Raw genomic sequence first — 57671 nt, 5'->3', positions numbered from 1 at the left:
AAGATCAGAACCGTTCAATGCTTTATGAGCCATCAGTTCCTTTTTCCCAGGAAAACTATCGGGTATAGACATTTCCAGCATCCGATAATAGACTACCACTAACACAGCACGTTGCGATTGCCCCAGTAGTTCTTTCGATTTTTGACCACACTCATCGAGTGCCTTAAAATATACGGCATTCAAATACTCAACCGATTCGGCATATTCACCCTGTAAAGCAAGGATTCTGAAAATACCCAGTCGGGCACACTGCACATTATCAGACGATACCGACAAGTCTGCTACACGTTCAAAACCTTCTTTTGCCTCTTCCTGAGAGAGAACACTTTCTATAATCGGGATTTTTATTCCTTGTATTTTCACCCATTCATAGTAAGACATGCCAACCAAACAACGATGGAAAAGCCGGTTAAGTTCCGGTCCTTCTTCCATAGCAGACGCATAGCGATCGGCCTCAACAAACTTTCTCTTCAAAATAGAATCGTGGACCATCGATTTGCAAAACTCCAGGGATAAATCCCCTGTATTGTTCTTGTTCTTCCATTCATTATACGGAGCGCTCCAACCGGAGAGAAAAGGCATTTCTTCTTCTTCAAAGTCATCCAACTCCTTGCCAATCTCATCAGTCGCAAGTACTTCAAATGATTCGGGAACAGCCAGCATTTCAAGTAACGCCCGGATTCGCTCCGGTTCCGGCGCATCCTCCTCGTCCATCCCCGCCATCTGACAGAATAAGGGGAAAAAGGCATACCAAAATCCCAGCGTATCAGCGGCATTAGCATAATTATCATCTTCTTTATCTCCCCCGGCGAGCACCTTTGAAGCCAGTGGGATGATAAGTTCGGCCAGTTCCAAAGGATCGAGTTCACGAAGTTCGGTCTTTGCCGATTCCGGAAGGATGCCGAGATCGATCAGTTTCGTCCACAGCAACGATCCTGCGGTGACACAGCAACGACCCGAACGGTGGTCGAAATAAGTTCCGTCACTCAAAAAGCCACCTTCTTCGTTGAGTTTCAGGGCTGCACTACGTTCCGGCTCGGGTAATTGCTCCGGAGGCAGAAGGAAGAGATAACCGAGTTTTTCCAGTTCTTCCCGTACCCGCAGGACAGTATATCCACAATCCAGTTGATTCTGGAGCTGGTAAAGATTGAAACAAATGTTTCGGGCTAAAGGAGGGATAGGAGAAGCGGTGGCAACTGTTATCACAGAACTTTCCACCAGACTTTCAATTTCATGCATCGACATAATTGTATAGATTAGAATGAATCTTGCAAAGATAGCAATACCCGGATATAAACCGACATAGAAACGCTTCTGAATCGATTTATACCCGGGTATTATTTTTTATGCCTTCCGGAAAGTTCTGCGGCTTATAACATTCCCCGCATCCGGTCTTCGAAAGCTGTCAGGGCTGCTTTGGCCCCTTCGCCCATCGAAATAATGATCTGTTTATAAGGGACAGTCGATACGTCGCCGGCCGCATAGATACCTGGAACGCTTGTACGACAATGGCTATCGATCACGATCTCACCCTGACGGTTCGTATCTACCACCTCACGGAACGGACCGCTGTTGGCTGCCAGGCCGATCTGGACAAAGATGCCATCCAGTTCGATGTTGCGGACTTCCTCTGTCTTACGGTCCTTTATACGGATACCGGTCACTTTTTCACCGTTACCCAGTACCTCCATCGTCTGGGAATGCATAAAGATCTCCACGTTCGGAAGGCTTCTTGCCTTATCCTGCAAGACCTGATCCGCTTTCAACTCATCGGCAAATTCGAGAAGCGTCACTTTTGAACAGATACCTGCCAGGTCGATAGCCGCCTCAACGCCTGAATTTCCGCCGCCTACAACAGCCACATGCTTGCCTTTATAGAACGGACCGTCGCAATGCGGGCAGAAAGCGACACCGCGTCCGATATATTCGGATTCTCCGGGGACATTCAACCTGCGCCAGCTAGCTCCGGTTGCTACGATAACGGCCGGGGCTATCAGTTTTTCGCCGGTAGAGGTTGTCAGCAGCTTTTCGCGTCCTTCGACTTCCACCTTCTCGATACGGCGGTGTTCAAGGATATCGATCGGATAATCTTTCATATGCGACATCAGGTCGAGAGCCAGCTGCTGCCCCGTCGTCTGCGAAACAGAAATCATATTCTCGATACCGACAGTTTCCTTCACCTGTCCGCCGATACGGTCGGCCACAACAGCCACCGCCAAACCTTTACGGGCAGTATAGATAGCTGACGCACTTCCGGCAGGACCTCCGCCGACGATGATAACATCGTAGTTCTTTTCTACCACCGGCAGGTTCTCCTCTTTCACGCCATACTGCGCTCCGAGCTTGCCAAGCAGTTCGCCAAAGTCTCCACGACCTACATGGATCAGTTTACCGTCGGCAAATACGGAAGGTACTCCCTGCACTTTCATGGCAGCAACCTCTTCCTGGTTGATCGCACCGTCCACCATTTCGTGAGAGATTTCCGGGTTCAGCGTAGCCATGGCATTCAAAGCCTGTACAACGTCAGGACAGTTGGTACAGGTCAAAGAAACATATGTAGTCAGTTTGACTGGGCCATTCAGGGCCTTCACACGGTTACAAATACTTTCGTCGGGAATATTTTTGCCTTTGCCGTCGCTGTTCAGGATAGCCAGCAGCAACGAAGTAAATTCGTGTCCGTTGGGAACGCCCCGGAATTTAATACCGGTTTTTTCCCCGTTTTTCAGCAGAGAGAACTCCAGGCCTTCGCCGTCTGCCACCTGTACGGTGATCTTATCGGAACAGGAAGCCACATCGTTCAGCAATTCCAATAATTCCTTCCTGCTTTCATGTTCAGGAGAAACTTGTATATCAAATATATATTCGTTCGTCAATCCGCTAAAGATACCGGACAACTGATTTCTCATTGATGAATCTAACATAGTTGAATCCTTTATTTTAATTATGAATAGAACAACTGATATTTGTTTAGATAAAAAAGGCCGACAATATGTTGCCGGCCTCCAGTTTTACTATTAGATCTTACCGACCAGATCGATGCTCGGTTTCAATGTTTCGCCACCTTTTTTCCATTTGGCGGGGCAAACTTCGCTCGGATGTTCGGCGATGAACTGGGCAGCTTCTACTTTACGAAGCAGTTCGTCGGCGTTACGGCCGATACCGTTATCGTTGATTTCTGCCAGTTTGATCTTTCCTTCCGGATTTACCAGGAATGTACCGCGGTAAGCCATACCGTCTTCTTCGATCATTACACCGAATGCACGGCTCAATACGCCTGTCGGGTCTGCCAACATCGGGTATTTGATCTTACGAATCGTTTCAGAAGCATCGTGCCATGCTTTGTGTACGAAGTGTGAATCTGTACTTACAGAGTAAACTTCTACACCCATTGCCTGGAACTGGTCATATTTGTCAGCCATATCTACCAACTCGGTCGGACAAACAAATGTAAAGTCAGCCGGGTAGAAAAAGAAAATCGCCCATTTGCCTTTGATGTCGTCGCTGCTTACAGTTTTGAAACTACCGTTATGGTATGCCTGAACTTTAAACTCGGGTGCTTGTGAATTGATAATAGGTTCCATAGAATTTTTATTTTAATCGTTATTACTATTTTGTTTTTGTTACTGGTGCAAAGATAAGTTGCCGATTCGAGGTAAGAACAAAAAATCCAATCGAAAGGTTTTATGCAGTCATAGACAAAATCTTTGAGTATCAGTAAATCAGGTTTATAATATACCTGTTTCAGTCTGAGCAACAGCGCCCATCGCACTTGAATCCCGACGTTTCAAATTCGAGCGTAGCATGCTGGATTCCCACATGCTGAAGGTCGTGTTTTATCTCCTGTTTGATACGTTCCATTTCTGAAATATCCGCAACGGAAACATGGGCGGTAAGTGCCGTTTCGGTCGTACTGATCGCCCAGATATGGAGATGATGGACGCCTTCAACGCCTTCGACCGAATGTATCGTCTTTTCCACCTTATCGATGTCCGTTCCCGCCGGCACACCGTCCAGAGAGAGACGGATACTGTCGCGTAGCAGTCCCCAGGTAGAAACAATGATAACGAACGCAATCAACAGGCCGATAATCGGGTCGATGATATACCATCCGGTATGGGCAATAACAATTCCGGAGACAACCACGCCGACCGATACCAGTGCATCGGCAGCCATATGCAAGTAAGCACCTTTCACATTCAAGTCTTTATCCTTATCCTTCATGAAAAGCCATGCCGTAAGTGCATTTATAACGACTCCGATACCTGCCACCCAAGCGATCGCATCACCCTCGACCGGACGCGGATGCAGCAATTTTCCTATACTTTCAGCAATAATAATCCCGACGGCCACCAAGAGGATGACCGCATTCAGGAGGGATACGAGTACAGTGCTTTTCTTATATCCATAGGTATAGCTGCAAGTCGGGTGCACCTTAGCCAGCCGGAAAGCCAGCATAGCCAGTACCAGGCTGGCCACATCTCCCAGGTTATGCCCTGCATCCGACAGAAGTCCTAATGAATTATACCAGAAGCCAGCCGTAAATTCGGCTACGACAAAAGCCAGGTTCAGGGAGATACCTATAATGAAAGCCTTGTTCAAAGAGGTTATTTCGTGGTGGTGATGATCATGATGATGTTGTTCCATATTCATTCCTACTTTTATTTGAGTAACAATATGGGACAAAACTATGTTTTTTAGAGCAATAAAAATATACCTGATTATAGGTAAATTATCAGATGGTTATACCGTGCTTCTTAAATATTTCTTTGGCATTTGCCAGACGTTCGGCCGATAAAGGTTCTACCTCTTTCAGTTTGTAGTCGAGACCTTGAGCCTCGTATTTATATGTGCCCATCGTGTGATAAGGCAAGAGTTCCGCCTTCTGTACAACCGTATAGTGGCTGATGTATTCGGCCAGTTTATCCAAGGCTTCGTCATTATCCGTCAGTCCGGGCACAATGACATGGCGTATCCAAACCGGAACACCGCGTTTTTCCAGTTCGTCCAGGAAACGTAACGTATTATCCAGTTTCACGGCCGTTAGACGGGGATGCAGGTCGGGATCGATGGTTTTTATATCCAATAAGACCAGGTCGGCATATTCCAGAACCGCCAGGGCTTTCGGTGTGCAGATATAGCCGGATGTATCGAGCGCCGTATGAATACCGGCTTCCCGGCAAAGACGGAAAAACTCCCTGAGAAATTCAGCTTGCAATAAAGGTTCTCCCCCGGTGACAGTCACGCCTCCCTTGGCGATAAAGTTCTTATATCGTAAAACCTCAGCCAATAATTCTTCAGGCGTCATCTGATATTTGGCAAGACCTTTGCTATCCCAGGTATCCGGATTGTGGCAATACAGGCAACGGAGCGGACAACCCTGCATAAAGACAACAAAACGAATTCCGGGACCATCAACGGTCCCGAAACTCTCTAGTGAATGTATGTTTCCTTTAATTTCCAACTTTCAATTACAAAGAATGATTGATTGTTCTTGAAATCACATCCAGCTGCTGTTCGCGTGTCAGTTTCACAAAGTTTACTGCATAACCCGATACGCGGATTGTCAACTGCGGATAGTTTTCCGGATGCTCCATAGCATCGAGCAACAGCTCCTTGTCGAATACGTTCACATTCAGATGCTGTCCGCCGTCAGGAGTAAAGTAACCGTCCAGCAGGCCGACCATATTGGCGATCTGAATATCACGTTCTTTTCCTAACGTTGCAGGAGAAACAGCGAATGTATAAGAGATACCGTCGTGTGCATGCTGGAACGGCAGTTTAGCAACAGAAGCCAGTGCAGCAACAGCGCCTTTGGTATCACGTCCGTTCATCGGGTTCGCACCCGGAGCAAACGGCGTACCACCTTCGCGACCGTCGGGAGTTGCACCTGTCTTCTTTCCATACACCACATTGGATGTGATAGTCAGGATAGACTGTGTCGGAGTGGCGTTGCGGTATGTCTGGTGCTGACGCAGATATTCCATGAACTTTTCAGTGATGTCGACAGCAATACTATCTGTACGATCGTCATTGTTACCGAAAGGAACATAATCTCCTTCACGTTCGAAACCGACAGCCAGGCCACGTTCGTCGCGGATCACTTTTACTTTCGTATCGCGGATAGCAGCCAATGAGTCGGCAACGATAGAAAGGCCGGCAATACCTGTTGCGCGGATACGTTCTACCGAACCGTCATGCAAAGCCATCTCGAATGCTTCATACGCATATTTATCGTGCATGTAATGGATGATCTTCAGTGCATTCACATAAACTTTAGCCAGCCAGCGCATCATCTGTTCGTATTTCTCCATCACTTCGTTGTAATCCAGGTATTCGCTGGTGATCGGTTCAAACCTCGGAGCCACCTGTACACCTGATCTTTCGTCGCGCCCGCCGTTGATGGCATACAGCAAACATTTAGCCAGGTTGGCACGTGCGCCGAAATACTGCATCTGCTTACCGATCTTCATCGGAGACACGCAGCAGGCAATACCATAATCATCTCCATAATCCGGACGCATCAGATCGTCGTTCTCATACTGGATAGCGGAAGTATCGATAGAAACCTTCGCACAGAAACGTTTCCAGTTTTCAGGAGCGTTGTTGAACCACAGTACCGTTAAGTTGGGTTCCGGTGCCGGGCCGAGGTTATATAATGTATGCAGATAACGGTAAGACGTCTTCGTCACCAATGAACGGCCGTCGACACCCTGTCCGCCCAAAGACTCGGTTACCCAAACAGGGTCACCGGAGAACAGGTCGTTATATTCCGGAGTACGAAGGAAACGGACGATACGCAGTTTGATAATAAACTGATCGATCAGCTCCTGAGCTTCTTCTTCCGTCAGCTTGCCTTCGCGGATATCTTTTTCAATATAAATATCGAGGAAAGTAGAAGTACGTCCCAACGACATGGCAGCCCCATCCTGGTCCTTCACCGCAGCCAGATAACCCAGATAGACAAACTGAACCGCTTCGCGTGCATCCTTTGCAGGCTTGGTCACGTCGAAACCATAACCGGCACACATCTTTTCGAAAGCCTTCAGCGCCTTGATCTGTTCGGATATTTCCTCACGGCTCTGGATGATCTCTTCGGTCAGTTCCTGAATATCGAGTCTTTTCAGATAATGTTTCTTTTCAGCGATCAGGATTTCAGTACCGTAAAGTGCTACACGGCGGTAGTCACCGATAATACGTCCGCGTCCGTAAGCATCCGGCAGGCCGGTGATGATAGCGGAACGGCGCGCTGCAAGCATTTCATCTGTATAAGCGGAGAATACGCCTTCGTTATGCGTCTTTCTGTATTTCGTGAAGATTTCTTTTGTCATCGGGTCCAGTTTGTAGCCATATGCTTCCAGACTGTTTTCCACCATGCGGGTACCACATTTCGGGTAAATACCGCGTTTCAGGGGGGCATCGGTTTGCAGGCCGACAATTACTTCGTTTTCTTTGTCAATATAACCTGGTCCGTAAGTATCTATACCTTGAGGATATTTTGTTTCAGCGTCGTAAACACCCTTCTCCCTTTCAACCTTAAACATTTCGGTCAATTTATCCCAAACTTTCTTCGTCTTATCTGAGGAGTCTTTCAAGAAAGAGTCGTCCCCTTCGTAAGGTTTGTAGTTGTTCTGGATAAAATCCCTTACGTTAATCTCTCTTTTCCAAATTTCGCCTTTGAACTGCGCCCAGTTCTCGTTTTCAAACTTCATACCTTATTTTGTTTTCTTCGGTTTTAATTTCGGTGCAAAGGTACGTTATTTATATGGCATGCGAAACAATCAACAAAAACATCATGTATTCCCAACGGCCAAAATCCCTACAAATAGTTACTAAAACGGTAGATATAGTGCAGCGTATCGCCTGATATAGGTATCAAACAGGAAGGATTATAAATAATATCAAAAAAATAAAAAAGGAACCATCCTTCGCAGGAGAGTCCCTTTTTTATGCCGGAAACAACCAATAAAAAATTTCCGACACACGTTTAATCATCTTATATGCTTACATAATTAGCAAAAGGTTTTGATATAGCGATTATACTAATAGTGTTACTTTTTTCTATGTTGCAAAGATAGAGCCGTCAAGGGGAGTACACAATACCTATTATATAGTAAAAAAAGAGCTTCCTACTACCTATTCTGTGTTATAATCGGGAAAATTGATCATTGGAATAAACAATATTTGCAAAAATTGCTTTCTTTGATAAATAAAAAAGAGCCATTCTTCACAGGATGGCTCCCTTTTATATATGAAAGGGACAACCAATAAAAAAACTCCCTTCCATGGGTATTTACCTTAAATAATAGGTGTACATAAAAATCAACAAATCGGATTTTGGTCAGGACGATTTATACTAATAGTAAAACTTAATTGATACGGCAAAGGTAAAACCACGGAAAGGCACAGGCAATACCTATTTATATGTAAAACGAGCTCATTTCTAACCATAAATAGGGATTACAGGGTAAAATATTACCTATATAATTATTCTACCTTCAGATTTTCCCCCGCAACATATACCACAGACCTGCCCGCCCCGCGACGGCGAAGAAGACCCTGGCTGATAAAATCGTTCAGTTCATTCATCGCCTCGTAAGGTGTCAATCCGACCAGTCCTATATATTCCTTTCGGGTAATACAAATGTTTATTTTGAGGAAAGAGACCATTTTTTTCATCCGCTCTTTCACGGTAGAATTGACAATTTTTTGTCTCCGCGTAAGGGAATGCACGCGTTGAAACTTCATCTCATGTTTGATTCTTTTTCGGAATTCACTGCTGATTCTCAGATGTACATTTTGAAAAGCGATCGATTTCGGTTTGATTTCATCCTCATCGTCATCCGTATCCTTCAGGCACTTCAATGAAGTAGAAAAAAATCCAAGATCACCTAATTCCACAATGTTTCCATCGGCAAGCAGATAACAAAGGTCGTCGACAATGGCAGCAAGTGCCCCGCCAATCTGATTCTTCGGCAGATGTTCAAAGGCTGCCACATGTTCTACAAACTCTTGACTGGTGTAAGTCTTTTTCGGACAAACACGGGCATGCAGCGATTTTTTACCGTCTTCCCCTTTGGGTGAAGGTGTTTCATACAGGTCGTATTGTGTGATCATAGGTTATATTGATATTAATTGTTCAAATATAACTTGTTTCTCCCTGATAAATCGAAATACTTCTAAAAATAAATTTCGCTTCTAGAAAAAAAATCATTCGACAATCATTCTTTATTCGTTCGACAATTGTCGAATGATTATTCGATAGCTGTTAAATGCATAAAGAATGATTGTCGAACGATTTTTTATTTTAAACGAACAAATATAGAAATAAGAATTGAATAGTACGCCCTCAAATAAACCTAACAAATACCTACAACTAGGTAAGCTCAACCACTTTTTACCTACTATATGCGATTGCGCAGGCTTCCCACACAAGCTAATTTTGCCAAAAATTTTAAAAAGGCATGAAAAGATTAGTGAATTTCCTAACGTTAGCGATATGTGTTTGCTGCCCGGTTTTAGCTCAAGAAAGCGAGATGAACTCTACCGTTAAAGCAAAAGAGGTCTACGATGATTATCAAAAGTTTCGTTTCGGAGGTTATGGGGAGATGGCTGCCAGTTACTTAGATTACGATTGGAATTGGACAACAGCCAACGGAACAGCAAAAAGAAACAGAGGAGAAATATCCATACCTCGTTTTATTTTAGCGTTTGACTACAAGTTTTCCTCCAAATGGGTGTTAAGTTCCGAAATCGAATTTGAATACGGAGGCACCGGAGCTGCCCGGGAAATCGAATGGAAAGAAGAAAATGGGGAATATGAAACAGAAATTGAAAAGGGCGGTGAAGTAGCTCTCGAACAATTTCATATTTCTTATTTAATGAATAAACATTTAAATTTCCGCTTCGGTCACATGATCGTTCCTGTCGGATTAACGAATGCGCATCATGAACCTTTGAATTTCTTCGGGGTATATCGTCCCGAGGGTGAAACGACCATCCTGCCTTCCACCTGGCATGAAACAGGAGTTGCCCTGTTTGGTGACTTAGGTAATTTCGACTATGAATTACAATTGGTTTCCGGTCTTGACCCGCAGGCTTTCCGCACAGAAAACTGGGCAGGAAAAGCGACTCAGGGCGCTTTCGAAATCAGCAATTTCACAAGCCCGGCATTTGTAGCACGCGTCAACTATAATGGAGTAAAGGCATTCCAGGGACTACGCGTCGGAGCCTCTTTCTATTACGACCAAATGGCTAAAAACGGAACCAAACCCACAAGAAACAGTAAGTATAAATTCCCGGTTACGATATTTTCGGCAGATGCCCAATACAAGAGCGTGAATAACAGTTTGATTGCTCGCGCCAACATCATATATGGCAATCTGGAGGACAGTGATGCATTGACCAGTATAAACAATGGTTCTTCCAATGCTTCCGGTTATCCCAAATCAACCGTAGCCAAAAATGCCATAAGCTATGGAGGTGAAGTAGGCTATAACATTGGTTCTTTCTGTGGAAAAAAAGCACCTAAGATTTATCCGTTTGTACGTTACGAATTTTACAGTCCCATGTACAAGATGGAAAAAGGAGGCAATGTCAAAGTCGCAGACAAACGTCTGGAAAAGAGCCTTATAACGGCAGGTTTAAATTATTATGCACTCCCCAATCTGGTTATAAAAGCAGACTATACCCACAAAATTGTAGGTGGAGGCGATTACAACAGCCAGAACATGGCATCTATAGGCATTGCTTATATAGGCTGGTTCATAAAAAAATAAAAAGAGAAAATATAAATTTATAATAGAATTTGAAAATGAAAAAGAGTACATTATTTCCCATCTTATTAATGGGAGTTTCATTGAGTTTCTTTTCTTGCAGTGACGACGATCCCGATAACAATGCTCAGGGATGGACTTTTGACCTCTTGCCTAATGACACAGGTACAAAACCGACAGAAGCACAAATGAGTGCGACTGTTACACAATACGTAGATCATGTTGTATTACCGACTTATAAGGATTTATTAGACAAAATGACTGCTTATACTGCTGCCGTAGACAAATTCGTAGCATCTAATAGTCAAAATGACCTCTCCGATGCATGTACCGCCTGGCGTGCTGCCCGTGTGCCTTGGGAACAATCGGAAGCTTTTCTTTTCGGTGTCGCAGATAAAGGTTTGTATGATCCAAGCTTGGATAGCTGGCCATTGGATAAAAATGGGATTGATAAAATTATAGAGTCCGGAGATTTTAGTAATGTAGATGGTGATGTTGATGACGACGAAGACGCACCTGCCGATGCTCCTCAAAACCTTCGTGGCTTCCACACAGCAGAAAGAATGTTGTTCGATAACGGCGATCCCCGTCAAATATCGAAATCACCTTTCAGTGACAATGAAAAGAAATATCTTCAAATTGTATCTAAACACATGCTGAAAGATGTTACAGCATTATATAATGGATGGGACAAAGGTTTAGGAGATATCAACGTACCAACTTCTTACGGGGAAGCGATGAAAAAACATGACGGGACTTCTGCTTATACTGGGTTAAGTTCTATTTACCAGGCTATTGAAACAATACTAAACGGAAATAACGGAATGGCTGGAATTTCTAATGAAGTGGGAACAGCTAAAATTCAAGATCCTGTTGATAAATGGAATGAGAGTAACAAAGATGCATCTGACCCGAACAACCCGGGAGTATTAGCCGTAGAATCATGGTATAGCTGGAATTCTATCGATGACTATGCAAACAATATTGTCAGCATCAAAAACTCATACTTCGGAGGCCGTGACCTGGATAAAGAGAATGCAAGTACCAATAGTCTGCATGCGTTGGTCAAGGTTATAAACCCGACATTGGATAGCTTGATGGTTGTACAGATCGACAAAACAATTGAAGCGATAGAAGATATGCCACGTCCATTCCGTAACAATCTGGGAGCTGAAACAGAAATCAAGGCTGCGACGGATGCATGCAAGGAATTGACAAACGGATTAGGAAAAATCCGTGCCAAGCTTTCTGCTGAATAACACAAACATAATATAAGTATCGGGAAGGAACCTTATAACAAAAAGGTTCCTCCCCCCTTTTGCATTTAAGCTATATATCAATAACCAATAAAATGAAACAGAGATTACTCATATATTTCTCTATTATCGGATGTTTGCTTTGCAGTTGTGAAACGGAAGATATCGAGAACTGGCTAGTCAAAAAACCGAATGGGCAGACAGCATCTCCCGAAGAACTCTCTGCCGGTATCTCTACCATTTTTTCCAGTGCGCCGGACGCCTATGACTCTCAATCCGAGTGGGTGACAGGAGAACTGGAAAAACGTTTTAACAGCGGTGACGGACTATATGACGACGCACGTGGTGTAGAAAATGTATCCGGAGGTGGCTTAGGTCCGCTATATGCCGGATATTCCTGTGGAAGCTGCCACAAAAGTACCGGTAGAACACGTCCTGCCATAGCAGATGGCGGGTCAGGAGCCGGTTTTTCTTCGATGCTGATTTACATCTCCCGCAAAAGTGGGGGTTACTACCCCGACTACGGGCGTGTCTTACACGACCAGGCCATTTATGGTACAAAGCCGGAAGGACGCCTCAAAATAACGACATCCGTACAAAAATACAAATTTCCTGATGGCGAAGAATACGAATTGATGACGCCTCACTATCAGGTCACAGAATGGTACGCCGACAGTATCCCGATGTCGGATATACGCATATCTGTCCGCCAACCTCTACGCCATGTTGGAATGGGACAAATGATGGCGCTCGATCTGGATTTACTGAAACAAATTGCAGCAAAAAGTAATTATCCGGAATATGGTATTAGCGGACGACTCAATTATGTAACGGAAAAAGGAAAAAAACAGATCGGTCTTTCCGGAAACAAGGCAAACCATCAGGATCTGACTGTTGAACTCGGTTTTTCTTCAGACCTGGGTGTAACAAACGACCGTTTCCCGCATGAAGTAGGCGAAGGACAAAGTAATATGATGGGATTTGCCATGTCGGGAGTACAGGTATCGACTGAAGATATGGAAGATGTAGACTTATATTTGCAAACTTTAGGTGTACCGGCACGTCGCAACATTAATGACGCTACTGTAAAAAAAGGAGAGCAACTATTTTATCAGGCTAAATGCCACCTTTGCCATGTAACCACCCTAAAGACACGGCCACGAGGAACCGTCTTGCTCAACAATACAGAACTTCCTCAACTCGGCAATCAAATCATTCACCCCTATTCGGACTATTTGCTTCACGATATGGGAGTGGAACTGGGTGACGATTATCCAAGCGGAATAGCAAACGGCAACGAATGGCGTACTACACCGTTATGGGGACTGGGATTACAGGAAGTGGTCAACGGTCATAGCTATTTTCTGCACGACGGACGGGCACGCAACCTGACGGAAGCCATCATGTGGCATGGCGGCGAAGGAGCCGCATCCCGCACATTATTCGCCCGTATGAGTAAAGATGACCGTGAAGCTCTTATTAAATTTCTTCAAAGTTTATAAACAAGTCAAACAAATTGAAATGAAAAAATTATATATCGCGTTGACAGCAGCATTATTATCTGCAACAATTCAGATACAAGCACAAGATACTACTAAAAAAGAAATTGACGACAAATACGTAGAAAACGATGTGGTCTCTTTGGCAGGTAAGAAAGGGTTCTCTTTTTCGACAAAAGCTGGTGATTTCCTGTTCAAACCTTATGCCCTTGTACAGGCTAGTGCAACCTATAACCGATATGACGACCAAGGACTGGAAAGCCATTATGCTAAAAATGTGGCGAACTCTGGTTTTGCCATACCTAATGCCATCCTCGGTTTTACAGGGAAGGCATTCAACAAAGTTACTTTCAACTTATCATTGAATCCGGCCAAAAGTGGTGGTGCACTATTGCAGCAGGCATGGTTCGACATTGCTATAAAAGAATCTTTCCGTATCCGCGCCGGTAAATTCAAAACACCGTTTATGCACGCTTATCTAAGCACATTGGGAGAAACGTTGTTTCCCGTATTACCTTATTCGGCCACGCGATCCATCTTACTTCCTTATGACCTCAATTATGTGATACCGAGCATGTCGACTGGTTTCGACCTGGGTGTCATGGTACACGGATTAGTCAATAATAAATGGGAATATCAGGTAGGTATATTCAATGGCACCGGCATCGATGTCAATACAGCGACAAAGACGAATTGCGATGATCACGAATGGTTACCATCCCTACTCTACTCCGGCCGTCTTGCCTTTATGCCGAAAGGAGAGATGCCGAACTCCCAAGGTTCACCGGAAAATCTGAATGATGATAAGATGTCTATCGCAGTTTCTGCCTCTTACAACGCTGAAGCCGAATTTTTGTCCGCCAGCGATACCCGTGTAGGACTGGAATTTACCTGGATCAAAAACCGCTGGTATTTTGCTGCGGAAGGTTACTTCATGAATATGCATTTTACTAAAATCATGCAAAAACCGGATAAAAATTTCTGGGGAGCTTATGCACAGGCGGGATACTTTATTACACCGAAACTGCAGGGGGCATTGAGATATGACGTATTCGACCGCAATGCTACAGATGACGGTGGTTTGTTAAATATGCCGGCAATAGGAATGAACTATTACTTTTTCAACAATAACCTGAAATTGCAGGTCATGTACCAGTATATGGGACGTACCGGACACGCCACCCAAGGTGACCGCGACGAAGACGGTATCGGTATCGCACGCCATTCGGCAACAGCAATGTTACAGTTTACGTTCTAATAAACTTATGTATTATGAAGAATAAATATACAGGGTTCGTTTGCTCCTTTCTTCTAATGCTTTGCGGATGCGATGAAGGAACAATTTATCCGGACGAAACGATCGACTCGGGACGAACCGCCTCCGTAACAGTAACCTTCAAGGGGATTGATGCCTGGCCGAAAGAGAACTACTTATCTCTTGCAGCCTTTGGAACAGACACGCAAATCCCCTTATTGACAAAACGCATCTCCAAACCGACAATCGACGGCAGAGAACGGACAGTCAAACTGAACAACCTGAGTCCTGATACAAAAAGCATAAATATTGCCATTATCAGCAATGGGAAAAAAGTGATCTATTCATACTGTAACCAGCCGGTTGAAAACAATGGAGAGAATATTGAAATTAATTTTGGAGAGTTAGAATTGGCAAGCTTCAAACGTATCCAGTCTCAGGTATTCAAGACAAACTGTCTGTCCTGCCATGGAGAGAGTAGTTCCGGATTAGCAGGGAACCTCGATTTGAGGGAAAATACAGCTTATAAATCATTGGTAAACGTTAAAGCACCAGTCTCGGAAGAAGGAATGAACTATGTAACGCCCGGTGATCCTCATAATAGTTTTATACTCGAGATACTGGAAGAGAATCCTATCCATAAAGATATGTTCAACAGTACAGGTAAGCAAGAAATTCTCGCGCTTATAAAAACATGGATACAGGAAGGAGCTCCCAATAATTAATGAGGAATAACAAAACAGACAATGACATTCACAACAAAAACATACGAACAAAACACCATATACGCTCAAATTTGTTCTTTTGAAAGCAAGGGAGGGGTAACGGAATATCATATTATGTTTTCCGTTACCGACCCTTCACTTTCTTTCGGGGAACAGTTGGATTCTTTACAAAGAGCATACGACGCAGTGACTAAAAAAGAGGTCGGTAATGCCGTAGCCGTTTTCCATCGCTACTTTCTGAGCGATGCGGCCAACCAGGCGGATATGTTGATGGAACGGGAATGTGAAAACCCGTTCTGCGCCTTATCCATCGTGCAACAGGCACCCCTCAACGGCACAAAAATAGCCTTATGGACCTGGCTGCAAACCGGGATGGCGACAGAAACCTGCAACTCAGGAATGTTTGAAGCATCCCACAACGGGTATCGCCACCTATGGAACGGAGGTGCACACAACAAGGCAGCGACTTCCGAATACCAGACCCGGTTGCTACTCAACGATTATGTGTTGCAACTGACCGAACAACATTGTACCCTGGCTGCCGATTGTATCCGGACCTGGTTCTTCGTACAGAATGTAGACGTCAATTATGCCGGCGTAGTAAAAGCCCGCAAGGAAGTTTTCATCACGCAGAACCTGACGGAAAAGACACATTATATATCCAGCACCGGTATAGAAGGACGCCATGCCGATCCGGATGTATTGGTACAAATGGATGCCTATACCGTCGACGGCCTGCAACCGGAACAGATACAGTTCCTGTATGCTCCCACCCATCTCAATCCGACCTATGAATATGGCGTCACTTTTGAACGGGGTACCGCCGTCTCCTACGGCGACCGTAAACATATCTTCCTGTCCGGCACAGCCAGTATCGACAATAAAGGCGAGATTGTCTATCCCGGCGACATATTGAAACAGACCGGTCGAATGATGGAAAACATCAGCGCCCTACTGGAAGAGGCCGGGGCTTCCATCGGCGACATCATGCAGGCCATCGTTTACCTGCGCGACCCGGCAGACTATGAGAATGTACAGAAATATATCAGTACCCATTATCCGGAATTGCCGCACCTTATCGTACTGGCACCGGTATGCCGTCCGGGATGGCTGATTGAAACGGAATGCGTGGCTATTATACCGGCCGACCTTCCGCAATACTCCTGTCTATAAACTTAACATCCTAAAAATAACAACTATGTATAAACAAGGAAAATACACAGAGACAGATAAAATGAGCGACCTGATTTGCGAGAACTACCCGATGGTTCTCGTTATGAGCCGCTTCGGCATCGACCTGGGATTCGGAGAGAAAAATATCGGCGACGTATGCCGGCAGAACGAAGTGGACAGCTGTACCTTCCTGACCGTTGTCAATTTCCTGACGGAAGAGACTCCCGCCGTGATAAACGGTATCGACAACTGCCTCTCTGTCGGTTCACTGATTACCTATCTGCACAATGCGCACGATTATTTCCTGAACTTCCGCCTCCCGCATATCCGCCGCAAACTGACGGAAGCGATTATCGGCTGCCCGGGTGATATTGCCTTCGCCATCACCAAATTCTTCGACGATTATGTTTATGAAGTACATAAGCACATGTCGTACGAAGAAAAGATTGTCTTTCCTTATGTCCGCAATCTACAGGACGGCGTGAAGGACTCCAAATACAATATCAGTATTTTCCGCAAACGGCACGACCAAATAGAGATGAAGATCGTTGAGCTCAAAAATATCCTGCTCAAATACTATCCCGGACCCGACAATTATCTGCTGAACAGCGTCCTGTTCGATATCTTTGCCACCGAACAGGATTTGGCTTCTCATAACCGGGTAGAAGATTACCTCTTCGTTCCCGCTGTACTGGCAATTGAAAAAACAATAAAATGACTGCTGCTTTATGAACCCTAACATCAAAATAGCTATTGCCGAACCGTCTGCCATTATCCGTTGCGGACTGGTTACTTTACTGAAACGACTGCCCGGACTTCGCATCCAGCTCACAGAAATAGCAACCGCCGAATGTCTCATAGAAAGTCTCCGCATGCATCGCCCGGAGGTCTTGATGATTAACCCGGCATTACCCGGTTATTCCGGCATACAACGTTTAAAGGAGGAATGCGGATGTCCCGAAATGAAATGCCTGGCCCTTACGTATATAGCGGCCGACCATACCCAGCTCCGGTCGTACGATGACCAGATTAACATCTACGACAGCCCGGATGAGTTAAAGCATAAACTGGAACGGCTAAACGCAGAAGAAGCCTGCCCGGATACAGGAGAAGAGGAACAGCAGACACTCAGTTCGCGCGAAAAGGAGATTGTTATATGTGTTGTGAAAGGAATGACTAATCGCGAAATAGCTGACCGCCTCTATCTATCTACCCATACGGTAATCACACACCGCCGCAATATAGCCCGCAAACTGCAAGTACATAGTGCCAGCGGTTTGACCGTATACGCAATTGTAAATAAACTGATTGAATTGAACGACATAAAAAAAGCCTGATATATTTTTCTCACAGCTTTTGTTTTCTTTTCACACTCCAAAATTTGGGTTCATACTGATATGCTGTATCTTTGGGAAAAGAAACAAAATATATCAGGATACCATGAATCTAATTTCCAAACAATACGATAAGACAGAGGTGCAAATCACCTCATTCGAGACTAAAAAGGGTATTACAGAATATCATCTTCTCTTCCAGCAAACGGATTGCCTGGAAGATTACCCTACCCAACTACAGAATCTTCTGCAAGCCTATACGCAATGTGTAGAAGAACTTCCCGGAAACCCGACAGCCGTATTCCGCCGCTACTTCCTGAGCGATGTCACCAACCAGACAGCATCGCTGATGGAACAGGACCGCAGTAACCCGTATTGCGCTTTGTCCATCGTACAACAGGCACCGATGAACGGTACTAAAATAGCTCTTTGGGCATGGCTTCAAACCGGAGTACAGACGCAGGTTCTTCCCAGTAACCTGTTTGAAGCACGTCATGGCAACTACCGCCAACTATTCGGGGCTAACCTGTGCAACCGTGCTGCCAATTCGGAGTATCAGACACGGCTTATCTTCCGCGATTATATCATGCAGCTGACGGCCGCCAACTGCACGTTGGCAAACAACTGTATCCGTACCTGGATATTTGTTCAGAACGTAGACGTGAATTATCCGGGAGTCGTCAAAGCCCGCAAAGATGTATTTGCTACACAGAACCTGACGGAAAACACTCATTTTATTGCCAGTACCGGCATTGAGGGACGCTATCAGGATACCAATGTTTTCGTGACAATGGACACGTATGCCGTATCGGGTATCGGACAGGAACAGATTCAATATCTCTATGCCCCCGACCACCTGAGCCGGACGTATGAATATGGCGTGACTTTTGAAAGGGGAACAGCCATTACGTATGGCGACCGCCGTCATGTATTCGTTTCGGGTACCGCCAGCATCGACCGGTATGGTGAGATCGTACATCCGGGAGATGTCATCAAGCAATCGGAACGTATGATTGAAAACATCACCGCCTTGCTGAATGAAGCCGGAGCCGATCTGAACGACATCATGCAGGCCATCGTCTATATCCGCGACACAGGTGATTTCGTCCGCATCGAACAATACATGAAAGCTAATCATCCGAATATGCCTTACCTGATTGTCCGCGCCCCGGTATGCCGTTCCGGCTGGTTGGTCGAAATCGAATGTCTGGCCGTCGTTGCCGTAGACGAACCGGAGTATCCGCCGCTATAATTGATTTATAATTGCTACATTTGCAGCAGAACTTTAAAAATAAAGCGATATGACATTAATAGAACGCAAACAACACCTTATCCAACGCTTGCAAACTGTATTCGACGAACATCTTATTAATGAAATCGAACAGTTACTCGACCAAAAGGAGCAAAAAAACGATATCTTATACTTTTCTTCGGAATTAAAAGGAAAGATAGACTGTGCTTTGGAACGAATGAAAGCAGGAAAAGGAGTTTCTGATGAAGAAATGAAAAAAAAATTTGCCAAATGGTTAACGCCAGAGCAATAATATGGGATGAAGAAGTCTTGCAAGAATTAGAAGAAATTGCAGACTTTTATGACGAGCGTAATGGTAATACCCGGTATAGCAGTTATTTATTAAACAAGTTTAGAGAAACAATAAAGCAGGCTGTATCCTTTCCTTTGTCAGGAAAAGCTACGGAATATCCTCATTTACGATATCTTATTGCTGTTCCGGAATACTCCCTCTTTTATCATTACAGCGATGAACTAATTACCATTCTCGTTTTATGGGATAACCGCCGTAATCAGGAGCGTCTGGCCTATACCTTACGTAATCAGGACCCGCAATATCTGAACGAACCAACGGTTCCTTATGAAAAGCAAACGTCCTCAACAAACGTGAAAGATTAATAACGTTCAAAGTCATTAAGAGAAAAAGGAGTACCTTTGGAGAATTAATAATACCAAAACAAGAAAGAAAAGCCTATGTATAAAAATGGGAAATACCGGGAAACCGACAAAATGAGCGACCTTATCTGCGAGAACTATCCGATGGTTCTTGTGATGAGCCGCTTTGGTATTGCCTTGGGATTCGGAGAAAAGAATATCGGAGAAGTATGCCGCCAGAATGGAGTAGACGCCTGTACTTTCCTGACAGTCGTCAATTTCCTGACGGAAGAGATTTCCGCTCCCGTCACCAACGTAAGCAATTGCCTCTCCATTGAAGCATTAATTACCTATCTGCATAACGCACACGATTATTTCCTGAATTTCCGTCTGCCGCATCTGAGAAGAAAACTTCTGGAAGCCATCGCAGAATGCCCGCAGGACGTAGCATTCGTCATCCAGCGCTTCTTCGACGAATATGCCGATGAGGTCAATAAACACATGTCATACGAAGAAAAAGTCGTTTTCCCGTATGTCCGCGGCTTGCTGGAAGGGAAAAAAGACCCGAAATACAATATCTCAATTTTCCGCAAACGGCACGACCAGATAGAGATGAAGATTATCGAACTGAAGAATATCCTCATCAAATATTATCCGGGCCCCGGAAGCAACCTGTTGAACAGCGTGCTGTTCGACATCTTCGCGACAGAACAGGACCTTGCCTCCCACAACCATGTGGAAGACTACCTTTTCATGCCTGCTATACTTGCTTTAGAAAAAACAATAAAATGATGCCCTATGAGCACCAATCTGAAAATCGTTATTGCTGAGCCTTCCGCCATTGTCCGCTACGGGCTGGAGACCATGTTGAAACGTCTCCCCGGCCTGCGTATCCAGGTATCAGAAATAGCGACTATCGAATCACTTACGGAGGACCTCCGGACACACCAGCCGGATGTCCTCATCATCAACCCTTCCATCCCGGGTTACTTCACTATCCCTCACCTGAAGGAGATGACCGGTTGCCCGGATATGAAATGCCTGGCCCTGCTCTATTCCGTAGCCGAACATGCCGTTATCCGGTATTATGACGACCAAATCAGCATATTCGACAGTGCAGACGAAATGAAGCTCAAACTGGAGCGCCTGCATGCCAAAAGCGAAGACGGCGAAGGGGATGGCGATGAACAACAGACATTGAGTACCCGCGAAAAGGAAATCGTTGTCTGCGTCGTCAAAGGAATGACCAACCGCGAAATAGCCGACCGTCTCTTCCTTTCCACCCATACAGTCATTACACACCGGAGAAATATCGCCCGCAAATTGCAGGTACATAGTGCAAGTGCATTGACAGTATATGCCATTGTCAATAAGCTGGTAGAGCTGAGCGATATTCAAAAGCCACGGGAATAATCCGGTTCATACCGTATTAACATAACAAATACAAAAACCATCGTTTTTCTTATAATTAATCATAACCTTTCACCCTTTTTATCAAACAAACCAAACAATCGCCGGAACCACTCTGTTAAGAAGGAAGAGTATAACTAATATTGAATATCACATGAAGAAATTCTTTTTAATAGGGGCAACGCTATTATTATCCCTCTATGCAAGTGCACAGCATGTAGCATTAAAGAATAATATCGTCTATGATGCCACCGCCACTCCAAACTTAGGTCTGGAAGTGGGATTAGGGAAAAAGGTTACAATGGACCTTTCTGCGGGTTATAACCCATTCGAGTTCAACAACGACAAACAAGCCAAACACTGGCTGGCCCATGCAGGCGTACGCTTCTGGACCTGCGAGAAGTTCAACGGTACATTTATCGGTGTACACGCCTTGGGCGGACAGTATGACGTGGCCGGTTTCAAGCTGCCGTTCGACATGTTCAAGAAACTGCGCGACCATCGCTACGACGGTTATATGTATGGCGGCGGTATCAGTATCGGACATCAATGGATTCTGAGCAAACGCTGGGGTATTGAAGGCGAGATAGGTGCCGGTTATGCCCGTATGCACTACGACGAATATGCAAAAGGCAAAGACATGCCCAAACTCCGTACCGGCAACCACAACTATTGGGGTGTAACAAAAGCCTCCATCTCATTTATCTATTTTATCCACTAAAAACGAACAAACAAAATGAAGAAGTTATTCTATATAGCAACCGTTTTATTATGCTCCGCCTATGGGAGCATGCAGGCGCAGGTTGTCAGTCCCGACGGCATAGCATACAGCGACCTGCAAGTAAAAAAAGAGGGAAGCCAGGTGAGCCTGTCTACAACCGCCAACCTCAACAACATGCAACTGAAATCGCAGAACATGGTCATCATAACCCCGGTACTCCAATCGGCGGACAAGGCGCATAGCATCAAATTCGACCCGTTCGTGATTACCGGAAAGAAACGTATGAAAGCGCTCGACCGTGAGATGGGCTTCGGCGCAGAACCGTTCGAACAGACTCCGACAGTCATCTTCCGCCATAAAAAGAACGAGGCAGAATCTATCCCGATGACGCTGACCGTACCGTACGAAAGCTGGATGCGTAACGCCTCACTGGTCATGCAGGCCAATACGACCGGATGCGCTTCATGCGACGTGGCAAGCAATATCACTCCGCTGTCATCCCGTATCCTGCCGCCGGTTGTCGCACCGACCTACGAACTGAGTTATGTGACACCTCCCGCAGAGCCGGTAAAACAACGTAGCGAAACGCACTCGGCCTACCTTAACTTCGAAGTGGGTAAGTCTGTCCTGCTGCATGACTTTAAAAACAATGCCGCCGAACTGAAAGAGGTTAACAAAATCGTGAGCGAGGTTCGTAACGACAAGAACCTGAAATTTACAGAATTCAACATCACCGGTTACGCTTCACCCGAAGGCGGTTACGAATACAACATGAAATTGTCTGAAAACCGTGCCAAAGCGTTTGCCGCTTATATGAAGGATAAAGAAGATATGCCTGCTTCATTGATGAAAGTCAACTGGGAAGGTGAAGACTGGATAGGCTTGCGCCAGGCAGTCAAGGCATCCAACCTGTCCAACCGCGATGAAATCCTTAAAGTATTGGAAGTGTCCGATATCAATAAACGTAAAGCGCAACTGAAAGCACTGAACGGTGGTAAGACCTATCGCATGTTGCTGGACGACTATTATCCTGCCCTGCGCCGCATTGACTACACACTGGCGTATATCGCCCGTCCGTTCGATGTGAACGAAGCCAAACAGGTTATCAAGACGAAACCGCAGTATCTGAGCCTGAACGAAATGTTCCTCGTAGCCAACACGTATCCGAAAGAAAGTGCCGAATTTAAGGAAGTATTCGATATCGCCGTACGCCTCTACCCGACCGACCCGGTGGCACAACAGAACACAGCCGCCCTCGAGATAGAACGCGGAGCCGACGATGCAGGTATCGCCCGTCTGCAAAAAATCAATACACCGGAAGCATGGAACAACCTCGGTGTAGCTTACGCCAAGAAGAAAGAGTATCAGCAGGCACTCGACTATTTCGGCAAAGCTGCCAACGCAGGCGTTAAGGCTGCCGCCCAGAACCGGGATGAACTGAGCAAATGGCTGGATGAACAATAAACATCAAAGATAACAAAGAAAGCCCCGATAGGCATCATGCTTACCGGGGCTTTTTGTATTCATATAAGTAGACAAAATTTATTCTTTTGCTTTCCACTCATTAATGAGTTCGTTGATTGTCTCTTTCACCGACATGATACGGCTGGTCTTCCAGGCATTGCTTCCGGCAAAGGCATATCCGTTTTCAAAGTTTCCTTTGAAAGCATTATACAGCGCCGTAACGATGCAGTACGGACTCTTCGAAATATCACACGTCTTGATGCAGTTGAACGGACACGCTTTCGGTTGCTTGATGCCGGCCTTCACCTTCTCGAGGAAGTTGCAATGGATGGCACGCCCCGGCATTCCGACAGGACTCTTGATAATCTCGATGTCCTTTTCTTCCGCCTTGATATAGCTTTCTTTGAAAGCATCGCTGGCGTCGCACTCGGTAGTAGTGACGAAACGGGTTCCTAATTGAACGCCCGATGCTCCAAGGTCCATCACGCGTTTGATATCTTCACCCGTATAAATGCCTCCTGCTGCGATTACCGGGATTCTCTTGTTGTATTTCTGTTCGAAAACAGATACTTCCTGCACAACCTGCGGAAGCAACTCTTCCAGTGAGAAATGTTCGTCTTCCAACTGGTTTTCCTTATAACCGAGGTGACCGCCGGCCTTAGGGCCTTCCAGTACAACGGCATCGGGAAGATAGTCGTAGTTGTTCTTCCATTTCTCGCAGATGATACGTACGGCACGGGCGCTTGATACGATGGGCACCAGCTTCGTCACGCTGTCTTTCTTGAGGAACGACGGCAGGTCGAGCGGCAGTCCGGCACCGCTGAAGATGATATCTACCTTCTCGGCGATACTCGTCTTCACCAGTTCTGCAAAATCGGAAAGAGCCACCATTACGTTTACACCGATGATACCTTTTGCCTTTTCACGGGCTTTACGGATTTCTTCGGCCAGGCCCAGATTGCCTGCTTCTGTGTAATTGGGTGATAGCTTTTTATATAAAAGTCCGAGACCGGCGGCGGAGATAACGCCAATCCCACCTTCATTTGCTACGGCTGAGGCTAAGCCGGATAGAGAAATGCCTACGCCCATCCCACCTTGGATAATTGGGAAGCGAGGTTTCAAATCTCCGATTGTTAATGTCTTCATGAAAAATATTGTTATTAAATACGCGGCAAAGGTAGCACAATAAACCAAATGATGTGCAAAAAGGACCAATAATATTGCACAGGTATAATACTTTTGTGCAATATTATCGGTCCGTGGGGAAAAACGGGAGTTATTATCTTATTTTACGGGGATATATCCTACTTTTTTAACAGTCTCCTGGCCTTCGGCAGAGAGTACATAGTCGATGAAAGGTTTTACCCTGCCTTCGGTCTTTGCTTCATAGTAGTAAAACAAAGGACGGACAATCGGATAAGTCTTATTTTTCGCATTGGCGAATGAAGGTTCAACGAAACTTTTGCCGGCATCATAAGAAACATGCAGAGCCTTGACATCTTTGTTTACATAGGCCAGGCCAACGTAACCGATAGCCCCTTTGGTCTGGCTGACCGACTGGATAATGGCTCCGGTTGCAGGCATACTCAGGATACCGTTCATATAGTTCTTATTTTTCAATACGCTTTCCTTGAAGAACTCGTATGTACCGGATGAAGTCTCGCGCGAATAGGCTACAATCTTCATATCGGCTCCGCCTACTTCCTTCCAGTTCTTGATTTTTCCGGTGAAGATACCTTCCAGTTGTTCGCGGGTCAGATTATCCACCTTATTGGAAGGGTGAACCACTACAGCCAGAGCGTCGTAGGCAATAACCACTTCCTTTGCATTCTTCTTTGCTTCCTGCAAACGGACTTTCTCGTCGAATTTCATTTTACGGGAAGACATGGCGATATCGGTCGTACCTTCCATCAGGGCGGAGATGCCGACACCGGAACCACCGCCTGTTACAGTCACTTTGGTTCCTTTATTCTTATTCATAAAGTTTTCAGCTTCTGTCTGGCTGACCGGCAAACAGGTATCACTTCCTTTAATTTTCTGTGCAAATACATTCGTTGCAAACAAACAGGCTGCCATAGCTGCCAAAAGAATCGTCTTTTTCATTACTCTTATTTGAATTAATTTCCTGATGCAAAGGAACAACACACGTATTTCAACTACATGAAACAGGTGTTACATTTGTGTGAATAAAAAGGTCAGAATTTGTATTGCAAACGAACCGTCAACACATTATCCTTACGGTCTTTCTCATATCCTTTTACGAAGTCGCTCTTTTCATTGAAGTTGAATTCGTAGTAAGCCTGGACACGGATATGTTTGTTGAAGCGGTATAAGCCGCCGATGCCTAATGTACTTTGGGCCAAATCTGTTTTAGATGTAAATGAGTTATCCGTACCTATTTCATTTCCTTTCAGCTTCGTATTCGGATCGTATACATCATATTTGAGTACGGCAGAGAATGGAGAAGTCCCGATGTCCTGTACCAGGTAGAAGAAATAACCGATAAAGGGGCGTTTGAATAACGCATTTTCGGGAAGATTCTCCGGACGTGTTCCGGTATTCGGGCTTTTGCTGCTGGAGGCAATTCCCGGCTGTGTGCCTAAAAGACCTTCGGCACGTAAAGAGGTTGTTCCCCATGAACTCAAGAAACAGAACTGGGCATCCATACCGATATATTCACGTTTCATATACGTACCGGTTTCACCTTTATCAACTTCGATAAAACGCTTGCCGTCCATCTCATAGGCAGTTGTAGTCGGGTTGTAGACGCCTCCGTTGTAATAAGAAATACCTGCACCCCATTTACCCCAGTTGCCGATTTCCTTGTCAGCACCTAGACGGCCGATAAAGTCTTTGCGGTTATCGGTTTCGCGGTTGATACTGTTTCCGGCAAACAGACCGGCATCCAAACGGAGGAAAGCGAGAGGACTTTCTTTTTTGGTACGCAGCGTCAGCATAGCACCCAGGTCACGTTCGTCCGGGAAGAAATACTGGATAATCGTTGCACGTTCAGGCGATTCCAGGCCACTGGTAGAGTAACCTATCTCATGTCCGAATGGACGGTTGAAGACACCGGCCATCAACTGGCTGCGTTTCGTCCAGGGGTCTTTAATGCCGATATAAAGGTCACGGAAACTGACGCCTTTGTCGTTAGCCTCAATCTGTACCGCTCCGGTTCCGATACCGTCGTTATATTCAAACTTCAGTCGTCCGCGGCGGATACCGATACGGTTAAAACCTTTATCCTCATGTTCATTCTTATCGCCGACTTTCAGGGTTGCATCCTCCTGTCCGTACTGAAATTGACCCTGGATATAGGCAGAAACTTTAAATTTACTTAGTTTCTGCACTATTTTATCCAGCGTTGCTGTCTCTTCCGCAAGCGAATCGATGCGGGCATCTATTTGTTCCGTGTTCTGAGCTTCCGTGAAAAAGGGAAGCAGCGCCAACAGGACAAGCGCCATTAATTTTGTTATCTTCATTCCTAACTTTGTTGGTTGCGTAGAGAGCACAAAGATAAAACCAAGTTGTTACATAGATGTTACAACCTGGTTAAAATCCTGTTAGTCAACAGTCAGGTTCCCGTGACCGGTTCTTTTATCGGACTCGGCACGTTTTGCCAGTTCCTTTGTTGTCAGGGTGATTACCTTGCCGACCGGTTTACCGTCGCGATAGGTCACGATACGCAACCAGGTTGCATTTTTCGGTATGCTCAACGGCTCGGTATATTTCGGAGTATGGCTATCCGGGTCTGTATTATCGAATGTATAGTAAATATCCGTACCGGCAATCTCACTGCCCAGTTCCACCTGCAAAACGCCATCCTGCAAGTACGGGCTCACAATTGCATTGTACATACTGCGGGCATAGTTTATATCTGCCTGGTCGGCACGGACAAAATGTTTTTCGACCCGCGGCCAGAATTTCTCCCAATCCGTTTTAGACGGCCCGCTCCATAATACTTCCGACAATGCCCAACCACGCGGCCACGTCATGTATTCGACATGACGGAAAGTTGGAAGCGATTCAGCCCACAGGTTTCCCTGTCCACCCAGCACCATTTCGGCCGGAACACCTTCCGGTACGGGATTGAAACTGTATGAATCTTTCAGACGGCACATAGAATAGGTATCCGGTTCAACAGAAGGTTCCCCCTGCCATAAATCCAGATAGCAATGTTCCGTCGGAGTCATAATCACATGATGGCCGGCTTTAGCCGCTTTGATACCGCCTTCCATACCACGCCAGCTCATTACGTTCGCATCGGGAGCCAGACCGCCTTCCAGGATTTCATCCCAGCCGACCAGTTTCTTTCCTTTCGACTTCAGCAAATCGCCCATCCGGTGGATGAAATAACTTTGCAGCTCTTCTTCATTCTTCAGGTTCTCAGCCTTCATACGGACCTGGCAACGGGGACATTTATGCCAGAAACCTTTAAAACATTCGTCACCTCCGATATGTACATATTCATCCGGGAAAAGGGCGGCAACTTCCGTCAGTACCTTATCCATGAACTCGAATGTATAATCCTTTCCGATACAAAGGGTATTTTCATCTTCTCCGTAGAACTTATTTCCGACATTCACGGCATCCGGGGCTTTCATACAGGCTAGTTCCGGATAAGCGACCAACGCTGCGACGCTATGTCCGGGCACGTCTATTTCAGGAATAACACGTACATAACGTTTGGCTGCATAGACCAGCACTTCTTTCACATCCTCCTGGGTGTAGAAACCGCCGTAGGTAGTCTCCTCTCCCGGTTGCTGACGTTCACGCTGCCACCATTGGCCCACACGGGGAGCACGCCAGGCACCAACTTCCGTCAGTTTCGGCAAGGACTTTATTTCCAGGCGCCATCCCTGGTCGTCCGTCAGGTGCCAGTGGAAGACATTCATCTTGTATTCGGCCAGTTCATCAATATACTTCAAAACTTCTTCCTTGGTAAACCAGTGGCGGCTAACATCGAGCATCAGCCCGCGCCAGGGGAACTGGGGTTTGTCAGTGATTTCAGCACAAGGAATAGTCCATTTCTTATCTTCAGGCTGCACAGTCTTGCTTTTAATCTCTGCCGGAAACATCTGTAACAGTGTTTGCACACCATAAAAGATACCCGCAGGCTTATTGGCAGTAATAAGGATATCTGAATGTTTCACTTTCAACTGATAGCCTTCATCTCCTAAAGACGCATCCTCCACCAGCTTGAATTCTATTTTCCCATGCTTTTCTACCGGAAGCTCAAAACCTGTAGCAGGTGAAATTTTCTCATTCAAATATTCGGCAATTCCCACCAATGCCTGATTCGACTGATCGAGCGTAATCGCAGCATTACGAGTAAGCGTAAAAGAATCAGAGTTTACTTTCATTTCCTGCGGAACAGGAATCAAGGCAAGCGTATCACGCTCACTTACAGACTGACGGGAACAAGAAATACTTATACAGACTATTCCCGTCATTAAAAATGCATGTAATGACTTCTTCATTCTATTTCAAACATATTTACAATTAGTGCCCGAAGATAAGAATAGTTATTCAATTACCACATCTAATTCCGCACATTCAATCGTAAGAGCAACAATTACATTCGATGTTCGATAATAACGGGCAAGCCTTTGCTTCATTAATCGTGAAACGAAGTTTTTGTGTCTCCACTGTTGGGAAACGCAAGATTCGCTTATATCCGATTGTCGAACCCGTAGCCACAACCTGCCATTCATCACCGACAAAGGCTTCCAAAGTAAACGCTTTTACACGCTGTCCCAAGCGAATATATTCCTGCACCAGGAATTGATTGATCGCGGTAGGAACTTTAAAATCAAACTCCACAGAAGCAGAAGTCACCTCGTCATCCGTTGCCCAATAAGAATCTTTATTTCCATCGATTAAATGAGCAGCAGCAAAATCTTTCCCCCTCACATTCGAAGCCCTGACCTCTGCTTGTTGTGCTAAGTTTTCTTTGAAGTTATTCTGTAAGATCTTTGCAACTTCCATTAGGACAGCAGAATCGGTCGGGTGAACCAACCCACGTTTGTCGATCGGAATATTCAAATTCCAGGTAGCATTACGACCGACCGAATGATAATACACATCGAGTAACTGATCGACAGTCTTCACCTGATCATCTTGCTCTTCATGATAGAACCAACCCGGACGAATAGAAACATTCACTTCTGCCGGCACCCAATACGAACCATCTTCATGTCCATTCTGTAACTGCTGATAATGAGGCTATCCCGGCCAAACTTCTTCTCTTCGAAGCGTGCTCCAATTTGTCTCGCCTACCCATCCGGCCTCGTTTCCACACCAACGGACATCAGGACCTGCATCACTAAAAATTACGGCATCCGGCTGTAATTTTTTTACCAATTGATTGGTACCGGGCCAGTCATAATAGGTCTTACGATCTACGCTACGTGTTTCATCCGCCCCGCCATAATAACCGGAACCGCCATTTGCACCATCAAACCAGACTTCAAAAATATCTCCGTAATTCGTCAATAGCTCATTCAGTTGATTTCTGAAATAAGTGATATAAGCTTCCGTTCCATATTCTTTATGATTTCTATCCCAGGGAGAAAGATAAATACCCAACTTCAATCCATATTCTTTACAGGCGTCAGCCAGTTCACGCACTAAATCCCCATTACCATTCCTCCACGGAGATTGTTTCACACTATAATCCGTATAAGCCGAAGGCCACAAACAAAAACCATCATGATGTTTTGCCGTCAGAATAACCCCTTTCATTCCAGCCTCCTTAAATAACCGACACCACTGCCTGCAATCCAGTTCCGACGGATTGAATAATTGGGGATCTTTATCACCATATCCCCATTCCATATCGGTAAACGTATTCATACTGAAATGAATAAAAGCATAACGCTCCAGTTCCTGCCATTTAAGTTGGGCTTCCGTCGGAACAGGTCCGCATGCCTCCGGCGCTTTCGGCCGTTCACAACCTGTTAAATTAAATAATGCGATCAAAACCAATAATAAACAATCTTTTTTCATCTTCTATTTATTTTATCAATCTGTTCATTCTACCATAAATAAAGCTCCGCTCCCTCCCTGCAAATCCACTTGAAAATAGGTCGTATCATCTTCTTTACCTATAGCCTCCAGTGGTTCTTTTTTACCTGTCTCCGGATTTATCCAACAACAGCCTGTGGCACCGGCTTCAGCTAAGTCTATACCCAACCGGACACGCTGAGTCAAAGGAGCAGCCTCTTCCTCCAACTTCGAAGCATACCCGTTGGTGACCATGAAAAACGTCTTTTCGCCTTCCTTGAAGAAGCCCGGGTCGCCCTGCTCTTCCTTCGGTATGACATCAAAGAAACCTACATACAAATCGGCACCTTCCTCCGGCTCCGACACGATCCTGCCCTCAGCCTTTTTTAAGAACGAAGCCTCCGGATTAAGAACGGAAATCATCCCCGGTTTGCCTTCCGTATATTTGGTGGTACCCGGCACATAACGGACATCGGTTGTTTTCAAACGCACCAAATAATCGCCAATATGCAGGCTCTCGCGATTGCAACGGTTCACCCAATCCATGTGTTTGGTCGGATGCCCGGGCATTCCCTGTTCCAGCAACAGTGACCAGTCGGTCGGTGCCGTTTGTCCGCCATAACCATCCCCTTGCAAAAAGCGGAACCAGTTCAGCCACTTCCCGCCAAACGTCCAGGTCATATAATAATACAGGCGCAATTGCGACTCGGTCAGTTTATAGGTTCCTTCGTTGACATACCCTTGCGAATATTGCCCGAACGCCATATAATCTTTCTTGTTGCCTTCCCATCCGCCTAACGCCAGATCGCGGTATTCGGCCAGATGCCCGGCCATGTCTTTGGCTCCTATATAATTATCCTTATCCCATGTATGGAAATAATACCAATCGTAGGTCAACAAATCCGGCTTGGCAAGTTTGATGTAAGTCAACAGATTTTCCCGAGTCCACTGATTGGGATATTGATTATTATGAACCAAGACATCCGGATACAAACGACGTGCCACATCATACCACTCTTTCAAAAACTTCGCCACCTCAAACGAGTAGTGTTCTTCGTCCCCGAAACAGATCGTAGTCAGGTTATTCAAATACTTTAACTGGTCTTCCGAAAGGAATCCGTTCTTCTTTTCATAATCTGTCGGCCCTTTCTTCAACTGATCGGCATGAGGCGCTTTCGCTATTGCCCACTGGCTATCAGGAAATTCCTTGAAATAAGAGGTATTAATCAAGGGCGGTCCATAGAAAGTAGGCCCGGTAAACCCCGTCAGCTTCCAATCCGGAATCGACAGGTTATAGGCAGGTTGCCCGGCCTTCCCTCCTAATTCATAATTGTCGGTTGCCACCCAGCATTGCAGTTGCAGCCCATGCCTGATGAATATGCGATTTGCCCGGAACAACTCCGGCTCCACCACTTCTATCCCGGGTTCTTCCGGATCCGGTTCTTCCGTAATCGGATCATTATTATCCGAACAAGACAGCAAACAGAACACTGCCAATAACTTCCCGGAAATCAAACTACTTAAAATTTTCTTCTTCATATAAATCCGTTATAATGTTTTATTCAAATGTTCTTTTAATAATTTTTCCACTTCATTTTAAATAATGAATCAACAAAAAAGGATTACCCTCTTCATCTACCGAATCAAACTTTTCCCGTAACCGCTTGACCTGTTCCGGATACTTCGCCTCAAAATCATTATATTCATTCCGCCCCACCCAAAGATCTTTCAAATACCAGGCAGGCACCAACGAATAAATAGCTGTAGCGTCCATCCCGATCACCTCACCGAAACTGATCAAATACTCATCCGTATAAGTATCCAAAGAAACGACACGGCTTTTACCCTCCTTTTTGTCGTAAACGCCCATGACCTGTTGCCCGTCAAGGATGAAAGGAGCCAACAAGTAATGTTCCGTTTCCTGAAACCCTCTGAAACCAACCACATATTTACAGACCGGATTACTCCTCCGCAGTTCTTCGTATGGTTGAGCTTCTTTGGCATCTTCGGGCCAACTCCTGTCGCCCAAATCAAACCGATATTTAGGGAAGAAACTGCCATCCGCTTCATCCATTTGATAAACCGTATAGTCCAATGCTTTCGTATAATAAAAATCCGATTGAAAGGAAGAAAACGGATATCGGCTGCCCAAGTCGAAACTATTCCATGAGGCGGGAATCATGAAAGTCTTCTGCTTCGTCTCCATCTTTTCAGACAGAACCCACACGTTATACGGATTTTCACAATCCTGGATATAATTTCCCATATACCCGACATAACGATCTTTGAACTGTGTAAGCCGAGTAAAAGCCTTAGGGGTACCGATCACTTTCCGAAGCTGTTTACCATCCAAATCAAACTTCATGATTTTCCGGTCGATCCGTGTAGCCACATTCAAACTGGCATCTGTCGGATCGATATATAAATCAGCCAATTGCAAATACTCATCCGGTCCTTGCCCATACTTTGAAATCTTATTGATATACTTTCCGGAAAGATCATAAATATAGACAGTGCGTGTCTTATTCGCATCCATCAAATAAATCCGGTCTTTATATCTGACAATCCTGTCTATATCCCCGAAAAGAGCCTCCTCACTATCCAGCCGGACAATCTCCAACCGATCCAATACGCCCCAGTCATGAATACTGGAAAGCTGGTTGCAATCGAGAGCTATAACAGGCAGGTCGGCCTTTTCTTTTTTATGGCTGCAACCACCCAGTATGCAGAGCATCAAACCTAATACAAGACTTTTTCTCATGACAAACTACTGAATATGTTCTTTCAACAACTTCTCCACCTGTTCCGGTAACGGATCCAATGCCAAAATCTTTCCCTCCGGATCTATCAGGAAACGCCCACCGGCACCAGTTTCTCCATACATTTCCCAAACACCAACCTGGCCATTCAGATCCACCAAATTGATCCAAGGATATTGGTCCTGCTGCAACGCCTTTTCCAAGGGACCTGTACTGTTGGCTTCGCGAGCAACTCCTACAACAGTAAATCCTTTATCCTTATAGGTTTCATAAGTTGGGATAATCAGTTTCGAGTAAGCACGGCAAGGACTACACCAAGAAGACCACAGATCCAGCAAGGCATACTTTCCCTGTATCAAATCCGACAACCGATGAGAATTGCCCTCCACGTCGGGGGCCACAAAGTCAACGAAAGGGTCGCCCTTTTTTAATTGGAGACCGGCCAAGTTATTACCTATCTCTTTAATATATGGATGAGAAGCATACTGCTCTTTATACAAATTTTCAAATATCTCTTCAAACATCGGTATATTGGAAAGGGACGGTTGAGATTTAAATATACCTATTTCCCTAAACAGCCAATATTTATACAGGCACAGCCCGACAAGGGTGGGATACGTACGGATATACGCTATGTTTCGTTCCTTCTCCTTCTGAAAGCTCTCGTTAATCTCTTTCTCCAATGACCGAGCCTGTTCGGTCATACCATCTCCCTTCTCGAAATAGGCTCTTCCATCTTCCATCAATTGCTCACGAATCGATTCGTCGCTTTCCTGGTCTACCCTGTCTTTCAACGCATGAATCTCCGACAAGTAGTATTGCTTATCCTGCATCAATTGTCTTCGTTTGGAAAACAACGGATCCATGATAGAACCTTCCTTCACATGCTGTAATTCCTTGTTCAAAGGTGAATCCGATTGGATACCGGAAGTTTCAACCGCATCCCCGTTATAAAGTTTGAAATGGGTTTTCCCTTTCTCCGAGATAAAATCAACCGGATAAAAACCATTATTCATATAATCATGCCAGGAACATAGTTGATAAAGCCGGTTTACACTGTCACGGAGCGTATATCGGAATTTTCCATCAACCACCGGTATGGAGTACTGCCTTGCAACATCTTGCTTACAGGCCTCCGTCAGCAGTAAACGGCTACATTCGGGCCAATCCTTTACTTCGCCTTCCAGCACACATTCAAACGTATTACGTGGTTGCTCGATCGGTTTCAAATGAATCCCTTCCAAACGGAGATCCCAATTATCCTTCAAAGAGATAAAGTCGATAAACTTATCTTTCGGCGATACTGGTTCAAACTGCAAAGTTACCCAACAGCATCCGGAAGCAGGCATTATTATCTTCTTTCCCAACTCACATCCGGAAACATTCGTCAAACGATACGTCTTACCAGTCGTTTTCCCCATCAAACTCACCTCAGAAGAAAGAAGCGCAAACTCACCTGGCCTATTATACAAGGCCATCTGTAAAATGGTTGCCGTATCGGAAACTTCGACCCGGTAAAGTTCCAAAGCGTTTGTATTCGTCTTTTCCACCACCGGATAATCAATCACACGCCCTGTCTCCGAACAGGCAACCAAATTAACAAATAATAAAACCAATACTATATGTTGGAAAAACTTCATCCCTGTATTCCTCCTATTTTTATAATTCTCGTTCACTTAAAAAGTTTCCCATAATCCAACACCCTTATCACCGGATTACTATCCTCTATCAACCGAACAGACGTACGCCTGTCGATCAAACAGAAACGCCTCTGTCAGTCGAACAGGTGTACGTCTGTCGATCGAACAAATTATTCGATCTCCGGACGGTCGCTGCCTCCACCGTTGCCAATGCGCAAAGCATGCTCGTATTCAATCACACGCGGAGCCTTCAATAAGGTATTACTATTGGAATACTGCGTGACAATACGGAGCGTATATGTGCCTTCGGCCAATTCTGCTGGCACACGGGCAATCACCGTCTTCGGATCATTCTGTGTCAAGCGACGGGTCACAGCCGTTTCCACGCCTTTCGAATCAATAAAGAATACACCGACACCTTCAGCTTCTCCGGCAACCCGAATCTTTTCGCCGGAGATCAAGATATCGTCGCCCGGTGTCATCGAACCGTCGGTCAAGCCGGTAACCGTATCAGTCACCAAACCGATACGCGCGGTACTGTCTTTCACGCCCAGCACTTCCAAGCCAACTACCGAAAGAGCTTTCCGCAGCTCGGCTGAAGGGCTTATACTGACTGAAACCTTGTGCTTCTCGGGATTATACTTCTCAGTAGAACTATTCCACACACCCAATACGCTCGGTGTATATTGGGCAACCCCGGTCAATACGCTGGTGCCGTTTTGCAACAATTCACGGATAATACGGTCGTGCTGGTTGATGACAGACAATAAAGTATCATACTTTATCTCAGAACCTTCCTCGATAATCTGTTTCGCGATGTCTTCGTTGCGTGATGTTTTCCCTACAGTAGATACTTCTGCTGTGTAATCGTTCTCTACGTCTTTGGTAAGCAGGTTCAAGTTCAACCATACTTTCCAGAATTTTGTGAATGCACTCATGATATGTTAATTTAAGGCACAACAACGGCGCTGTGTCAGGTTATTTCTTTAATGTAACTAATTTATAAGGATCTTTCGAGTTTGAATATTTTTCTCATCCAAATATAATTTCAACACATATACTCCTTTGGGAACATTTTCAAAGTTTAGAACTCCGGATTTAGATTCAACCATGCCTTTTCTCATTAAAGAGCCTCTCATCTGGTCATACAATTCATATTTCAAAGGAGAAGAAGATACCGGTTCTTGATCAACATTCAGAATAAAACTATTGGATGAGGTTCGTGCTACTTGGATTTCGTCAGATTGAGGTCTCTCTATCACATTCACGTTATTTCTTAAAGAAACTATCCACACTTCTGATTGTACATTGGCTACAATATATTCATAGGAGGAAACATTCTTTTTGGTGGTAAATACCGCTTTTGTCGTTCCTTGTCCGGAAACGATTTCCAAGCCATCAGAAACAAGCCAGTTTATGATCACTTTTTCCCGTGGGAGATTAGTTACTTCTACCGTTGCTTCCTTTCCATAAGACAAAATTGTACTGTTACTTGTCAGATACGGATCGGATATTTCAAATGTTCGTGAGATAGCCACAGAACCACAATCCGCATAAACGGTACATGTTCCTGTTTTTAAAAAACGACCTTTCACACTATTGGTAAAACAACCCTCTTGCATAGCATGAAAATCTCCATACCATCGTCCAACCTTAACGGAATGTTGTCCACTTTTACTTCGTATTTCAAGTTCACAGAAATCCAATGTACTAATATGAGAAGGAGGACTTCCATAATGAGCAAATGCAATTTCTAAATCTTTCTTTAATTCTTCAGCTAGCTGTGCATTAATAGTTTGTGCCATAAAGAATAGGCAACAAGATAATAAGGAGAATACAGTTTTCATGGCTTTCATATTTTAAAATTTATACTATTAAAATTAATAGGAGTGTATCAAAACTCCATAAACGGAATTTTGATACACTGTTTTGAGTTTATTTACCACCCTGTCGGCTGCTCAATATTCGGATTAGCCGTTTCCTCGGTTTGAGGGATAGGCCAAGCATTGTATTTCGGGAATGTGCAAGCACGGTTTTCAACCTGAACATACGCATTGGTTGTCGGGTTCCAAGCACCCAAAGCTGAGCCATTCATGGTTTCATTACCAATACCCCAACGACGGATGTCGAAGTAGCGTTTTCCTTCGAAAGCAAACTCAACACGACGTTCGCGACGATACAGTTCACGCACCTTTTCCTGTGTATTATAAACCGCTTTGTCCATATTCGGCATACCGGCACGATTACGAATCATATTGATGTATTTCTCAACATCCGGATTCTGCCAATCGCCTGTTTCAACCAAAGATTCTACATAATCCAACAAGACTTCTGCATAACGGTATAGCGGGAAATATAAGCTACCATTACCATTATTAGATCGGTCTTCTTCGTTCAAATACTTCTTAGCCCAATAACCAGTACGAGATGCACCCACTTTTCCAACTTGGTCGGCACCGTCTTTGAACGGTTCATATACATAATCTATGAAAGAACTATTATCACCCGGTAAAACTACAGTTTCATACAAACGCGGGTCGCGTGCTACCGCCAATGGATCCTTTTGCAACTTTTCACGCTCTGCAGCAGGCAGGTCTTTCAAAGCGACACCATCAGCCGTTTCATATTCATCTACCAACGATCTCAAAACACTGGCAGCCCCCTGTCCTCCCAAACTCTGCGGAGCATTACGGAACCAAGCTTCCGAACAACCGCTTCCAACATACATGATACGTTCTTTATTGTCTTGTCCCTTATAACGGAACATATCGCGATAGTTCTTACCCGGATCATCATCTGTTTCAGCAGAGTAATACAACTCAAAACTATTATCCGGATGTTCGATGAATGTCTTAGCTGCTGCTTTAACCACATCATAGCGTTTGAATTGCAAATTCACATCCATCTTCAACATCAATGCGTATGCTTTACACATACGATCGCGACGGTCTCTATCCCACACAAATGGAAAAACTTTATTCTCCGTATCTTGGATGGCAATCACCGCATCCAATTCACTATTGATAAAGTTTAAACATTCATCAATCGTATTGCGGCTTTTATAGATTTCATCGCCATTCAAGACTTTATCCTGAATTGGAATACCATCGTTCATTCCATAATACATCAACAACTGGATATGATACCAAACACGCCAAACACGTGCTTCTGCAATCATTCTCTCCCGTTCTTTTTCGTCTACAAAATAAGCAGCATCCACATGATCCAAGAAACGGTTGCAACGACGAATACGCATATAGTATTGCGTCCACAAATCATTCATATACCCACCTGTAGTGGTAGTAGCCGAACCATTTCCTAAGTTGGCAATTTCCCCCTTGAAGTTACCCGACCAATACATATTGTCGGTAGCCCCTTCCAAGTGAACCAGTGAGAAATAAGGTGCATCGTAGTGATAGGTACCCCGTGGCCAATACTTACAAGAAGACAATGCAGCATTACATTCGCCGACGGTTCCCCAGAAGTCTTCATCCGTTATCGCTGTTGGATGATCTCGCGTCAAGAAATCTTCACAACCACAGAAAAGAATAGACGCAGAAAGTAAGGTTAAAACCTTTTTACTGAAAATATTTTTTAATTCCATGATACAATCTTATTTAGAAATTCAAATTAACACCAAAAGAATAGGTCTTCACCAACGGATACTCTCCCATCTGGCCTCTACTTTCCGGATCTACCAAATCGTCTTTGGCAAATGTGAACGGATTTTGAGCATTCACATACACGCGGATGCTGGATACTCCTAATTTCTTTAATCCGAGCTGATCAAACGTATATCCCAACTGAATATATTTCACACGGCAATAACCGGCATCGAAGAACCAAAAATCAGACTGGTGTGCATTATTACCATACGTAGCATTCGGAGCCAAACGTGGATAGCGCGCACCCGTATTGGTCGGTGTCCAATAATCAGTCTGTGCTGACAAAGGGACCATACCGTCACCGGTAATATCCAAACCAAATGAGTAAGGTTGTGAATAATAAGCATCAACTCCCGTTACCCCCTGGAATAAAACTTCTAAGTTCCATTTTTTCCAATCCAATGAAACGTTAGCAAAATAGTTCAATGAAGGTTGGCTATCCCCACGGATCACACGGTCGTCGGCGGTAATTTTACCATCGTTATCCGTATCGAGGTAATGGATATCACCCGGCTGCTGACCGTCCCAAATAACAACGCCTTCTTTAGGAATCCATTTCCCGGAAGCATCTTTCGTAAAGTCACTTTCCTGCAATAAACCAGCAGTCGGATAAACAAGATGGCTATTCAATGCATATCCTTCTTTATTGATTGATCCGCCATTATAATAGGGGCCACCAAACAAGCTTTCAATTTTGTTTTCATTGTGGCTCAAACCACCATGGATATTAAATCCAAAATCTTTAGTCAATTGTTTACCATAATTCACATCGATTTCCCAACCTTTATTTCTCAACTCACCCGAATTCAAGAACACAGTGCCGGAACCACCGATAAAAGAGATAGGCGGTTCGAGAATCAAGTCTTTAGTCAATTTGTTATAATAATCGATCGTGATATCCAAATCTTTAAACAAACGAATATCAGCACCTACATTCAACATCTGAACGGTTTCCCATGTCAAATTAGGGTTACCATAGACTGTTTCCGTTCCATCTCCTGAAGAAATCAAGCTTTGATACTTATACAATTTATCAATGTTCTCATTACCTAATGATCCAAATGACCCCCTGACTTTGAAGTTATTTACAAACTTCAAATTGTTCTTCATGAAGTTTTCTTCATGCAAGTTCCATCCCAAACCGACAGAGGGGAATACACCAAACTTGTGCCCTTTACCAAAACGAGAAGAACCGTCACGACGCACAGTACCTTCAATCAGATAACGATCATTAAATGTATAATTAGCTTTTGCAAACATTGATACCATTGACCACTGATCCCAGTCACCTTTATTCGTCAACTCCTGATTATAACCACCGATGGCAAACAAACGATGTTTGTCTTTTTCAAATGTATATTCAGCCGTTCCACCGATATAGTAATAACTGGTTCTATCTTTTCCAGCTGCATTAATAGCTCCCCATGTTTGCAAAAGGGCACCCGTTTCATAATCAAAAAAATTGTAAGAACGTCTTCTTCTGTTATTTGCGGTACTACTGATACGATAGGAATACTGACCCCGCAAGATCAACTTAGGTAATACTTCATAACGCGGTGCTAAATTAATACTAATATTATCTTCCAATGCTTTGAATTCGCCGCCACGATCTAACATAGCAGCCGGGTTTCGTTGTTCCGGGCGATTACCATAGTAAACAATATCACTACCTTCTTTCATTGGATATCTGCCTATGATCGTTGGCGGAGTTCTATAAGCATACTGAATAATATCTTTCGTATAAGATTCATCTCGATACATCGGTTCATACTTGTTGGTACGGTATGAATTGAAGTCCATATCAACAGACAGGTTATCCAACAAGTTGACAGTCGTGTTAGCACGGATATTCAAACGGTCAAATTTAGACTTTTCTATCAAACCTTCGTTGTTCAAATAGTTTACAGTCAAAGCGAAACGCGCCAGGTTACTACCTCCAGAAATACCCACAGAGTGACTATGGATCAAACCGTTTTTAAACAAGAAATCCATCCAGTCCATATTCGGATACTTAATCGGATCCGTTTGGTTACGAGTAGCATCGATAGCTTCTTGTGAATACGTCGGGTCACCACCGATATTTTGGTTAGCCACATTCGACATTTCCATAAAAGTAGCGGCATCTACCATTTTCGGCAAATAAGTAGCCTGTTGAATACCTACATATCCATTATAAGAAACATTTACTTTTCCCGGCAAACCACGTTTGGTCTTAACCACAATTACACCATTGGCAGCACGAGCACCATAAATAGCAGATGCGGCAGCGTCTTTCAAAACAGTAACACTTTCAATCGTATTCGGATCCAGTTGGTTCATATCCATCGGAATACCATCTACCAACACCAAAGGATCGTTATTCGTCATCAATGAAGATATACCACGAATCTTAATAGTTGCAGCATCGGCACCCGGTAGACCGGAACTTTGCGATACGTTCAAACCGGTAATACCTCCCTGCAAAGATTGTGATAAAGAAGTGATGGGTTTCGTCGCCATGTTCTTCGTAACGTCCAGTGTAGACACAGCGGAAACTGAGTTCATTCTCTTTTCCGACGAGAAACCAGTAACGATGATTTCATCAATTTCTTCAGAGTCGGAACTCAAAGAAACTGTCAAGTTACTGATAGCACGTGAAACGACATGTTCATAATCTTTAAAACCGATGTATTTGAATACCAATATGTCACCTCGTTTAGCTTTAATATTAAAATATCCATTAATGTCGGTCACCGTACCTATGGTTGTACCTTTGATCACAACATTCACACCTGCCAATGGAACCGGTGGTTCTACATTTTCTACAACCTGCCCCTGGATAGTCCATTCCCTATCGTCAGCGAGAAGATCTACCCCGGGCTGTTTAGCGGCATACTTTTCTACGACCAGATTGTCGTTTTCAGGTGAACCGGCAGCCCATAAACTAGGTCCTCCTCCCATCAAAGCACTGCTCAGCGAAACAAATAAAAGCGAACGCTTTAAAACTTTTTGATTAGATAACAGATAAAAACCTGTGTTCTTCATAATGTTATTATTAATAGTTGATTAAATTCATTTTCTGTTTGTAGCAAAGGGTCATAATTTATTCGTAGATTAACGACTGTTCTTATACCCCTGTTTGAACTGTGATAATTTTTACTATCTCCTAATAGCCCTCCTTTCTTTAATTTAGATTAACATTACTGAGGGCGAAATTACAGTTACCACAAAATTCAATAGGAGCAAATCAGATTTAACAGAAGATAATATTGTACTTGAAGGGATAAAAATTGGTTTTTATAGGGATAAGATTGTACTAAGCCGATCATAAACAAATAATTAACAAGGCATTAGCAAAATACATAATAATACTATAGTCCTAGGAGAACTATGTTATCAAAATTCATTTTTCAGACCAGTCAATAAGTTTATTAATATGAACAGTTGTTTTGATCAAAAAGTGTTTATATTAATATGTACTAGAGAGTTTACCTTAAGTACATTTTAGGCACTAAGGTACTTTAGATATAATCTCTAGAAGATATATGGAAAAACTAGCTTAGTTCAAGATAACTAGCCATATTAAAAAACTGATTAAATAGACTTAATATTTAATTTTATTAACATAGTTCTCCTAGTACTAAGGCTCAAAATTATAAAGATGATACGAATTACAAATTTGATAATATTATCAATCCTTTTCTTTGTTTTCCAGGTAAGCGGAATAAACTTTCCAGATTTCTGGTTTGAACACATAACAATAGCCGATGGATTATCCCAAAACTATATCACAGATATTAAGCAGGATAAGGACAGACTCATTTGGATCGGCACTAAAAACGGACTCAATAAATACGATGGCTACGAAATGACCATATACAATCATATACAAAATGATTCGACATCAATTCCTAATAATTACATCTCCTACATATATCAGGACTCAAAAGACAATCTTTGGATCGGAACAAATACAGGCCTATGCAAATACATTTCGGAAAAAGACTGTTTCGAACAATTCAACTTCGAAACCACGGATAGCCCACATTCCAACTACAACATCTCCTCTCTTTTTGAGGACAGAAATAATACTTTATGGATCGGAACAGAAGAAGGGTGTCTGATTTCATTCGACCTAAACACAGAAGGACTCAAAATATATAGAGCTTCTCAGGGAATCAAGGCTATTGAGCAGGACAAAAGTTCTTTACTGATAAGAGGAAGAAATAAGGGTATCATACACTTCGATCCTATCGAAGAAACCTTTTATCAAACTGCAATCGACTCAACATTCAATTCTGAGACAGTCACAACCATTGCTACTGATCCAAAAGGAAATTTTTGGATAGGTACACAAAGTCACGGCTTTTATCTATACGGGAAAAACCTTAACAAACTATCCGGACAGACCATTCTGGACATTCATTTTTATAAAGATACTTTTGCCTTGTTAGGAACCGAAGAAGATGGTCTTGCTTGCTACAATATATATACTGACGAATTTCAATATATAAACAATACACACAAAAATGTAAATCTCAATTCGGAAGGAATCACTTCATTATATGTAGATTCCACACAAACAATATGGATAGGAACGATCAATGGTGGAATAAATAAATTTGATCCGAACCGGAACAGGTTTGTACACTTGTCGCTTTCACCCAAGTATAATACGCCTTCTACTATCCATTGTGTTTTTGCATTGGAGACATTGGATAATCAATCAATATTAGCCGGATTAAATACAAAAGGAGTCTATTCGCTGGATAGCAGAACTTATAAAATTGACAATACTGCTATAAACCAAATAGCCCCTCAACTAAGCGAAACAACAATCAATACCATTCTGAAAGATAGCCGGGGTTTATTGTGGCTGGGCACTTACAAAAAATCGCTAATCATATCCGGTCCCAGAAACTTAACCGAACCAATAAACAAACTAATAGAAAAGAGCTTATCCCCATCAAGCTCAATCAAATCTTTGTATGAAGATTCTCAACACAGAATATGGATAGGAACAGATAACAGCGGACTGTTCTGCTACGATCCGAAGTTACATACTCTCCCCGGGAATACGAAAGAACTAAAAAAATACATTTATCCCGATCTGATAACCTCGGTTATCGAAGACGACAACCACCAACTCTGGGTAGCAACAAACTGTGGACTATATTTATACGATCCGGAAGAGGATTCTTTTACAAGAAATTTTCTCGCCAACCAAGAACAACCCTATTCACTGGCAAACACAATTATCCCGATCTGCCCAATCCAAGATACGCTTTGGCTTGGAACACGGCAAGGGCTCATCAAATATTCACACAAAGAACAAAAACATCGAATATTTCAGGTGGAAGACGGACTGCCAAGCGAAAGTATCAAAGGCTTATTGTATGACGAACCGAATAATAAACTCTGGATATCGACCGATCGCGGACTCAGTTGCCTGAATCTGTCTTCTTACCAATTCATAAACTTCGGACTAAAAGATGGAATTGTCGGAACTGAATTCAATGATATGAGTTTCGAAAAAGGTGCCGACGGAACTTTCTTCTTTGGTTGTGTAGACGGAATATACTGTTTCCGTCCGGATCAAATAAAAATGAATCCTTATGCCCCTGGGGTTATCATTACTCACTACCGGTTATATGATGATTCCCCCCAAAATAAAACAAATGGGGATATATCACGTATCCCTGTCCCTTCAAACAAAGAGATAACAATCCCGTTTAAACAGTCTATTTTCAGCATAGACTTCGTTGCACTCAACTATACAAACACACCTAAAAACCAATACGCCTATAAATTAGAAAATTACGACAATAACTGGCACTATGTCGGGACACAACACATGGCAACCTATACGAATTTAAACCCCGGAACTTACCTGTTCCGGGTTAAAGCCTCCAACAACGACGGTGTCTGGAACGAAAAAGGAGCCTCTCTGAAAATAACGATACTTCCTCCCTGGTGGCGAACAACATGGGCTTATTTTATCTATACAATAATAATCGGAGGTATTATTTTTATTTCAATCAGAATTTATACTAATCGGTTGAAAATGCAAAATCAGCTTAACAGGGAACAGTTCGAACGGGCACAACTAGAAAAATTAAACCAGTTAAAATCACAGTTCTTTTCCAATATCACCCACGAATTCAGAACGCCATTAACGCTTATTATCAGCCCTTTGGAAGCCATAAGTAATACTAAAGGCAGAGTTTCCCTCCGAGAGAATTATCTCACTACAATAAAAAACAATGCTTATAAACTACTGGACTTAGTGAACAGGCTTCTGGATTTTTCAAAAGTAGAGTCCGGTTGCTTCACCTTTAATCCGATTAATATAGACATTATATCTTCCATTAAACACGGTGTTGCATACTTCCAGCCTTTAGCCGGAGAGAAAAATATTACACTCATCTTTCATGCCGACAAAGATGATTTTGTCTGCTCTATCGATCCCAATATTATAGAAAAAATACTATACAATTTAATTTCAAACGCCATAAAATATACTCCTGAAAATGGGACAGTAGAAGTTTGTGTTACACTGGAAAAAGGTAATTTATTAAGCCTCTCGGTAAAAGACACAGGGAAAGGAATTCCCGTTAATAAGCAAAAGGTTATATTCGATCGCTTCTACCAGTTAGACGGAGATATACCTAATGGTACCGGTATCGGCCTGTCATTAGTGAAGAGTCTGGTAGAGTTACATCATGGAAGTATCGATATGGAAAGCGAAGTGAATAAAGGTACAATATTCACCATTCACATCCCTTATAAAAATGCAACAACAAATGAAGTAATAATTATCCCGACAGTTGAGAAGAACAATCGACCTAATAAAGAAAAAGACCGGGCATATCTAACGAAAATGCTGAACGAACAGGATATTCAGGAAACCAATTCAAGTTTCCCAACCATATTGATAGCAGAAGACAACCATGATCTCCGGGAATTTATTAAGAGTATTCTGAATAATAAGTATAACGTAATAGAAGCGGAAAATGGAGCCATAGCACTGGATATAGCGCGAAAAGACAGTCCGGATATTATTATTTCCGATATTCTGATGCCAGAAATAGATGGAAAGCAACTTTGTGTACAAATCAAACAGGACATACAAACTTGCCACATCCCTTTCATTATGATAACAGCTTTGAGTTCAGAAACCGACCAGATAGAAGGCCTGACAGTCGGTGCTGATGATTATATCACCAAACCGTTCAATCCGGAAATTTTAAAAACAAAAATCAAGAACGTATTAAAAAGTAGGGAGCTTATATCCCGCCGCTATGCAACATTGTCCGCTCTAGAACCGGAAGAATTTGTAACAGAAGATAAAGATGCAACCTTTCTACTGGAAATCATCGAATTCATAAAAGCAAATGTATCCAATCCGGATTTAAAAGTAGATGACCTATCTAAAAATGCAGGCATGAGCCGAAGTCCATTTTTCAAAAAACTAAAAAATCTTACCGGAAAAACTCCAAACGATTTCATTCGTGACATCCGTTTAAACCAAGCAGCCAAACTTTTATTGAAAAGTGATTTAAACATCACTGAAATTGCTTATCAAACAGGATTCACTTCTCCGAAGTATTTCAGGGAATGTTTCAAAAAACAATTTGGAGAATCCCCCAGCCAATATATTGAAAACAAAAAAAGCCTCCCCGGGAAATAACCTGGGAGACTTTTTCTGATATTGATTTTAAGCCCGTAACTATTCAGCGAACCGTAACCCTTTCAGCTTATCCCATGCACCACGGGTAAAGTCCGGGATTTCGACCGGGGCGCCTCCATTCTTCACGGATGTTTCCGTCAGTTCGGTCAGGCAGGACCATTCGGCTGCATCATATACATCCTGATCCAGCGGCAAACCGTTACGCAGACAGTAAATAAGGCGATAATCCATAATAAAGTCCATACCGCCATGGCCTCCTACTTTCCGGGCTTTTTCTCCGACCTCTTTAGTTATCGGATGTTCATACAAAGCCATGATAGAATCCATTTGCACCTTACTCAGGAATTCGTGTGCTTCAGGCTCCAGCGCAATACCTTCTACGGGATATTTCTGGGCAAAACCTTTCGTTCCGCTAACAACATGATGGCGGTCGTACGGACGCGGACTGGTTACATCATGCTGAATCAGAATAGTCTTTCCTTTCTCCGTCTGAATCAATGTGGTATTCATGTCACCTACTTTATAGGTCTGTTTGGCTTCTTTCGAATCGGCTCCGAAAGTTTCTTTGGCATATTCAGTCATCCCGACCTGTTTAGTGGACATGGATACCAGATAATTCATTTTATCCCCTCTGTGAATATTCATAATCTGACAGATCGGCCCCAATCCATGGGTCGGATACGGATTTCCGGTATGTTCCTCGTTATATTTCAAACGCCACATTCCCTGATAACCGCCCTTTTCACTCGGATAGAAATTCAATGAACGCAAGTCATGGATGTAAGCCCCCTCCCCATGGATCACCTCACCGAATACACCCTGTTGAGCCATATTCAAGGTAGCCATTTCAAAGAAGTCATAACAACAGTTTTCAAGCATCATACAGTGCTTACGAGTCTTTTCTACCGTATTAACCAACTGCCAGCATTCATCGATCGACATGGCAGCAGGAACTTCTACAGCCACATGTTTGCCATGCTCCATCGCATAAACAGCCATAGGAGTATGTTTCAACCAGTCTGTGCAAATATAAACCAGGTCGATGTCATCCCGTTCACAGATCTTTTTCCAGTCTTCCGAACCGGTATATTCATCGGCAGCGGGTAGTTTTTTATCCGTCAACGTTTTTTGCGCACTTTTCACGTAATCACTATTCAGGTCAGAAAGAGCTTTCACCTCTACCCCTTCCAGGAAAGTAGAACGATAAACGGCTCCGCTTCCACGCATACCCAGACCGATATACGCAATACGTACTGTCGGGATAGGATCGCAAGACAAGTTCAAAACATCTACCTGCCCGGCAGGACGTTCTGGAGCTGGTGTCGGAATCATTTTAACCTGCGCCACCGACTGATTACAGGTAAAACCGGCTAATACAGCCAGTAAAAACAATGAATAAACAATTCTTCTCATAAGTATTTTAAATATATAAAGTGCGAATAAGTTAAGAAAAGCGGGCCATCCTTCATACCGGATGGCCCGGAACTAAGGTTAATTAATACCCTGGATTCTGATCGTCTTTCAGAAGCGGGTTCAAGTCCATTGCATTTTGAGGTATAGGCATCAGAAGGATACGGTCGTTCCATTTCTTTTCGATCAGTTTATATCCGTTCGGAGCATATGTAATTCCATTCATAGACTTCTGCCCATAGGCCGAACCATAACGGCGGATATCATCATAACGATGTCCTTCGCCGGCCAGTTCTATACGGCGTTCATTACGTACAAATTCCAAAGCTGCATCTTTTGAAGGCATGGTAGCCGGCACATTCGGCATTCCGCAACGGTCACGCAGATCATTCAATGCAGCCTGCACTTCACCATCCCAACCAGAATTGACAATACGGGCTTCAGCGAAAGTGAGTAACACTTCGGCATAACGAATGACAGGATAATCATCAGAACTGTTATAATCGTTATATGGACTCAATGCCACCATTTTACGATAGCTATATCCGCTCCATGACTCATTTCCGTCCAGTCCGGCTTTAGTCGGATCCCATCTGTAATAGAACGTGCCGCCTTTAAAGTCAGTTTCGTGCCAACCCTTGAACGGGAACTGGATAGAAGCATACAAACGGCTGTCACGGTTACGGAACTCCTGCATATAAGCAAATTTTGTAAGATCCATAGTCGGAACCTTTGCTATATAGGCTGCCTGGTCCAGGCCATCCACCTCAGCATTAATCACCTCGAAATTTGTTTTACGAGTTTCCATCGGGATCAACGAACGGACTGTCTTGCCATCAATATCCCAATAGGCATCCACCAGGTCCTGCATCGGTTCGAATGAAGAGTATCCTGATCCCATCTGGCTGGGACGGATATACGTATAACGCGCCCAGTCATTGTTATTATCGTCATTCATGTATTCGCGGGTCTGGATATACTCAGGATTGGAAGGAGAAGCATTGTCATGATGCCAAAGCGCTTCATAGCTGAACAGTCCTTTTGCAAATTTGTCCTTATCGATACCCTTTGCTTCAAAATCAATGAACTGACCTAATTCTTCCGCTTCTTTTCGCTGTGCTTCATTCAAAGACGTCACACGGAACAATGAATGGTGTCCCTCTTTAATAATGGTGTTAGCCGAAGCCTCGGCCTCCGTGTAATTACCGAAATACAGTGCGGCACGTGCACGCAAAGCCAAAGCGGCGGCACGTGTGATACGCCCGGTTTCCTCTGTATAACCACCGTTGTATTTGTCCGGCAGGACAGCAGCGATAGCAGCCAGTTCATCCAGGATAAAAGACTGCACTTTATCGACCGGGTCACGCGGAACGTTCGGAGCATCATATTCCATCACCGTTGTTACGACCGGCACTTTTCCGAATTTAGTTGTCAGATCCAGATAAGCTTGGGCACGGAAAAAACGAGCTTCCGCCTTCATCCTTTCTTTCAGGGTTTCGTCCATTTCACAGTTATCCACCTTCTCCAGGAAGTTGTTTACAATACGAACCGTACTGAAATTATATCCACGGTCTTCCGCCGTACTCAGTTCACTTTGCTGGATAGATTCGTACGGGCCTTCCCAGGGTTTATGGCTATGGGCATTATCCGTACACATCTCATCCCAGATATCAAAACCGTTACCTTGTGCATAACAAGCATTCAAACCGTACCATGCATCTTTCTCCGATGTCCAGAAACTTTCTGCCGATATATCGGATGGCGGAATCACGTCCAAATCACAAGCTGTAAAAGAGGCAGTTATCAAGCCAAACACTGCCCATTTCTTTATATTTAGATTTACCATTACTCTTACTTAATTTTAAATTATTGAATCGATTAAAAAGATACGTTCACGCCGAAAGCAACCGACTTGGTTCCTAACGAACCGATACCACGTCCGGAAGAGGCTTCAGGATCGAAATCTTTCATCACATGATCGGCACGCAATGTAAACAGGTTTTCACCGGTCAGGAAAAATTTCAAAGAAGACATTCCCCATTTGGAAATGAGATTAGACGGAACACGATAGCCCAGAGAAATAGTCTTGATACGGAAATAGTCTGCATCAAACAATTGGTAATCTGAGAAATACTGATTATAATCATCCAGACTGTGTCCGCCATAAATACGGGGATAAACAGCACGCGGATTCGGATTCTCCTCCGTCCAGCGTCCCAGATGGAACTTACGCGGGTTTGAGTTCAACATAAAAGCAGAAACCTGTTCAGATTCAAAACCAGCCATTGTTCCGGATACACCTTGTCCAAAAATAGAAAGCTCGAAGTCTTTATATTGCAGATTCAAATTAATACCATATGTAAAGTCAGGCACATCTTTACCGATAATCGTACGATCTTCTCCGTTAATGGCACTACCCCATTCTACATTTTCACGTTGCGGAACATACTTGATATCACCGGCTTTCGGTTTACGACCGTAAGTATAATAATGACCGGCATCGATCTCCTCCTGTGTATACAACCCGTCTGTTTTCAATCCGAAGAAAGAACCGATCGACTCGCCTTCACGCAGGATATAACGTATCTTGTCACCTCCATTCTGGATAATATCATCAGATTCACCCATGTCTTTGATCTCATTATGGTTGGTTGCAATATTGGCACTTACCATATAAGAGAAATCACCGAACGATTTGCGATGCGTCAAAGCCAACTCAAAACCACTGTTACGCACCTTGGCTATATTTTGCGAAGGGTTAGACCAGATACCCGTTTCTAACGGTACATTGTAACTCAGTAAGATATCACTGGTATTCTTCACATAGTAATCAGCAGTTAAACTCAGTAGTCCGTTGAAGATATCGAAGTCGACACCTATATCGGTCAAGGCAACCGTTTCCCAACCTAATTTCTCGTTTGCCGGTTTCGATTCCAATACTCCCTTTACCGCTTCATTATCGAAGTTATAATCTGCACCATTATTATACAGCTGGAAATAATCGTAATTACCTACGTTATTAATATTACCCAACGTACCCCATGAAGCACGGACTTTCAGGTTATTGATCCAATCGATCTGTTGCATGAAGTCCTCCTGGTTGATACGCCATCCGGCAGAGAAAGACGGGAAGATCCCCCAACGGTTATCTTTATGGAAACGGGAGGAAGCATCCGCACGCAGGTTGGCTTCAAACAGATAACGATCCAGCAGGCTATAATTCAAACGACCGAAATAAGAAAGGATCTTATATTCTCTCAGCGGCGTACCATACGAATTCTGGTCCGGTTGATCTTTGCTGATCTCTCCACCGGTCGTCATATCTTCCAGATCATCCGTTACAAAATCTTTCCATTTTGCATAAAGACGTTCATATTTATAATGTTCGTACGAGGTACCGGCCAGTATACCGATATTATGTACTTTATTCGACCAGTCGTAGCGGGCTGTCAATGTATACATGGTCCGGTTTTCACTCTGCCAGAACATATTCATTTCATTTGTATACACACCGGTTCCAGGGATTTCAGCACCTGTTTCAAAATTCTTTACATTATCCTGCAAAGCGGTATACCCTCTTGATTTACTTTCCCATCCTTTGAATGCACCTTGTCCGGAGATCACCAAGCCTTTAACAGGTTTAAGATCGAATCCCAGATCGATCATTGTATTATCGGTCTTACCGTCCGACCAATTATTCTTGCTCAGGGCACGCAACGGGTTACCGTTCATAAACGACTGGGTAGCCGCCTTTCCTCCGGCAATGGACCCCCATTCACCGTTCGACTGCTGCGCAACCATCGTAGAAGGTACCATCAGGAAATTTCCGATCGAAGCAACTCCATGTTCCGTTTTATTAGTACTACGGATAAACTTCACGCCCGATTTCAATGTCAGCCATTTTGTTACATCGGCAGCCACATTGATATCCAGATTATAACGCTGTGAGCTTTGTCCCGGCATGAACTTATCATCATACAGATACCCCAATCCGGAGAAGAAACGTACTTTATCGCTACCACCGCTAAAATTCAACGAATGCTGTGTGGTAACCACCGGATTATCGAGCACCAGGTCCGCCCATTTCGTATTCGGATAATAATCCGGTTTCGAACCGTCCCGGAACCACTTGATCTCATCTTCCGAATAAGCGGCATTTTTACCATTGCTTGCATCACGATTATAGAATGCTTCGTTCAACAAGGTCGCATAATCCCATGAATCGAGTACGTCCGGCAGATAAGTCGGCATCTTCATTCCGACATAGCCGCTGTAAGAAACATTCATCTTTTCTTTCTGACCGCGTTTAGTTGTAACCAATACTACACCATAAGCGGCACGTGAACCGTAAATTGCAGAAGAAGAGGCATCTTTCAGGAAAGAGATAGTCTCAATACTGTTCGGATCCAGGTTTGAAAACAAGTCGGCATCAGCAATCGCACCATCGATCACATATAAGGGAGAAGAAGTACCCAGGTTACCGCGACCACGGAAATTGATTGAAGGTGTCGAACCCGGACGGGAAATAACCGTTACACCGGGAACCGTACCCTGGACAGCGGCCAACACATTTGTCTGTACACGGTCTTTGATTTCTTCAGAACTGATCGCAGCTACCGAGCCGGTCAGGTTCACTTTCTTTTGTGTACCATAACCTACAACCACTACTTCATCCAGTAATTCAGAATCTTCTTCTAAAATAACATTAACCGAAGTCTGACCATCTTTCAATGTAATATTTTTTGTTGTATAGCCAATATAAGAGATAAGCACGTGCTTATCTCTTCCTGACAGTGTCAGGACAAAATTACCATCAAAATCGGTTACAGTTCCGTTTGTCGTACCGGCTTCCACCACGCTGGCCCCGATAACAGGCTCGCCATGCGCATCTTTCACGACACCTTTGATCGTAACACTTTTCTGCTGCTGAGTCGTATTCACTGACGATGTACGTGCAATCCCCCCTTCGGATGATTTTGAAACCACGATCTGATTATTTACAATACGGTAAACGTATCCTGTATTCTTGAACATATGGTTCAATACTACATCCAGAGAAGCATCGGTAACATCGATTGAAACCTTCTTACCCAGATTAATCTGGTCATCATTATAAAAGAAAGTATAGCCGCTCTCTTTCTCTATTTCTGCAATCACAGACGACAGAGGTGCGTTACTTTTCTTCATGGTAATTTGATAGACTTGTGCAAAAGCCGAAATAGGAACCAGGCCTATCGCACCTACCAGAAACAATTGTGTGATCTGTTTTTTGAATTGTTTACAGAACACATCTTTCAACAAAATAACTCGTTTGTTCATATTAATAATTAGATAAAATAAATATGCGTTTTTTCTTTCTCTTTATCAGCCAGTATTCCTACTGTCTCTCATTATCCGGTTTGTTTGTTTTTCATATATCCCTGATTTAAGTTTAACATAATTATTTATTAACTTTCTCATACAAGACAAAGCTGTCTCCTTTTTTACGATAAGCAACCGGAGAACTCTTGGATATGATATCCAGCAAAAGTTCCAACGATTCATCATGAATAGAAAAGGTAAAACTATATTTACCGGCCAGTTCAGACGGACATTTTATACTTATGCCATACCAGCTTTCCAGACGGGGAAGGATCATTCCCAACTTTTCATTTTTGAAATTTGGCCTCCCTTCCCTGCGCCAGGATGAATACTGATCGGCATTTACTTGCATGATTTCGGCTTTTCCGCCCATCACATAAGCCAGTTTTTCATCAGGCTTAACCAGTAAGACATCACCTTTCTCCCGCTCTTTCTTTGTGCTTACTTCGACCGCCCCCTCTGCCAGAATCATTTCCGCATAAGAAAGGGAGTCAACACAAAAGACTTCGAAAGCAGTCCCCAATGCCTTTATATCCATACTTTTTGTTTTCACAATGAAAGGGTGTTCCGGATCATGGTGTACCTCAAAAAAAGCCTGCCCGGACAAAGAGACTTCCCGTCTTTCTCCGTCAAACGACTCCGGATAAGTTAATCTTCCGCCGGCATTCAACGACACATGGCTACCATCCGGCAGATAGAACGACTCCATCGACTGCCGGCCGGCACTTACCACATAAATAGTTTTCTCTTTTGTCCCGCTTTGTCCTATCAACCAGGAGCCAACCGAAATAAGCAGAGCCAGAGAGGCCGCTACCGCATATTTCATCCAATAGTCCCGACGGGTATTATAAGGATGTATCTTCCGCATAACCCGGCCCAGCACCCGCTCTTTAGCCACAGGACTAAGAAACGAATCTCCCGGTTCATTCCACTGTTCTTTCAAATGGCGTAAAACAGGTTCCCGACCGGCCAGAAATTCTTTTTCCTTATCAGTCAGTCCGCCTGCCAGGGCCTTTTTTATAATATCTTCTTCTTTCATTTCCTTCATATCTAACACTAAATACTCCAAATTCAGAGTTATCCCCCAAAAGAATATCAAACTTTTTTTATTTTAACAAAACCGACTCTCTCTCAAAGAGACTTTTGCTATTCTTCAATTCTTTTCTATCTTTGCAATAATCAATAAAGAAGCTAAATTGGATAATCAAACACTAATACTGGCATTAAAAAACGGTAGCGAGGAGGCCTTTACTTCTTTGTATCACAAGTACTGCGATAAAGTCTACAAGTTTTGCAGACTCTATTACACAAACGATTCTACCACCGAGGAAGTAGTACAGGAAGTATTTATCAAATTATGGGATATACGCAGTTATGTAAATGAAAATGAAAATCTGGAAGGATTACTGTTCATCATCACCCGGAATATGATTTTCAGCAATTCAAAGAAAAATTTCAACGAAACTTTCTATAAAATGTCTATCCTTGCAGCTTACGACAAGGCTTATGATATAGAAGAGGAATTGCATGCAAAAGATCTGCGGATTTATATTGAACGGCTGGTAAACGAATTGCCGCCCAGGCAAAAGGAGGTCTTTTACCTGAGCCGCCATGAACAACTTAGCTATAAAGAAATTGCCGAAAGACTCGATATTACCCCAAAGACAGTGGAAAGACACATCAATGAAGCGTTGAAATATCTGAAAAAGAATATTTACTTCCTGCAATTATTCCTTGCAGCATAACGGGTTATTTCCCTATTATCTCCTTCAGTTGCACCGGTTTATCCGTAGTGATAAAATCGACATTCTTTGCAACGAACGATTCCATTACAGCCGGATCGTCCACCGTCCACACATTGATAGTCAGGCCGGCATCTTTGGCTTCCTGAATCCATTCGGGATGTTTGTCAAAAACTTTATAATGATAATCCAGGCCGGAAAAACCTAATACCTTCAGGTCTGCCGGTGAAACTTCTCCACGAAGATAAGAAACCTGGGCACTCGGGGCACGGCGGATCAACTCCTTACAAATATTCATACTGAAAGAGATGTATTCCACCTGATCTTCCATCTGGTATTTCTGCACCAGATAAAGAATAGTTGCAACCGCTTTATCTTCATTCACGACTCGTTTATGAGGTTTGATTTCAAGAATAAGCTGAGTTCCCTGATTTTTCTTTCCCTGTATCAGGTATTCTTCCAAAGTCGGTAACGTTTCTCCGTTTTTCAACTTCAGGTCTTTCAGTTGTTCATAGAGAGAAGTTTCTATACAAAAACCCTGAATACTGTCATCATGATTAACAACCGGAATGCCATCAGCCGTTATAGACACATCGAATTCAGAGCCATACGCTCCAACCTCATGAGCCTTGTTCAAAGCCGTAATTGAGTTCTGAGCAGAACCTTCACAATCCCAATACCCACGGTGGGCAATCACTTTTGTCTGGGAATAAACGCTACTTGCACATAAGAACAGGACAAGCAGCATAGTAAACATTGATCTTTTCTCCATCTTATCGAATATTATGTATTAGAATCCGTAGCAAACAACATTGTATAACGAAGGTGTAAACTTACTGAATCTGATTGGATTCTAAGAACTTCAACCATAAAAAAGTGCACCGAAAGAGTTATTCACTCTTAAGATGCACCTTTCAATATCATTAGATTTATCTGTTACTTCTTGTTTTCTTCAATCCACTTGCGTGCATTTACGAAACCTTCGATCCACGGAGTCACTTCGTCACCCTTACGATCGGCAGGATAATGACCGCACTGCCACGGGAACAAGGCACGTTCCAGGTGAGGCATCATAGCCAGGTGGCGTCCGTCATGCGAGCAAACACCGGCAACCGACCAGGGCGAACCGTTCGGGTTGGCAGGATAACCTTCATAGTTATATTTAAGTGCGATATGATATTCCTTCTCTTCATACGGGAACCAGAATTTTCCTTCTCCGTGCGTGATCCAGATACCCAGCTTCTGACCGCTCATCGGACCGAACATGACTGAATGATTCTTCGGAATTTCCACAGAGATGAAGTTTGATTCCAACTTGTGAGAATCGTTATGCAACATCTTATGTTTCTTTTCATGTTCCGGATAAACCACTCCCAGCTCTGCCATCAACTGGCAACCGTTACAGATACCCAGACTCAGTGTGTCAGGACGTGCATAGAAGTTATCCAATGCTTTCTTAGCCTTTTCGTTGTACAAGAAACCACCGGCCCATCCTTTGGCTGAACCTAAAACGTCGGAGTTGGAGAAACCACCGCAGAAAACGATCATATTCACATCTTCCAGTGTTTCGCGTCCCGAAGCCAGGTCGGTCATGTGAACGTCTTTCACATCGAAACCGGCCAGATACAATGCGTAAGATGTTTCACGTTCGCACTGGCAACCCTTTTCACGGATTACAGCAGCACGGATACCACTCTTACCTTTACGGTCGGGAGTCAGACCGTAATCAGCCAGCTTACCGGTGAAGTTCTTGCCGTACTTAAATTCCAGCGGCTGCATCTTATAGTTTTCGAAACGGTTGCCTGCGCATACGCTACCGCTCTGCTTGATATCCAGCTTGTAAGACGATTCGTACCATACGTCACGCATATAGTCGATACCGAAATGATACTGAACACCTTCTTTTTCCACCAGGATATGACGTTCGTCGGTCGGTTTGGCAATAACCGCACAACCAACACCAGCTTCTTCCATCAACTTCTCGAAAGCCTTCTTGTCTTTCACCTGAACCAGGATACCCGGATTTTCAGCAAACAGGATCTTCACAATGTCTGTTTCAGACAGCTTATCCAGATTGACTTCCAGACCGCCTTCTACGTTTGCGAAACACATTTCAAGCAAGGTTGTGATCATACCACCGGCAGAAATATCGTGTCCGGCAAGGATCAGGCCCTTTTCGATAGCATCCTGAACTGCATTGAAAGCATCAGCGAAATATTCGCTGTCCTTTACAGTCGGCACTTCATCACCCAACTTGTTCAAAGTCTGTGCAAAAGCGGAACCGCCCAGCTTCATCGTATCGAACGAGAAGTCTATATAATATATGTAAGAGTTCTTTTCGTGAGCCAATACCGGAGAAACAATCTTACGGATATCGCTTACCTCAGCACCGGCAGAAATAATTACCGTACCCGGAGCAATCACCTTATCGTCGCCATATTTCTGTGTCATCGACAAAGAGTCTTTACCCGTCGGGATATTGATACCCAGTTCGCAAGCAAAATCGGAAGCGGCCTGAACAGCAGTGTACAGACGAGCATCTTCCCCTTCGTTGCGGCACGGCCACATCCAGTTGGCACTCAAAGAAACACCTGTCAGCTTATCTGCCAACGGAGCAAAGACGATGTTCGTCAACGATTCGGCAATAGCCATAACAGAACCGGCAGCCGGATCAACCATTGCCACCTGCGGAGCATGACCGATAGAAGTAGCGATACCAGCTTTTCCACGGTAATCCAATGCTACGGCACCCAGGTCACTCAACGGCAACTGCAATTCACCCTGACACTGCTGACGGGCGATCTTACCTGTTACGGAACGGTCCACCTTATTGGTCAACCAGTCCTTACATGCCACAGCTTCCAGCTGAAGTACGTTTTCCAGATAATGATGCAGTTCCGATTCTTTGTAAACGACCGGAGCATAT

Annotated in this window: 43 protein-coding genes (2 of these 43 only partly in view); 17 read left to right on the top strand and 26 right to left on the bottom strand. The window is 43.8% G+C overall.

Features of this window, described 5'->3' with window-relative positions; all coding sequences use genetic code 11:
* The 7 genes from HMPREF1535_RS12100 to HMPREF1535_RS12070 form a co-directional block, all read right to left on the bottom strand.
* Window positions 1–1245, bottom strand: partial view of a hypothetical protein gene (locus tag HMPREF1535_RS12100; RefSeq protein WP_009859721.1) — the 5' portion only. It extends 114 nt beyond the left edge of the window; the window shows 1245 of its 1359 coding nt (coding positions 1–1245); it begins with the start codon at window positions 1243–1245; its stop codon lies beyond the left edge, outside the window.
* A 125-nt stretch (window positions 1246–1370) separates the two neighbouring features.
* The gene (ahpF, locus tag HMPREF1535_RS12095; protein WP_046146254.1) at window positions 1371–2921 is read right to left on the bottom strand and encodes an alkyl hydroperoxide reductase subunit F; all 1551 of its coding nucleotides are present in this window, start codon (window positions 2919–2921) and stop codon (window positions 1371–1373) included.
* A gap of 93 nt (window positions 2922–3014) precedes the next feature.
* Complete coding sequence (ahpC, locus tag HMPREF1535_RS12090) at window positions 3015–3581, bottom strand: alkyl hydroperoxide reductase subunit C (RefSeq protein ID WP_009859723.1); 567 nt, start codon at window positions 3579–3581, stop codon at window positions 3015–3017.
* A 160-nt stretch (window positions 3582–3741) separates the two neighbouring features.
* Window positions 3742–4644 carry a cation diffusion facilitator family transporter gene (locus HMPREF1535_RS12085; RefSeq protein ID WP_046146538.1) on the bottom strand — a complete coding sequence of 301 codons (903 nt, stop codon included), beginning with the start codon at window positions 4642–4644 and terminating at the stop codon, window positions 3742–3744.
* A gap of 88 nt (window positions 4645–4732) precedes the next feature.
* Window positions 4733–5455, bottom strand: a complete 723-nt coding sequence (gene pflA, locus HMPREF1535_RS12080) for a pyruvate formate-lyase-activating protein (RefSeq protein WP_046146537.1) — start codon at window positions 5453–5455, stop codon at window positions 4733–4735.
* A 13-nt stretch (window positions 5456–5468) separates the two neighbouring features.
* A complete protein-coding gene (pflB, locus tag HMPREF1535_RS12075; RefSeq protein WP_009859726.1) occupies window positions 5469–7709 on the bottom strand; it encodes a formate C-acetyltransferase in 2241 nt (746 codons plus the stop codon).
* 775 nt (window positions 7710–8484) lie between these two features.
* Entirely contained in the window at window positions 8485–9114 is a 630-nt protein-coding gene (locus HMPREF1535_RS12070; RefSeq protein WP_046146253.1) for an HU family DNA-binding protein, read from the bottom strand.
* A gap of 347 nt (window positions 9115–9461) precedes the next feature.
* On the opposite strand from HMPREF1535_RS12070, the gene HMPREF1535_RS12065 reads away from it, so the two are divergent.
* From HMPREF1535_RS12065 to HMPREF1535_RS11995, 15 genes are all read left to right on the top strand, one after another.
* The gene (locus HMPREF1535_RS12065; protein WP_046146252.1) at window positions 9462–10775 is read left to right on the top strand and encodes a hypothetical protein; all 1314 of its coding nucleotides are present in this window, start codon (window positions 9462–9464) and stop codon (window positions 10773–10775) included.
* Between the two features lie 35 nt (window positions 10776–10810).
* Complete coding sequence (locus HMPREF1535_RS12060) at window positions 10811–12031, top strand: imelysin family protein (RefSeq protein WP_046146251.1); 1221 nt, start codon at window positions 10811–10813, stop codon at window positions 12029–12031.
* A 92-nt stretch (window positions 12032–12123) separates the two neighbouring features.
* Entirely contained in the window at window positions 12124–13530 is a 1407-nt protein-coding gene (locus tag HMPREF1535_RS12055) for a di-heme oxidoredictase family protein (protein ID WP_009859730.1), read from the top strand.
* A 19-nt stretch (window positions 13531–13549) separates the two neighbouring features.
* Window positions 13550–14785 carry a porin gene (locus HMPREF1535_RS12050; RefSeq protein ID WP_009859731.1) on the top strand — a complete coding sequence of 412 codons (1236 nt, stop codon included), beginning with the start codon at window positions 13550–13552 and terminating at the stop codon, window positions 14783–14785.
* A 14-nt stretch (window positions 14786–14799) separates the two neighbouring features.
* Window positions 14800–15507 carry a hypothetical protein gene (locus HMPREF1535_RS12045; RefSeq protein ID WP_009859732.1) on the top strand — a complete coding sequence of 236 codons (708 nt, stop codon included), beginning with the start codon at window positions 14800–14802 and terminating at the stop codon, window positions 15505–15507.
* Window positions 15508–15528: 21 nt separating this feature from the next.
* Entirely contained in the window at window positions 15529–16680 is a 1152-nt protein-coding gene (locus tag HMPREF1535_RS12040) for a Rid family hydrolase (RefSeq protein WP_046146250.1), read from the top strand.
* Between the two features lie 25 nt (window positions 16681–16705).
* A complete protein-coding gene (locus tag HMPREF1535_RS12035) occupies window positions 16706–17398 on the top strand; it encodes a hemerythrin domain-containing protein (protein WP_010800662.1) in 693 nt (230 codons plus the stop codon).
* 10 nt (window positions 17399–17408) lie between these two features.
* Entirely contained in the window at window positions 17409–18017 is a 609-nt protein-coding gene (locus tag HMPREF1535_RS12030) for a response regulator transcription factor (protein ID WP_046146249.1), read from the top strand.
* 103 nt (window positions 18018–18120) lie between these two features.
* Window positions 18121–19266, top strand: coding sequence for a Rid family hydrolase (locus HMPREF1535_RS12025; RefSeq protein ID WP_046146248.1), 1146 nt, complete (start codon window positions 18121–18123; stop codon window positions 19264–19266).
* Between the two features lie 49 nt (window positions 19267–19315).
* Complete coding sequence (locus tag HMPREF1535_RS12020) at window positions 19316–19558, top strand: hypothetical protein (protein ID WP_046146247.1); 243 nt, start codon at window positions 19316–19318, stop codon at window positions 19556–19558.
* Window positions 19537–19923, top strand: a complete 387-nt coding sequence (locus HMPREF1535_RS12015; protein WP_046146246.1) for a type II toxin-antitoxin system RelE/ParE family toxin — start codon at window positions 19537–19539, stop codon at window positions 19921–19923. Before HMPREF1535_RS12020 ends, HMPREF1535_RS12015 begins: the two co-directional genes overlap by 22 nt.
* A 75-nt stretch (window positions 19924–19998) precedes the next feature.
* Window positions 19999–20691: a hemerythrin domain-containing protein gene (locus HMPREF1535_RS12010; protein WP_010800666.1), complete on the top strand. Its 693-nt coding sequence runs from the start codon at window positions 19999–20001 to the stop codon at window positions 20689–20691.
* Window positions 20692–20697: 6 nt separating this feature from the next.
* A complete protein-coding gene (locus HMPREF1535_RS12005; RefSeq protein ID WP_046146245.1) occupies window positions 20698–21312 on the top strand; it encodes a response regulator transcription factor in 615 nt (204 codons plus the stop codon).
* A 151-nt stretch (window positions 21313–21463) separates the two neighbouring features.
* Complete coding sequence (locus tag HMPREF1535_RS12000; RefSeq protein ID WP_009859741.1) at window positions 21464–22030, top strand: DUF3575 domain-containing protein; 567 nt, start codon at window positions 21464–21466, stop codon at window positions 22028–22030.
* A gap of 15 nt (window positions 22031–22045) precedes the next feature.
* The gene (locus HMPREF1535_RS11995; RefSeq protein WP_010800668.1) at window positions 22046–23494 is read left to right on the top strand and encodes a DUF3868 domain-containing protein; all 1449 of its coding nucleotides are present in this window, start codon (window positions 22046–22048) and stop codon (window positions 23492–23494) included.
* Window positions 23495–23572: 78 nt separating this feature from the next.
* On the opposite strand, the gene HMPREF1535_RS11990 is transcribed toward HMPREF1535_RS11995, so the two are convergent.
* The 13 genes from HMPREF1535_RS11990 to HMPREF1535_RS11935 form a co-directional block, all read right to left on the bottom strand.
* A complete protein-coding gene (locus tag HMPREF1535_RS11990) occupies window positions 23573–24640 on the bottom strand; it encodes an NAD(P)H-dependent flavin oxidoreductase (protein ID WP_009859743.1) in 1068 nt (355 codons plus the stop codon).
* A 138-nt stretch (window positions 24641–24778) separates the two neighbouring features.
* Complete coding sequence (locus HMPREF1535_RS11985; protein ID WP_009859744.1) at window positions 24779–25597, bottom strand: phosphate ABC transporter substrate-binding protein; 819 nt, start codon at window positions 25595–25597, stop codon at window positions 24779–24781.
* Window positions 25598–25689: 92 nt separating this feature from the next.
* A complete protein-coding gene (locus tag HMPREF1535_RS11980; RefSeq protein ID WP_044215098.1) occupies window positions 25690–26976 on the bottom strand; it encodes a porin family protein in 1287 nt (428 codons plus the stop codon).
* A gap of 81 nt (window positions 26977–27057) precedes the next feature.
* Window positions 27058–28974 carry a beta-N-acetylhexosaminidase gene (locus HMPREF1535_RS11975; RefSeq protein WP_046146244.1) on the bottom strand — a complete coding sequence of 639 codons (1917 nt, stop codon included), beginning with the start codon at window positions 28972–28974 and terminating at the stop codon, window positions 27058–27060.
* Window positions 28975–29050: 76 nt separating this feature from the next.
* Window positions 29051–29671 (bottom strand): galactose-binding domain-containing protein, encoded by a 621-nt coding sequence (locus HMPREF1535_RS26250; RefSeq protein WP_244275607.1) that lies wholly within the window; start codon window positions 29669–29671, stop codon window positions 29051–29053.
* Between the two features lie 48 nt (window positions 29672–29719).
* Window positions 29720–30502, bottom strand: coding sequence for an alpha-L-fucosidase (locus HMPREF1535_RS26245; protein WP_244275605.1), 783 nt, complete (start codon window positions 30500–30502; stop codon window positions 29720–29722).
* Between the two features lie 24 nt (window positions 30503–30526).
* The gene (locus HMPREF1535_RS11965) at window positions 30527–32038 is read right to left on the bottom strand and encodes a hypothetical protein (RefSeq protein ID WP_046146243.1); all 1512 of its coding nucleotides are present in this window, start codon (window positions 32036–32038) and stop codon (window positions 30527–30529) included.
* 52 nt (window positions 32039–32090) lie between these two features.
* Window positions 32091–33260 (bottom strand): 6-bladed beta-propeller, encoded by a 1170-nt coding sequence (locus HMPREF1535_RS11960; protein ID WP_046146242.1) that lies wholly within the window; start codon window positions 33258–33260, stop codon window positions 32091–32093.
* A gap of 6 nt (window positions 33261–33266) precedes the next feature.
* Window positions 33267–34898, bottom strand: coding sequence for a TlpA disulfide reductase family protein (locus tag HMPREF1535_RS11955; protein ID WP_052716698.1), 1632 nt, complete (start codon window positions 34896–34898; stop codon window positions 33267–33269).
* A gap of 170 nt (window positions 34899–35068) precedes the next feature.
* Window positions 35069–35836: a DNA-binding domain-containing protein gene (locus HMPREF1535_RS11950; protein WP_046146241.1), complete on the bottom strand. Its 768-nt coding sequence runs from the start codon at window positions 35834–35836 to the stop codon at window positions 35069–35071.
* Window positions 35837–35893: 57 nt separating this feature from the next.
* Entirely contained in the window at window positions 35894–36754 is an 861-nt protein-coding gene (locus HMPREF1535_RS11945) for a T9SS type A sorting domain-containing protein (protein ID WP_122328806.1), read from the bottom strand.
* An 83-nt stretch (window positions 36755–36837) separates the two neighbouring features.
* Window positions 36838–38502 (bottom strand): RagB/SusD family nutrient uptake outer membrane protein, encoded by a 1665-nt coding sequence (locus HMPREF1535_RS11940; RefSeq protein WP_046146239.1) that lies wholly within the window; start codon window positions 38500–38502, stop codon window positions 36838–36840.
* Between the two features lie 13 nt (window positions 38503–38515).
* A complete protein-coding gene (locus HMPREF1535_RS11935; protein ID WP_046146238.1) occupies window positions 38516–41587 on the bottom strand; it encodes a SusC/RagA family TonB-linked outer membrane protein in 3072 nt (1023 codons plus the stop codon).
* A 616-nt stretch (window positions 41588–42203) separates the two neighbouring features.
* On the opposite strand from HMPREF1535_RS11935, the gene HMPREF1535_RS11930 reads away from it, so the two are divergent.
* Window positions 42204–46232 (top strand): hybrid sensor histidine kinase/response regulator transcription factor, encoded by a 4029-nt coding sequence (locus HMPREF1535_RS11930; protein WP_046146237.1) that lies wholly within the window; start codon window positions 42204–42206, stop codon window positions 46230–46232.
* A 39-nt stretch (window positions 46233–46271) separates the two neighbouring features.
* Here the strand turns inward: HMPREF1535_RS11930 and HMPREF1535_RS11925 are convergent, their stop codons facing one another.
* The 4 genes from HMPREF1535_RS11925 to HMPREF1535_RS11910 form a co-directional block, all read right to left on the bottom strand.
* On the bottom strand, window positions 46272–47645 hold the full coding sequence (locus HMPREF1535_RS11925) for a Gfo/Idh/MocA family protein (protein ID WP_046146236.1): 1374 nt from the start codon (window positions 47643–47645) through the stop codon (window positions 46272–46274).
* An 82-nt stretch (window positions 47646–47727) separates the two neighbouring features.
* Window positions 47728–49488, bottom strand: coding sequence for a RagB/SusD family nutrient uptake outer membrane protein (locus HMPREF1535_RS11920; protein WP_046146235.1), 1761 nt, complete (start codon window positions 49486–49488; stop codon window positions 47728–47730).
* A 32-nt stretch (window positions 49489–49520) separates the two neighbouring features.
* Complete coding sequence (locus HMPREF1535_RS11915; protein WP_046146234.1) at window positions 49521–52961, bottom strand: TonB-dependent receptor; 3441 nt, start codon at window positions 52959–52961, stop codon at window positions 49521–49523.
* Window positions 52962–53082: 121 nt separating this feature from the next.
* Window positions 53083–54042 (bottom strand): FecR family protein, encoded by a 960-nt coding sequence (locus HMPREF1535_RS11910; RefSeq protein WP_232434964.1) that lies wholly within the window; start codon window positions 54040–54042, stop codon window positions 53083–53085.
* Between the two features lie 157 nt (window positions 54043–54199).
* Between HMPREF1535_RS11910 and HMPREF1535_RS11905 the strand changes: the two genes are divergently transcribed.
* A complete protein-coding gene (locus tag HMPREF1535_RS11905; protein ID WP_009859765.1) occupies window positions 54200–54748 on the top strand; it encodes an RNA polymerase sigma-70 factor in 549 nt (182 codons plus the stop codon).
* Between the two features lie 4 nt (window positions 54749–54752).
* Here the strand turns inward: HMPREF1535_RS11905 and HMPREF1535_RS11900 are convergent, their stop codons facing one another.
* Entirely contained in the window at window positions 54753–55517 is a 765-nt protein-coding gene (locus HMPREF1535_RS11900) for a glycerophosphodiester phosphodiesterase family protein (RefSeq protein WP_046146233.1), read from the bottom strand.
* A 164-nt stretch (window positions 55518–55681) separates the two neighbouring features.
* Window positions 55682–57671: the 3' portion of a phosphoribosylformylglycinamidine synthase gene (purL, locus tag HMPREF1535_RS11895; protein ID WP_046146232.1), read on the bottom strand. It continues 1700 nt past the right edge of the window; 1990 of the gene's 3690 nt are visible here — the last part of the coding sequence; the start codon falls outside the window, past its right edge — the gene reads right to left on this strand; the stop codon is at window positions 55682–55684.

The organism is Parabacteroides goldsteinii DSM 19448 = WAL 12034 (assembly GCF_000969835.1).
In the GTDB taxonomy this organism is placed as follows: Bacteria; Bacteroidota; Bacteroidia; order Bacteroidales; family Tannerellaceae; genus Parabacteroides; species Parabacteroides goldsteinii.
Note: the sequence above shows the minus strand (reverse complement) of the source record. Positions and strands in the feature narration are given on the sequence as shown.

Coding starts and splice junctions, on each gene's coding strand:
- ahpF (WP_046146254.1), bottom strand. CDS start 2,921: ATGTTAGATTCATCAATGAGAAATCAGTTGTCCGGTATCTTTAGCGGA.
- ahpC (WP_009859723.1), bottom strand. CDS start 3,581: ATGGAACCTATTATCAATTCACAAGCACCCGAGTTTAAAGTTCAGGCA.
- HMPREF1535_RS12085 (WP_046146538.1), bottom strand. CDS start 4,644: ATGGAACAACATCATCATGATCATCACCACCACGAAATAACCTCTTTG.
- pflB (WP_009859726.1), bottom strand. CDS start 7,709: ATGAAGTTTGAAAACGAGAACTGGGCGCAGTTCAAAGGCGAAATTTGG.
- HMPREF1535_RS12070 (WP_046146253.1), bottom strand. CDS start 9,114: ATGATCACACAATACGACCTGTATGAAACACCTTCACCCAAAGGGGAA.
- HMPREF1535_RS12065 (WP_046146252.1), top strand. CDS start 9,462: ATGAAAAGATTAGTGAATTTCCTAACGTTAGCGATATGTGTTTGCTGC.
- HMPREF1535_RS12060 (WP_046146251.1), top strand. CDS start 10,811: ATGAAAAAGAGTACATTATTTCCCATCTTATTAATGGGAGTTTCATTG.
- HMPREF1535_RS12055 (WP_009859730.1), top strand. CDS start 12,124: ATGAAACAGAGATTACTCATATATTTCTCTATTATCGGATGTTTGCTT.
- HMPREF1535_RS12050 (WP_009859731.1), top strand. CDS start 13,550: ATGAAAAAATTATATATCGCGTTGACAGCAGCATTATTATCTGCAACA.
- HMPREF1535_RS12045 (WP_009859732.1), top strand. CDS start 14,800: ATGAAGAATAAATATACAGGGTTCGTTTGCTCCTTTCTTCTAATGCTT.
- HMPREF1535_RS12040 (WP_046146250.1), top strand. CDS start 15,529: ATGACATTCACAACAAAAACATACGAACAAAACACCATATACGCTCAA.
- HMPREF1535_RS12035 (WP_010800662.1), top strand. CDS start 16,706: ATGTATAAACAAGGAAAATACACAGAGACAGATAAAATGAGCGACCTG.
- HMPREF1535_RS12030 (WP_046146249.1), top strand. CDS start 17,409: ATGAACCCTAACATCAAAATAGCTATTGCCGAACCGTCTGCCATTATC.
- HMPREF1535_RS12025 (WP_046146248.1), top strand. CDS start 18,121: ATGAATCTAATTTCCAAACAATACGATAAGACAGAGGTGCAAATCACC.
- HMPREF1535_RS12020 (WP_046146247.1), top strand. CDS start 19,316: ATGACATTAATAGAACGCAAACAACACCTTATCCAACGCTTGCAAACT.
- HMPREF1535_RS12015 (WP_046146246.1), top strand. CDS start 19,537: ATGGTTAACGCCAGAGCAATAATATGGGATGAAGAAGTCTTGCAAGAA.
- HMPREF1535_RS12010 (WP_010800666.1), top strand. CDS start 19,999: ATGTATAAAAATGGGAAATACCGGGAAACCGACAAAATGAGCGACCTT.
- HMPREF1535_RS12005 (WP_046146245.1), top strand. CDS start 20,698: ATGAGCACCAATCTGAAAATCGTTATTGCTGAGCCTTCCGCCATTGTC.
- HMPREF1535_RS12000 (WP_009859741.1), top strand. CDS start 21,464: ATGAAGAAATTCTTTTTAATAGGGGCAACGCTATTATTATCCCTCTAT.
- HMPREF1535_RS11995 (WP_010800668.1), top strand. CDS start 22,046: ATGAAGAAGTTATTCTATATAGCAACCGTTTTATTATGCTCCGCCTAT.
- HMPREF1535_RS11990 (WP_009859743.1), bottom strand. CDS start 24,640: ATGAAGACATTAACAATCGGAGATTTGAAACCTCGCTTCCCAATTATC.
- HMPREF1535_RS11985 (WP_009859744.1), bottom strand. CDS start 25,597: ATGAAAAAGACGATTCTTTTGGCAGCTATGGCAGCCTGTTTGTTTGCA.
- HMPREF1535_RS11980 (WP_044215098.1), bottom strand. CDS start 26,976: ATGAAGATAACAAAATTAATGGCGCTTGTCCTGTTGGCGCTGCTTCCC.
- HMPREF1535_RS11975 (WP_046146244.1), bottom strand. CDS start 28,974: ATGAAGAAGTCATTACATGCATTTTTAATGACGGGAATAGTCTGTATA.
- HMPREF1535_RS26245 (WP_244275605.1), bottom strand. CDS start 30,502: ATGAAAAAAGATTGTTTATTATTGGTTTTGATCGCATTATTTAATTTA.
- HMPREF1535_RS11965 (WP_046146243.1), bottom strand. CDS start 32,038: ATGAAGAAGAAAATTTTAAGTAGTTTGATTTCCGGGAAGTTATTGGCA.
- HMPREF1535_RS11960 (WP_046146242.1), bottom strand. CDS start 33,260: ATGAGAAAAAGTCTTGTATTAGGTTTGATGCTCTGCATACTGGGTGGT.
- HMPREF1535_RS11955 (WP_052716698.1), bottom strand. CDS start 34,898: ATGAAGTTTTTCCAACATATAGTATTGGTTTTATTATTTGTTAATTTG.
- HMPREF1535_RS11950 (WP_046146241.1), bottom strand. CDS start 35,836: ATGAGTGCATTCACAAAATTCTGGAAAGTATGGTTGAACTTGAACCTG.
- HMPREF1535_RS11945 (WP_122328806.1), bottom strand. CDS start 36,754: ATGAAAGCCATGAAAACTGTATTCTCCTTATTATCTTGTTGCCTATTC.
- HMPREF1535_RS11940 (WP_046146239.1), bottom strand. CDS start 38,502: ATGGAATTAAAAAATATTTTCAGTAAAAAGGTTTTAACCTTACTTTCT.
- HMPREF1535_RS11935 (WP_046146238.1), bottom strand. CDS start 41,587: ATGAAGAACACAGGTTTTTATCTGTTATCTAATCAAAAAGTTTTAAAG.
- HMPREF1535_RS11930 (WP_046146237.1), top strand. CDS start 42,204: ATGATACGAATTACAAATTTGATAATATTATCAATCCTTTTCTTTGTT.
- HMPREF1535_RS11925 (WP_046146236.1), bottom strand. CDS start 47,645: ATGAGAAGAATTGTTTATTCATTGTTTTTACTGGCTGTATTAGCCGGT.
- HMPREF1535_RS11920 (WP_046146235.1), bottom strand. CDS start 49,488: ATGGTAAATCTAAATATAAAGAAATGGGCAGTGTTTGGCTTGATAACT.
- HMPREF1535_RS11915 (WP_046146234.1), bottom strand. CDS start 52,961: ATGAACAAACGAGTTATTTTGTTGAAAGATGTGTTCTGTAAACAATTC.
- HMPREF1535_RS11910 (WP_232434964.1), bottom strand. CDS start 54,042: ATGAAAGAAGAAGATATTATAAAAAAGGCCCTGGCAGGCGGACTGACT.
- HMPREF1535_RS11900 (WP_046146233.1), bottom strand. CDS start 55,517: ATGGAGAAAAGATCAATGTTTACTATGCTGCTTGTCCTGTTCTTATGT.